Source organism: Streptomyces sp. V3I8, from assembly GCF_030817535.1.
Lineage (GTDB): Bacteria > Actinomycetota > Actinomycetes > Streptomycetales > Streptomycetaceae > Streptomyces.
In genome coordinates this window covers 8,789,447-8,846,592 of record NZ_JAUSZL010000002.1, presented here as the reverse complement: position 1 = coordinate 8,846,592, position 57,146 = coordinate 8,789,447, and the positions used below count along the sequence as shown (strand labels likewise).

General features: G+C 68.1%; 48 protein-coding genes and 8 pseudogenes (1 of these 56 cut by a window edge). 23 read left to right on the top strand and 33 right to left on the bottom strand.

Going from position 1 to position 57,146, the window contains the following annotated elements:
• Positions 1–223: 223 nt before the first annotated feature.
• Complete coding sequence (locus QFZ75_RS39055) at positions 224–568, top strand: hypothetical protein (protein WP_307544155.1); 345 nt, start codon at positions 224–226, stop codon at positions 566–568.
• Between the two features lie 151 nt (positions 569–719).
• Positions 720–1,955 (top strand): annotated as a pseudogene (locus tag QFZ75_RS39050) (IS701 family transposase).
• 339 nt (positions 1,956–2,294) lie between these two features.
• Here the strand turns inward: QFZ75_RS39050 and QFZ75_RS39045 are convergent.
• The 8 genes and pseudogenes from QFZ75_RS39045 to QFZ75_RS39010 all read right to left on the bottom strand — a co-directional run.
• Positions 2,295–2,783 (bottom strand): annotated as a pseudogene (locus QFZ75_RS39045) (IS701 family transposase); the annotation flags it as partial.
• Positions 2,784–2,816: 33 nt separating this feature from the next.
• On the bottom strand, positions 2,817–3,581 hold the full coding sequence (locus QFZ75_RS39040) for a DUF6882 domain-containing protein (RefSeq protein WP_307544154.1): 765 nt from the start codon (positions 3,579–3,581) through the stop codon (positions 2,817–2,819).
• Entirely contained in the window at positions 3,569–4,516 is a 948-nt protein-coding gene (locus tag QFZ75_RS39035; protein WP_307544153.1) for a hypothetical protein, read from the bottom strand. Before QFZ75_RS39035 ends, QFZ75_RS39040 begins: the two co-directional genes overlap by 13 nt.
• A gap of 303 nt (positions 4,517–4,819) precedes the next feature.
• Positions 4,820–5,704, bottom strand: a complete 885-nt coding sequence (locus QFZ75_RS39030) for a hypothetical protein (RefSeq protein WP_307544152.1) — start codon at positions 5,702–5,704, stop codon at positions 4,820–4,822.
• Between the two features lie 34 nt (positions 5,705–5,738).
• Positions 5,739–6,782, bottom strand: a complete 1,044-nt coding sequence (locus QFZ75_RS39025) for an IS630 family transposase (RefSeq protein WP_307544151.1) — start codon at positions 6,780–6,782, stop codon at positions 5,739–5,741.
• 282 nt (positions 6,783–7,064) lie between these two features.
• Positions 7,065–7,630 (bottom strand): annotated as a pseudogene (locus QFZ75_RS39020) (transcriptional regulator).
• A 242-nt stretch (positions 7,631–7,872) separates the two neighbouring features.
• On the bottom strand, positions 7,873–8,679 hold the full coding sequence (locus QFZ75_RS39015; RefSeq protein WP_307544150.1) for a transposase family protein: 807 nt from the start codon (positions 8,677–8,679) through the stop codon (positions 7,873–7,875).
• Positions 8,680–8,730: 51 nt separating this feature from the next.
• Positions 8,731–9,309, bottom strand: a complete 579-nt coding sequence (locus tag QFZ75_RS39010; protein WP_307544149.1) for a hypothetical protein — start codon at positions 9,307–9,309, stop codon at positions 8,731–8,733.
• 157 nt (positions 9,310–9,466) lie between these two features.
• On the opposite strand from QFZ75_RS39010, the gene QFZ75_RS39005 reads away from it, so the two are divergent.
• The 3 genes and pseudogenes from QFZ75_RS39005 (at position 9,467) to QFZ75_RS38995 (ending at position 13,741) form a co-directional block, all read left to right on the top strand.
• Entirely contained in the window at positions 9,467–10,801 is a 1,335-nt protein-coding gene (locus QFZ75_RS39005) for an ISL3 family transposase (RefSeq protein ID WP_307544148.1), read from the top strand.
• A gap of 40 nt (positions 10,802–10,841) precedes the next feature.
• Positions 10,842–11,315: a hypothetical protein gene (locus QFZ75_RS39000; RefSeq protein WP_307544147.1), complete on the top strand. Its 474-nt coding sequence runs from the start codon at positions 10,842–10,844 to the stop codon at positions 11,313–11,315.
• Between the two features lie 833 nt (positions 11,316–12,148).
• Positions 12,149–13,741 (top strand): annotated as a pseudogene (locus QFZ75_RS38995) (ISAzo13 family transposase).
• 23 nt (positions 13,742–13,764) lie between these two features.
• Here QFZ75_RS38995 and QFZ75_RS38990 read toward each other — a convergent pair.
• The 4 genes from QFZ75_RS38990 to QFZ75_RS38975 all read right to left on the bottom strand — a co-directional run bounded on the left by QFZ75_RS38990 (position 13,765) and on the right by QFZ75_RS38975 (position 17,989).
• A protein-coding gene (locus QFZ75_RS38990; RefSeq protein ID WP_307534034.1) for an IS5 family transposase occupies positions 13,765–14,582 on the bottom strand; the annotation gives its coding sequence in 2 pieces (ribosomal slippage) (positions 13,765–14,235 and positions 14,238–14,582; 816 coding nt in all).
• Positions 14,583–15,039: 457 nt separating this feature from the next.
• Complete coding sequence (locus tag QFZ75_RS38985) at positions 15,040–15,600, bottom strand: alpha/beta hydrolase (RefSeq protein ID WP_307544146.1); 561 nt, start codon at positions 15,598–15,600, stop codon at positions 15,040–15,042.
• A gap of 213 nt (positions 15,601–15,813) precedes the next feature.
• Positions 15,814–16,737 carry a CPBP family intramembrane glutamic endopeptidase gene (locus QFZ75_RS38980; protein WP_307544145.1) on the bottom strand — a complete coding sequence of 308 codons (924 nt, stop codon included), beginning with the start codon at positions 16,735–16,737 and terminating at the stop codon, positions 15,814–15,816.
• A gap of 361 nt (positions 16,738–17,098) precedes the next feature.
• Positions 17,099–17,989: a helix-turn-helix transcriptional regulator gene (locus QFZ75_RS38975; protein ID WP_307544144.1), complete on the bottom strand. Its 891-nt coding sequence runs from the start codon at positions 17,987–17,989 to the stop codon at positions 17,099–17,101.
• Between the two features lie 101 nt (positions 17,990–18,090).
• On the opposite strand from QFZ75_RS38975, the gene QFZ75_RS38970 reads away from it, so the two are divergent.
• The 4 genes from QFZ75_RS38970 to QFZ75_RS38955 all read left to right on the top strand — a co-directional run bounded on the left by QFZ75_RS38970 (position 18,091) and on the right by QFZ75_RS38955 (position 21,711).
• Entirely contained in the window at positions 18,091–18,900 is an 810-nt protein-coding gene (locus tag QFZ75_RS38970) for an SDR family oxidoreductase (RefSeq protein ID WP_307544143.1), read from the top strand.
• A 372-nt stretch (positions 18,901–19,272) separates the two neighbouring features.
• Positions 19,273–19,740, top strand: a complete 468-nt coding sequence (locus tag QFZ75_RS38965) for a nuclear transport factor 2 family protein (protein ID WP_307544142.1) — start codon at positions 19,273–19,275, stop codon at positions 19,738–19,740.
• Between the two features lie 194 nt (positions 19,741–19,934).
• Entirely contained in the window at positions 19,935–20,198 is a 264-nt protein-coding gene (locus QFZ75_RS38960; protein WP_307544141.1) for a GlsB/YeaQ/YmgE family stress response membrane protein, read from the top strand.
• A gap of 493 nt (positions 20,199–20,691) precedes the next feature.
• The gene (locus QFZ75_RS38955; RefSeq protein ID WP_307544140.1) at positions 20,692–21,711 is read left to right on the top strand and encodes an SDR family oxidoreductase; all 1,020 of its coding nucleotides are present in this window, start codon (positions 20,692–20,694) and stop codon (positions 21,709–21,711) included.
• A 168-nt stretch (positions 21,712–21,879) separates the two neighbouring features.
• Here the strand turns inward: QFZ75_RS38955 and QFZ75_RS38950 are convergent, their stop codons facing one another.
• The gene (locus tag QFZ75_RS38950; protein ID WP_373466015.1) at positions 21,880–23,367 is read right to left on the bottom strand and encodes a serine/threonine-protein kinase; all 1,488 of its coding nucleotides are present in this window, start codon (positions 23,365–23,367) and stop codon (positions 21,880–21,882) included.
• Positions 23,368–23,902: 535 nt separating this feature from the next.
• Here QFZ75_RS38950 and QFZ75_RS38945 point away from each other — a divergent pair.
• The gene (locus QFZ75_RS38945; protein ID WP_307544138.1) at positions 23,903–25,063 is read left to right on the top strand and encodes a hypothetical protein; all 1,161 of its coding nucleotides are present in this window, start codon (positions 23,903–23,905) and stop codon (positions 25,061–25,063) included.
• A gap of 173 nt (positions 25,064–25,236) precedes the next feature.
• Here QFZ75_RS38945 and QFZ75_RS38940 read toward each other — a convergent pair whose 3' ends face one another.
• Together QFZ75_RS38940 and aztA are read right to left on the bottom strand one after the other, a co-directional pair.
• Positions 25,237–25,581: a DUF6461 domain-containing protein gene (locus QFZ75_RS38940; protein ID WP_373466086.1), complete on the bottom strand. Its 345-nt coding sequence runs from the start codon at positions 25,579–25,581 to the stop codon at positions 25,237–25,239.
• Positions 25,582–25,734: 153 nt separating this feature from the next.
• Entirely contained in the window at positions 25,735–26,478 is a 744-nt protein-coding gene (aztA, locus tag QFZ75_RS38935; RefSeq protein ID WP_373466014.1) for a zinc ABC transporter ATP-binding protein AztA, read from the bottom strand.
• Positions 26,479–26,493: 15 nt separating this feature from the next.
• On the opposite strand from aztA, the gene aztB reads away from it, so the two are divergent.
• The 4 genes from aztB to aztD all read left to right on the top strand — a co-directional run bounded on the left by aztB (position 26,494) and on the right by aztD (position 30,978).
• Positions 26,494–27,360: a zinc ABC transporter permease AztB gene (gene aztB, locus QFZ75_RS38930; RefSeq protein WP_307544135.1), complete on the top strand. Its 867-nt coding sequence runs from the start codon at positions 26,494–26,496 to the stop codon at positions 27,358–27,360.
• 21 nt (positions 27,361–27,381) lie between these two features.
• On the top strand, positions 27,382–28,617 hold the full coding sequence (locus QFZ75_RS38925; protein WP_307544134.1) for a hypothetical protein: 1,236 nt from the start codon (positions 27,382–27,384) through the stop codon (positions 28,615–28,617).
• A complete protein-coding gene (gene aztC / locus QFZ75_RS38920) occupies positions 28,614–29,663 on the top strand; it encodes a zinc ABC transporter substrate-binding protein AztC (RefSeq protein ID WP_307544133.1) in 1,050 nt (349 codons plus the stop codon). Before QFZ75_RS38925 ends, aztC begins: the two co-directional genes overlap by 4 nt.
• An 88-nt stretch (positions 29,664–29,751) precedes the next feature.
• Complete coding sequence (aztD, locus tag QFZ75_RS38915) at positions 29,752–30,978, top strand: zinc metallochaperone AztD (protein WP_307544132.1); 1,227 nt, start codon at positions 29,752–29,754, stop codon at positions 30,976–30,978.
• Between the two features lie 190 nt (positions 30,979–31,168).
• Here aztD and QFZ75_RS38910 read toward each other — a convergent pair whose 3' ends face one another.
• The 6 genes from QFZ75_RS38910 to QFZ75_RS38885 form a co-directional block, all read right to left on the bottom strand.
• Positions 31,169–32,209, bottom strand: coding sequence for an NAD(P)-dependent alcohol dehydrogenase (locus tag QFZ75_RS38910; protein ID WP_307544131.1), 1,041 nt, complete (start codon positions 32,207–32,209; stop codon positions 31,169–31,171).
• Positions 32,210–32,284: 75 nt separating this feature from the next.
• Positions 32,285–33,076, bottom strand: a complete 792-nt coding sequence (locus tag QFZ75_RS38905; RefSeq protein ID WP_307544130.1) for an SDR family NAD(P)-dependent oxidoreductase — start codon at positions 33,074–33,076, stop codon at positions 32,285–32,287.
• A 7-nt stretch (positions 33,077–33,083) separates the two neighbouring features.
• Entirely contained in the window at positions 33,084–33,749 is a 666-nt protein-coding gene (locus tag QFZ75_RS38900; RefSeq protein ID WP_307544129.1) for a TetR/AcrR family transcriptional regulator, read from the bottom strand.
• A 265-nt stretch (positions 33,750–34,014) separates the two neighbouring features.
• Complete coding sequence (locus QFZ75_RS38895) at positions 34,015–34,704, bottom strand: response regulator transcription factor (RefSeq protein WP_307544128.1); 690 nt, start codon at positions 34,702–34,704, stop codon at positions 34,015–34,017.
• Positions 34,701–35,912 carry a sensor histidine kinase gene (locus QFZ75_RS38890; RefSeq protein WP_373466013.1) on the bottom strand — a complete coding sequence of 404 codons (1,212 nt, stop codon included), beginning with the start codon at positions 35,910–35,912 and terminating at the stop codon, positions 34,701–34,703. Before QFZ75_RS38890 ends, QFZ75_RS38895 begins: the two co-directional genes overlap by 4 nt.
• 2 nt (positions 35,913–35,914) lie before the next feature.
• Entirely contained in the window at positions 35,915–36,460 is a 546-nt protein-coding gene (locus tag QFZ75_RS38885) for a hypothetical protein (protein ID WP_307544127.1), read from the bottom strand.
• Positions 36,461–36,607: 147 nt separating this feature from the next.
• Between QFZ75_RS38885 and QFZ75_RS38880 the strand changes: the two genes are divergently transcribed.
• Complete coding sequence (locus QFZ75_RS38880) at positions 36,608–37,375, top strand: transposase (protein ID WP_307544126.1); 768 nt, start codon at positions 36,608–36,610, stop codon at positions 37,373–37,375.
• Positions 37,376–37,439: 64 nt separating this feature from the next.
• Here QFZ75_RS38880 and QFZ75_RS38875 read toward each other — a convergent pair whose 3' ends face one another.
• Together QFZ75_RS38875 and QFZ75_RS38870 are read right to left on the bottom strand one after the other, a co-directional pair.
• The gene (locus QFZ75_RS38875) at positions 37,440–37,742 is read right to left on the bottom strand and encodes a hypothetical protein (protein ID WP_307544125.1); all 303 of its coding nucleotides are present in this window, start codon (positions 37,740–37,742) and stop codon (positions 37,440–37,442) included.
• Positions 37,743–37,885: 143 nt separating this feature from the next.
• Positions 37,886–38,694: pseudogene (locus tag QFZ75_RS38870) on the bottom strand (IS5 family transposase).
• A 402-nt stretch (positions 38,695–39,096) separates the two neighbouring features.
• Here QFZ75_RS38870 and QFZ75_RS38865 point away from each other — a divergent pair.
• The gene (locus QFZ75_RS38865) at positions 39,097–39,873 is read left to right on the top strand and encodes a DUF4231 domain-containing protein (RefSeq protein ID WP_307544124.1); all 777 of its coding nucleotides are present in this window, start codon (positions 39,097–39,099) and stop codon (positions 39,871–39,873) included.
• A gap of 598 nt (positions 39,874–40,471) precedes the next feature.
• Here the strand turns inward: QFZ75_RS38865 and QFZ75_RS38860 are convergent.
• Positions 40,472–41,182 (bottom strand): annotated as a pseudogene (locus QFZ75_RS38860) (transcriptional regulator); the annotation flags it as partial.
• A gap of 317 nt (positions 41,183–41,499) precedes the next feature.
• On the opposite strand from QFZ75_RS38860, the gene QFZ75_RS38855 reads away from it, so the two are divergent.
• The 3 genes from QFZ75_RS38855 (at position 41,500) to QFZ75_RS38845 (ending at position 44,040) form a co-directional block, all read left to right on the top strand.
• Complete coding sequence (locus QFZ75_RS38855) at positions 41,500–42,366, top strand: hypothetical protein (protein WP_307544123.1); 867 nt, start codon at positions 41,500–41,502, stop codon at positions 42,364–42,366.
• A gap of 86 nt (positions 42,367–42,452) precedes the next feature.
• Entirely contained in the window at positions 42,453–43,403 is a 951-nt protein-coding gene (locus QFZ75_RS38850; RefSeq protein WP_307544122.1) for an RNA-binding protein, read from the top strand.
• A gap of 313 nt (positions 43,404–43,716) precedes the next feature.
• Positions 43,717–44,040, top strand: coding sequence for a hypothetical protein (locus tag QFZ75_RS38845; protein ID WP_307544121.1), 324 nt, complete (start codon positions 43,717–43,719; stop codon positions 44,038–44,040).
• Positions 44,041–44,161: 121 nt separating this feature from the next.
• On the opposite strand, the gene QFZ75_RS38840 is transcribed toward QFZ75_RS38845, so the two are convergent.
• Positions 44,162–45,151, bottom strand: coding sequence for a DUF4238 domain-containing protein (locus tag QFZ75_RS38840; RefSeq protein WP_307544120.1), 990 nt, complete (start codon positions 45,149–45,151; stop codon positions 44,162–44,164).
• A gap of 68 nt (positions 45,152–45,219) precedes the next feature.
• Positions 45,220–45,339, bottom strand: a pseudogene (locus tag QFZ75_RS38835) (XRE family transcriptional regulator); the annotation flags it as partial.
• 31 nt (positions 45,340–45,370) lie between these two features.
• On the opposite strand from QFZ75_RS38835, the gene QFZ75_RS38830 reads away from it, so the two are divergent.
• Positions 45,371–45,655, top strand: a complete 285-nt coding sequence (locus QFZ75_RS38830; RefSeq protein WP_307544119.1) for a hypothetical protein — start codon at positions 45,371–45,373, stop codon at positions 45,653–45,655.
• A gap of 112 nt (positions 45,656–45,767) precedes the next feature.
• The gene (locus QFZ75_RS38825; protein ID WP_307544118.1) at positions 45,768–45,959 is read left to right on the top strand and encodes a hypothetical protein; all 192 of its coding nucleotides are present in this window, start codon (positions 45,768–45,770) and stop codon (positions 45,957–45,959) included.
• 69 nt (positions 45,960–46,028) lie between these two features.
• Here the strand turns inward: QFZ75_RS38825 and QFZ75_RS38820 are convergent, their stop codons facing one another.
• Entirely contained in the window at positions 46,029–46,661 is a 633-nt protein-coding gene (locus QFZ75_RS38820; RefSeq protein WP_307545091.1) for a chloramphenicol phosphotransferase CPT family protein, read from the bottom strand.
• 85 nt (positions 46,662–46,746) lie between these two features.
• Positions 46,747–47,288 (bottom strand): annotated as a pseudogene (locus tag QFZ75_RS38815) (ATP-binding protein); the annotation flags it as partial.
• 376 nt (positions 47,289–47,664) lie between these two features.
• Between QFZ75_RS38815 and QFZ75_RS38810 the strand changes: the two are divergent.
• On the top strand, positions 47,665–48,258 hold the full coding sequence (locus tag QFZ75_RS38810; protein WP_307544117.1) for a transposase family protein: 594 nt from the start codon (positions 47,665–47,667) through the stop codon (positions 48,256–48,258).
• 94 nt (positions 48,259–48,352) lie between these two features.
• Here QFZ75_RS38810 and QFZ75_RS38805 read toward each other — a convergent pair whose 3' ends face one another.
• Positions 48,353–48,529 (bottom strand): hypothetical protein, encoded by a 177-nt coding sequence (locus QFZ75_RS38805; RefSeq protein WP_307544116.1) that lies wholly within the window; start codon positions 48,527–48,529, stop codon positions 48,353–48,355.
• A gap of 710 nt (positions 48,530–49,239) precedes the next feature.
• Between QFZ75_RS38805 and QFZ75_RS38800 the strand changes: the two genes are divergently transcribed.
• Complete coding sequence (locus QFZ75_RS38800; protein WP_307544115.1) at positions 49,240–52,533, top strand: LamG-like jellyroll fold domain-containing protein; 3,294 nt, start codon at positions 49,240–49,242, stop codon at positions 52,531–52,533.
• Between the two features lie 81 nt (positions 52,534–52,614).
• Here QFZ75_RS38800 and QFZ75_RS38795 read toward each other — a convergent pair whose 3' ends face one another.
• The 4 genes in view from QFZ75_RS38795 to QFZ75_RS38780 are tightly spaced (at most 55 nt apart) and all read right to left on the bottom strand, a layout consistent with a single transcriptional unit that may run on beyond the window.
• Complete coding sequence (locus QFZ75_RS38795; RefSeq protein WP_307544114.1) at positions 52,615–53,928, bottom strand: glycoside hydrolase family 125 protein; 1,314 nt, start codon at positions 53,926–53,928, stop codon at positions 52,615–52,617.
• Between the two features lie 23 nt (positions 53,929–53,951).
• On the bottom strand, positions 53,952–54,995 hold the full coding sequence (locus QFZ75_RS38790) for a LacI family DNA-binding transcriptional regulator (RefSeq protein WP_307544113.1): 1,044 nt from the start codon (positions 54,993–54,995) through the stop codon (positions 53,952–53,954).
• Positions 54,996–55,050: 55 nt separating this feature from the next.
• Complete coding sequence (locus QFZ75_RS38785; protein WP_307544112.1) at positions 55,051–56,022, bottom strand: ROK family protein; 972 nt, start codon at positions 56,020–56,022, stop codon at positions 55,051–55,053.
• On the bottom strand, positions 56,019–57,146 hold the 3' portion of the coding sequence (locus QFZ75_RS38780) for a class I mannose-6-phosphate isomerase (RefSeq protein WP_373466012.1). Its footprint extends 594 nt past the window's final position; 1,128 of the gene's 1,722 nt are visible here — the last part of the coding sequence; its start codon lies beyond the right edge, outside the window — the gene reads right to left on this strand; its stop codon occupies positions 56,019–56,021. The genes QFZ75_RS38785 and QFZ75_RS38780 overlap by 4 nt, the downstream gene beginning before the upstream one ends.

The window sequence follows — 57,146 nt, the reverse complement described above, 5'->3', positions numbered from 1 at the left end:
CACACACCACCCCACCCATAAACCCCCACCACCCCACAGACGAACACAGGCGCTCCGCGACACCACCCAGCAGCGACCCCGGGGAAGAAAAAACCTCACTCACAGGAGTGGGCCCGCAGGACCGTGCGAGTGGCACCACTCCCAAAAAGGGATGAGACAGACCACCCACCGGTAAAAAACCTGCACAACACACCCCAGCCCTCACCACCACGAAAGACCCCCCATGCCTCCCTTCCTCACCATCAAAGCCGCATCCCTACTCGGCACCGCCGCGCTCACTGCCACAGCACTGCTGCACACCAGCACCGCACAAGCCGACGACGGACCCACCTTCAACTGCCAACTCCTGCACATCCACGCCGACACCTCCCTCGAGGGCTACACATGCGGAGAACCCACCACCTACGACGGGCCCGGAAAAGTCCACTACCTCTACAGCACCAACGGCTACGCATGCACCACCATCACCGCACGCCCCAGCACCGAAAACAACACCACAACAAACCTCAAAGCAACGGGCTGCACCCCCGACGACCACACCAATCCACCAACATCGAGCCACCCCTAGTACTCCAGCAGCGTTTCGCTATCTGGCCTGGTCAGAGGCGTCGTCGGGAGTGTAGTTGGTTGATGACATGTCAGGGGCGGTCTTGCCGGACCGCCCTTCCAACGAATGACATCGAGAACTGTCTGCGGGGTGATGAGGGCAGCCTCCTCACGTGATCGACGACCTTGCCGACGCGACCTGGGACCGTGAACTCAACGACCTCTTCCTGCGTATCGGCCACCGTTTCGGCCGTGCCGACCTGCGACGCCGCATGCGTGACTACGTCCGCGCCCTGCTCGGTCCAGTCGGCCGCAAAAACGGCTGGCAACTGGCCGAATACGCAGGCCACCGCACTCCCGACGGCCTTCAGCGGCTGCTGAACAGAGCCACCTGGAACGCCGACGACGTCCGCGACGACCTGCAGACATACGTCGCCGAACGACTCGGCGAAGCCGACGGAGTCCTCATCCTTGACGACACCGGCTTCGTCAAGAAGGGCACCACCTCCGCAGGTGTCCAACGCCAGTATTCCGGCACCGCCGGCCGCACCGAGAACTGCCAGATCGGCGTCTTCGCTGCCTATGCCACCACCCACGGTCGCGCCTTGGTGGACCGCGAGCTGTATCTGCCCAAGTCCTGGACAGACGACCGCGAACGCTGCCGCACCGCCAAGATCCCTGATGAGAGGGGCTTCACCACCAAACCAGAACTGGCCAGGGCCATGGTGCTGCGCGCACTTGTCTCCCCGCTGCCGATCGCCTGGGTGACCGCGGATGCCGCCTATGGCCAGGAGTGACGCTTTCGCCGCATGCTGGAAGAAGCCGCCGTCGGCTACGTGCTCGCGGTCCCGAAGTCCCAGCCGGTGCCCCGCTTCGGCCGGATCGACCATCTCTTCAGCCAGGCACCGGATGAGGCATGGGAGCAACGTTCGTGCGGCGACGGCGCCAAGGGCCCACGCGTCTATGACTGGGCAGCCGTCCAGCTCCCGGTGATCGAGGACTTCGACGATGAGCAGCCCACCCATCAACGCTGGGCGCTGGCCCGGCGCAGCATCAGCAGACCCGACCAGATCGCCTACTACCTCACCTACGCGCCGACAGGAACCGGCATCGACCAGCTCGTGCGCGTTGCCGGGCGTCGGTGGGCGATCGAGGAGTGCTTCTAGGCTGCGAAGAACGAATGCGGTCTGGACCAGTACGAAGTCCGCCGCTACGTCGGCTGGATGAGGCACATCACCCTGGCCATGCTCGCGCATGCCTTTCTCGCGGACGCGGCGGCCCAGGCAGCGGCAAAGGGGGACGCAGAAACGGTTCCACCCTGGTCCCGCTCACCGTGGCAGAAGTCCGCAGGCTGCTGGCAACTGGACCCGCAGACCGGCCCCGCCCGTCCCTTCGTATCCATGCGCTGAGTTGGTCGCGATGGCGACGAAAGCGTCAAGCCGTGGCCCGATACTGTCACTACCAACGACGATGTCATTCGTTGGAAGGGCGGTCCGGCAAGACCGCCCCTGACATGTCATCAACCAACTACACTCCCGACGACGCCTCTGACCAGGCCAGATAGCGAAACGCTGCTGGAGTACTAGTACTACAACGGTGCCTGTTCTGAGTGCTGGGCAGTTTTCAGGGGCGGTGTCCGCGTCGTTTGTAGCGACTCACGCGGGCCTGATACTGGCGTCGTCGGCGCCATGTGGACCAGTGCAGAATGTGCTCGACCGGTGCCGACCGGCGCTCGGTGAGGCGGTGGATCAGGCGTCTGATCTCGGCGAGGCTGAGGTGGATGAGCGGGGAGGATCCGTTTCTGCTTTGCCCGCATCCAGCTGTCGAGCTCGCAGGACGGTCAGGCAGGCGTGGGCAGCCATGGCCAGGGTCATGTCGCGGTGCCAGCCGGAATAACAGCGGACCTGGTAGTCGCCCAGGCCGCACTCCTGCTTGGCGGTCTGGAAGCACTCTTCCACAGCCCAGCGGCTGCCCGCGATGCGGATGAGCTGATCCAAAGTGGTGTCGGCGGGGCAGTAGGCGATGCAGTAGGAGATCTCCTCGGACCTGCTCACGCTGCGGCGGGCGAGAACCCAGTGCCGGCGGTCCTCGCGGTGCCAGGGCCACACCTCAACCCGCGCCCAGTCGAAGACCCGCCGGCCATGGGCTCCCGCGCCGCAGGAACGGCGCCTCCATTTCTGCGGGCGATGCAGCGCATGGCGGTCCGTCGTCCGGGCCCGTACGACAGGCGGGTGGCGACGATCGGTCTTACGGAATGTGTGCCAGAACCCTCAACCCGCCGACGGCGGCCCGCCGACCGATACCGTCGCCAAGAAACCCTCCTCGGTGAACCGCACAGCCACGGTGGTCCCGTCGTGCCGCTCCGCATGCAAGGACCCGTCCGCCACCGCCTGGCGGACCGTGAAACCGTGTCGCGCGAGATACCCGGTCGCGGTCTGCCGCGGGTCGTACGGAAACTGCCGCACAGCCACATCGAACATCCCGCTCACTACCCGCCGGTTGAACCCGGCCTCTGGCACAGCCGCGTCGTCCACGATCACGAACGCCCGTGCACCGTTGTCCAATGGGCAACTGGCGAAACCGCGCGTGCGCAACGCACCGAGGGCAACCGTTGCCAACCGTTCTGCCGCCCCCACCGGGTCCGCGAACGCGGCCAGCTCGAGTCGCGGTTCGACGAACTCGTAGATCCCGTTGCGCTCTCCGAACTCCCGCAACCACACAGCCAGGCTCAGCCGTGGCACCCCCGGCGGATGCGTCCGCTCATTGCCCCACGCCCACAGCCAACTGCCGTCATATCCCAACGACCCCAGCGGCGACTGGTGCACGCTCACCTCGCCGATCCGCAGCATGCTCGTGTCATAGCTCAGCGACCACGCCCCACCGACCGGCTGATACCGCCGGTAGGTCGCCTGCTGCTCAAGCGCCGCGGCAGCGTAGTACGCGCCCGCGTCCTCGAACGCGCGGCTGAACACCCCGTCCGCCATTTGTGGCATCCGATCTGGTCTCACTTTCTCGTACGTGGTCAGCTGGTCCAAGGCTGCCACCGCTCTTCCTGCGCCGGGTTGATATTGCTGAGCCACACCAGCGCCTCCTCGATCAGCCCGGGTTTGTCATCAGCGGCCAGGGCGGGAGCTTCGAGCATGTCGGCAGCCTCTTCCAAGTAGGTCACCAATGTGTCGCGTACCTCGCCGGGCCCTTCGTTGTAACGGGACCACCGGTCCAGATAACCGCTCTTGGCATCCAGGTACAGGCCTGAGGTGCTGTCGGCAGGGCCCAGAGCGACTACCGGAATACGGCTCGCCTTCCACACCGTGATCCGCTCCTCCTGCGGGCGGTCGGTGTTGGCGAGGTCCTCGTCAGCTTGGGCATCCATCTTCAGCCGGTAGGTAGCGGCCACCGCGTCCAAGGTCATCAAAGCCCTATTACCAGGAAGGCATCCCCAGCCGTTGCCACCCTCGTCCCCTGAGGTGAGCAGCCACAGACAGTGCAGTTCGACGGGTATCCGGATGCCGAGGTCGTCTTCCAGAGCGGCAACGGCAGCAGGGCTGGCGCCGGCGCGAAGCGCAGCATAGGAAACGGGAGCATGGTCCTTCAGCCAGCGGGTGATACGGCCCCAGGCATCGGCGACCTCCCGCACGGTAGTCGCCGCGGCAACAAGGTCACCGGACTGATCCTCGCCCTGGTCCTGCTCTTGGTCAGGAGCAACCGTGGAGGCGTCTGAAGGGACAAGCGCCTCCAGGAATCGAATCTCGATGCGGTCCGGCTCACGGATGTAGCCGACAGACAGGTCGGGGCAGTCGTCGAACATGTCGCCGTCGACCGTCACCGTCAAAACGCCGGGCAGCTCCGAGGGCCGGCCCATGCCGGGGTCGTCGGCCAATTGACCGGCCAGGGCCTTCAGCGCATAGGGAACATCTGCCCCGAGCCGAGCAGCGATCTCGCGTACGTCCGGCTGGATTTCGATCTTCACAGCCTGGTGCTCCTTGCTGGTCGGGATAAGAGAGGGCGCCCCTCACACAGTAGGCCTGCACGTACACCAGCAGACGGTACGGCGACGCTCTGTCGTGCGGGGCGGGTCTGTCGGCCGCCTTGCACAATACGGGCCGCAAGCCCCCACCACACGAACTGACTTGAGATCCGACCTACGCCCTGGGCACCGGCATGGTGGCAGTGCCATGCCTCAGGAGGTTTGCCCGCCGTCCAGATGGCTGATCATGTGCGGGTACTCATCGGGGTGCCGTTGCAACGCTGTCTTTGCGTCTATGCCGGGGGCTCAGCGCGGCCAGGCGGCCGGAGTGCTTGGCGGCAGCGGGATCTCGTCCAGCCGAAGCCACTGTTCCCGGCTGCTCTGATCCGGCAGACGGAACCGCACGTCGTGCGCCTCGTCCGACTCGTACGGGGCATCCCCTACAGCTCGCAGCAGGGCGTGCAGCCTCGGATGAGGGGCCTGCATCGCCCGGCCGCGTACGCCTTCGGCGCGCAGGGCAGCCAACGTGAGCGAGGCGGTGTTCACTCCGGTACGCCGGTGACCGTCGGCGTGGGCGATTGCCTCCGGGTATTCCACGATGGAGGCCAGGGCCTCGGGGCCGGCGACCGTGTACGTCAGCGTCAGGTCACCGCGCTGCAGCATCACCTGCGCTCCCGGCTCCACCAGCGAGCCGTCTTCGCGGGTCGACATGGCCACCTTGCCGACCATCGGGCCCATGCCGATCTTCCGGACCTCCTCGAACTGCTCGATCGTCGGGTCCACGAATCGCTCGGAGTTGGGGAGCACCAAGGCGCAGTGCCCGTTCCGCTGGGTTCCCGTCCAGCTCGGTGTGAGCGAGCCGTAGAGGGTTCCGGCGCCGTCCTTCTTCCGGATGGCCACGGTGACCGGCAGCAGTTCGGCCCGCACTCCCAGCTGGCCGTAGGCGTTGCGCAGCGTCAGGCACGCATCGACGCAGATGTTCGCCGGCGCGCGGCCGTCGGAGAGGGCCGCCCACAGGAAGGGCAGCACCAGTTCCACGACCTGGTCCGGCTTGGCATGCTCCAGCATCCGCGCCATGTGATCCATGCTCCCCGGCAGTGCCGGAGGCGCCCTGCGCGGACGCGGTACGGAGGGACGGGAGACCCGCTTTTGCGGTGTCCGGTGCTTCTTGCCCCGCTGCTGCTTCGACATGGACAGAGCCTATTGATCCGAAACTCAAAGGGTTCTATTCGAGGATGTAGCGGACGTGCGGGCCGCCGAAGTAGCCGCGGACGATGTGTGGCTGGCGTTGGCGTCGGTGGAAGAACCGGCGGGTCTCGGCGGCAAGTTGGGCCTGGTCGCGGGCCCGGCTGTGCATCGGCAGGCTCCGTTTGAGGCCGACGTTGACCAGCTCGTCGGGGTTCAGCTCCGGCGAGTACGACGGCAGGAAGTGCAGCTCGATGCGGTCCGGATGGTCGGCGAGCCAGGTGCGGACCTTGCGCGAGCGGTGGACGGAGTGGCCGTCCACGACGAGGTGGACCTTGTGGTCGAAGTGGCCTGCGAGCCGGTCGAGGAAGCGGCACATCACGTCGGCGTCGAAGGTCTCGCTGAACACCATGAAGTGCATGTGGCCCTTGGTGCTGATCGCGGACATCGCGTTCACCGAGAACCGGTTGCCCCAGCGGCGCACGATGGGGGTGCACCCCTTGGCGCCCCAGGTGCGGCCGGTGACCTGGTCGGAGCGGATGCCGACCTGGTCGGCGAAGAGGACCTCGCCGCCCTCGGCCTTCGCTTTCGCACGGATCGCCGGCCAGGTCTCCTCCCGCCAGACGCGCACCGCCTGCGGGTTCTGCTCGACGGCCCGCTTGTCCGGACGCTGGAACGACAGGCCCCAGCGGCGCAGGTACTTGCCCACGCCCTGCTCGGTCGGCTTCACCCGGTACAGCTTCGCGATCAGGTCCCCCACACCGGCACGCGTCCACAGCTGCCCGGCCAGCCCCACGTCACAGGGCCGGTGATCCAGCACGGCCTGCCGGACCGCCTGCTGCTCGACCACGTCGAGAACCTGATGTTCCCCGACCCGGCACCCACGCGGCTGGCCCACGAGCGCCTCGCGTCCGCCGGCCAGCCACTTCGCCCACCAGTTGTCCACGGCCTTGAGCGAGACCTGGAACACCGCCGCGACATCCTCGCGAGTCCGGCCCGCCACCAACGCGGCCACCGCCCGCAACCGAAGGGCCTCCTGCGCCGACGACGACAACTGCCGCGCATCCCCCACCAGTTCACTCACGCAGGGATCAACGACCCAGAACACCTACCGTTTCAGATCAATAGGGACCTCAACCGGCTTTCCGACAGACCGCGTTGACCGGCCTGACACGGCGACACCGCAGGCTGTGCAGCCCATGGCGTCGCCGCGTCGCAATTCAGCGGTCGCTGGGGGCGAGCAGGCTGGTGACCTCGGCGAGCGCGGCCGTGCCGGGCTTGGAGTACTTCTGGGAGGCACTGACGCACTTGTGCCGCGATTTCGCCATGAACAGCAGCAGGGCGACGCCCTACTCGCCGAGGTGGGTCAGGCCGGAGTGCCGGAACTCGTGCGGGTTCCAGCCCCGTACAAGCCGACTCTTTGGGCAAAGCCGAGGTTGATGACGTATTGGTACTGCCCCGCTGCGATCCGAGGCCGACGACCTGGCCCACCCACGTCCCATCCAGCTCCTGGTCGGTGCCGGCCGCCTACGCGCCGACGATGCGGTCCCAGTTGCGCATGTTCAGGTGCCGGAGCTCCACCGCGCACTGGCGCGGCCAGTCGACCCGGGACTGGTTGACCGGGTGGACTTCCACGCGGGTGCCGCGGCCTTGGCGGTTGAGGCGGGCGAGCAGGTAGCGGGCGACGCTCTCCCACCGCACGGTCCGGTACGCCTGCTCGATCGCGGCGAGGTTCTTCCTCAAGAGCGTACGGGTGCCGGCCTGCCAGGCGCGCAAGGTGCGGCCGGTGACGGTCAGGCCGGCTGCCCGGGCGGCTTCGAGAGCGTGGGCGGTGCAGGTGAGGTAGTTTAAGCGCGCTGTCAGGCCGTCGTAACTCGCCTCCAAGGTGGCACCGTTGCCAGGATCCACAAACCGTCTAGATGCTTGTTCCAAGTATCGACGGCGACCCTGGCTCCGCCAGTATCGCTCGCAGATAAAACATTCAGATCGGTATGGTACCCCTTAGGATCATAGTATTGAAAATCCGAGCTGCGCCTAGTCATTCGGGCGACCACATCGTAAAGACCATGCAACACTAACTCTCGGTTAAATACACAGACCTTATCCCTCGGAATCCCGGGATAAAGGCGGTACTCACTTTCCACCGCCACCCTCCCAAGCTCACTGAACCTCTTTCATCCTGAATAGTCGCAGGTCAGTAGTACGTGGATGGCTTGGACAGTGCGGCTGATGCGGCGGGTGGAGGAGCGTGCTCTGCGCATGATGCGCCAGGATTTGAGCCTGGCGAAGGCGCGTTCGCCGGGAGCTCGGAGTCGAGCGTGGTCGCGGTTGAATTGCTGGTAGTGGGCGGGCTGTTCGCTGTGGTGGTAGTACGGGGTTCGGAAGGTGGCACCGGCGCCCTGGTAGGCGCGGTCCGCCAGCACAAGGATTTGCCGGGTCAGGCAGGCTTGGACGATGCCGTGGGCGCGGGCCGCGGTCAGGTCGTGGGTGCGGCCCGGTGTTGCGCGGGAGAACCAGAGCGGTGTGCCGTCTGACCGGGCGATGACCTGCACGTTCATGCCGTGCTTCTTGTGTTTTTGCGAGTAGTACGGCTCGTCCGCGGCGATGCGGTCGATAGGGATCAGGGTGCCGTCAACGATGGCGTGGTCACCCTCACCGAGGCCGGTGAGTGCTTCGTGCAGGCCGGGCGCCCAGGAGGCCAGTACGTCCAGGGCCTCGTCGACGTAGCGCCAAGCGGTGGCCTGGGATATTCCGAAACCGGCTCCGAGCTGCGAGAACGTCTCGTTCTTCCGCAGGTGGACCAGCGTGAGCAGCGCCTGCTTGAAGCAGCCGAGCTTGCGCCAGCGGGTGTTACGTGCGCGGCGGTGCTCGTAGAGCAACCAGGAAACATGCTCGACGAGCTCATGCGGGACGTCGAGGATGGCAGGATACGGAACCAACAGGGCCCCTTCGGTCGCCGGTGTGCTGAGTGGAATCACCACGCCAACGACGAGGGGCCCTGCCTCGTCACCACACCCTCTGGCCAGCCCATTTCACCCGCCAGCACAGGATGAAAGAGGCTCACTAATCCGTTCCGCAAGTACAGACATTCCCTCGTCATACTCCTGGCATTTCAGTTCCAGACGTCGCCGAAATGCGGGGTCATCTTGCGCTTCGCCATTCGGCCCCACTCTGGACGGAACAAGCATGGGCTGCCCGAAATCTGGCACAAGCACTCTGATGTAGACACGCCGGATCGGCCCGGGATCATCAAGAAGCTTCTCCATGTGATGGTAGAGATCGCCATACATCGTCTCCCCGGTATACCCAAGGAAAGTAATTTCTACTGTTCGGGCGCGGAATGCTTCGCCTACGAAACGGCCCATCTCACGCGACTCCACCTGAGATCGCGCGGGCAGCTCAAGCGAGGCAGTCAAGTCCTGTACCGCATCGTACAGCACATATGCCACGAGGCTGAACAACGCACTACCAATGAACGCTTTGCCCTGCAGAGCATCTCCGACGGGTTTTACGAACTGAGCAATCAGCCCAACGGCGAAGATTCCGAGAAGGAAAATTCGAGTCACAGTGGACTCAAAATTTATTAGATACCGCTTCAGACGATGAGCCACACCAGGCTCAGCCGCCCCGTTCCCTGGCGCAGACATCCGCAGCCTCTTCCCCGTACCGTGCTGCCCTGCGACGCATTATGTACGTGCGGGAGACACGGTTCGTCTCTTGCTGTCATGGTTCCCATTCGATATTGATCTGGCAACGAATATGGAGGTAATGATCTTCGAGCCCACCTCCAGTGCAGGCCGACCATCGTTCAGTCAGCGGACCGAGCGGCAGCGCTCGACCCTGGCCGTGATCGGGCTCGCCCTTGCCGGCCGGGCAGGCGCCCGCCTGGCCGACATCGTCGGCGTGCCGGTCAGCCGCAGCACGGTCCTGCGGCTGGTCGACGCACTTCCCGAGCCGGAGGCGCCCGCTCTACGGGGGGTCGGTGTCGACGAGTACGCCACGGGTAAGGGCCGCCACTACGGCACCGTCCTCGTGGACGTCGAAACCCGCCGGTCCGTCGACCTGCTGCCTGACCGGGAATCATCGAGTCTGGCCGCGTGGCTGGCCCAGCGCCCGGGAATCGAGGTCGTGTGCCGGGACCGTGCGCCGTTCTTCGCCGAGGGAGCCGCCGCCGGTGCCCCGCAAGCCGTGCAGGTCGCGGACCGGTGGCATCTCTGGCACAACCTCAGCGAGGCCGCCGAGCGGAGTATCGCTCAGCACCGCCAATGTCTGCGCGTCCTGGTCCCCGAGATACCTGAACCGCCCGAGACTGAGCCCGGCCCCGCGGCGAAGGCGCCCGGCTCGTCATGGCCGACCGGCCACCGATTCGCCGACCGGACCCGGACCGTGCACGCCACCGTCCATGCTCTGGTGAGAGCAGGGCATAGTTGTCGTGCGATCCAGCGGCAGCTCGGCATGACGAGCCGAACCGTCAAACGGTACGCGGACGCCGCCAGGCCGGAAGACCTCTTCACTGGTCAGTGGCAGACCCGGACCTCGGTCTTTGACGAGTACAAGCCCTACCTCGACGACCGCTGGAACGAGGGCGGCACCAACGCCTGGAAGCTGTGGGAAGAGATTGTCCCGCTCGGCTACAAGGGCAGCTACCAGCGAGTTCGCGCCTACATTCGTCAGAGGCGCACGTCGCCACGGCCCGTGACAGCCGGGCCGTCCTCGCCCCGGAGTGTCGCCGGATGGGTCCTCCGACGTCCGGAAACCCTTTCCGAGACCGAGCAGTTCCACCTGAAGAGCGTTCGGGCCGACTGCCCCGAAATCGACGCACCTACCAGGCACGTCCAGTCCTTCGCGACCATGCTCACCGAACGCCAGGGCGAGCGCCTGCCGGACCGGCTCGACGCCGTCAGACAGGACGACTTCCCCAGCCTCCACACGCTCGCCGCAGGCAACGACCGCGATCGTGAAGCCGTCATCGCCGGGCTCACCCTCCCCTGGAGTTCGGGTGTCGTCGAAGGACATGTCAACCGGATCAAAATGCTCAAGCGCCAGATGTTCGGGCGCGCAGACTTCGCACTCCTCCGCAAGCACGTCCTGCTGGCAGGCTGAGAGCTTCCCTGACCGGCTATCGGCAGAGATCATGGCCGGTATGAAGAACCGGTCCGGGCATAACACAAGCGACGACAGCAGCGTTCCTCAGCCCAAGTGGACCGAGGAGATCGACCTTCAAACCATTGACGCTGCCGGCCTGGTGCATGACGTCACCATCTGCCTCAGCGACCCCTCTACCGCTCTCATCGCGCTCATCGACGCTCACTCACGCACGGAGTTCAGCGGGACCGACTATCTTGACTGCCTTTCTCAGGCCCGCCGACAGCTCGAACTTGATGGCCGCCTCTTGTGCTGCCAGGGAGCCCGCCCCAACGTCCACCCGTCCGGACAGCTCCGACAATTCACCAACGGGCGGCAAGCGTATGTCCGCCACTGGGAACCCTGGAGCGAAGGTACTGAGACAGTCGACATCTTCGCCCCCGCACCCGCCGGAGACGTCGCAACTCTCGACGACCAGCGAGCAGCGATAGTCAGCTCTTGGAACGCCCGGCACCCGGGAAATCAAATCTGACGCCCTCATCGCCTCAGTCACGATGCGTAGATCCTTCACACAACTCGTGCCAGAACCGTCTCTCGTGAACAGAGCCAGTTGTCGATCTTGACGTGTCTGACGAGCGTGAAGTCAGATGCGGTGTCAAGTTCGTCATCAGAAGCAGTACCGCTGCATAGAACTCGTAACACGATCTTGCTGGTGTGCAGCGGCTGGTCGGGGTGCTGCTGAGTAGGGTGCCGCTGTCCCTGCCAAGGTTCACAGGCTTCGCCGGAGTCATGCAGGGATGAAGCTCGGCCACCAAGGTGGGACGTTGCCCGGGCACGACGGTGCGGAGTAGGAGTCCGGCATGCCGAGCCATGTGACAAGGAACCAGGTGAACCACAGGGTGAAGATGAGCCCTGCAGTCAGGGCGGTCCTGCGATGACGTCTTCCGATGGTGCTGTGCAGGATCACCCACGAAACCGCAGCGGCGATCCATATGAGAGGAACAAGAAACAGCAAGGTCATGCCATTGGTTACGCCGTTGCCGATGTCACATACAGCCCATGCATTCCCAATGGCAGCAGTGGACACCACTGCGGTCAGTCCACCGAAGAGGACCCCAAAACCAGTTCCTCTGAACCGGCGGCTCGGAGGACTCGACGGCTCTGCTCCCACGATCATCTCCCCTCCTCGCCGTAGATGCGGAGAGTATCAACGTGCTGAAGCAGCCTGCCGGAAATTAACGTGTTGCTTCGCGCGGTTCAGGTCGTTGATCTGGCATGGGTGTGTCTGGTGGAGTTCGCGATCAACTGGCTGTGAAGTTCGAGGTGTTGTTCCCACGCCTTGATGGGCGGCAGCGGTGGTTGCTGATGGGGGCCGAGGCCCGGGTCCTGGGTCACGGAGGCATTCGGGCGGTGGCACGGGCGGCCGAGGTCAGTGAGACAACGGTCCGCAAAGGTGTGGCAGAGCTGGAATCCGGCGAAGGCCCTTTGGGCCGGGTACGCAAGTCTGGCGGCGGTCGCAAGAGGACCGCGGATCTTGACCCCGGGCTGCGGCCCGCGCTGTTGGCACTGGTGGAGCCCGATGAGCGCGGTGATCCGATGCCGCCGCTGCGCTGGACGGTCAAGTCGACCAGGAGCCTGGCGGCGGAGCTGACCCGGCAAGGACACCGAGTCGGTGCGGACACCGTCGGGGTCCTGCTGCGCCAGGAGGGCTTTAGCCTGCAGGCCGGCGCCAAGACCCTCGAGGACAAACAGCACCCTGACCGCGACGCCCAGTTCCGCTACATCATCGACCAGGCCAAAGAACACATGGCCGATGGTCAGCCGGTGATCAGCGTGGACACGAAGAAGAAGGAACTGATCGGCAACTACAAGAACACAGGCCACCAGTGGCGGCCGTCCGGTGAGCCGGCGCGGGTCAAGACACACGACTTCCTGGACCGGCAAGGACCAGGAAAGGCGACCCCTTACGGGATCTACGACCTCGTCGCGAATACCAGCTGGGTCAGCGTCGGCACCGATCACGACACCGCCGCCTTCGCCGTCGCCTCCATCCGCCGCTGGTGGCAGGCCCGCGGCCAGCGCGACTACCCGGCCGCCACCCGTGTGCTGATCACCGCGGACGCGGGTGGTTCCAACGGTTACCGCACCCGCGCATGGAAGAGCGAACTCGCCGCCCTGGCCGCCCAGACCGGCCTCGAGATCACCGTCTGCCACATGCCGCCGGGCACCTCGAAGTGGAACAAGATCGAGCACCGGCTGCTCTCCCGCATCTCCATGAACTGGCGCGGCCGCCCACTGACCAGCCACGACGTCATCATCGACAGCATCGCGGCGACCACCACCCGCACCGGGTTGACCGTCCACGCCGAACTCGACACCGGCACCTACGACACCGGCATCAAGGTCACCGACAGCGACATCGACGCCCTGCCTATGCACCGGCACCGTTTCCACGGCGACTGGAACTACACCCTGCAGCCTCGGCCCGACGTCACCACCGCGGTCCAAGACCCACGGTCGACCAGCCTTCCCTGCCCACAGCCTTGCACCGGGTATCTGCGCAGTCCAGAACTCACCGGCATGCCCGAACCCGCACCGGACGAACTCATCGGCCAACTCTCCGAGCCACTGGAGGAGTTACGTGAGCGAGCCCGATCCTAACAACGAGGAGGCGAGCGACTCCGTGCTCGAGGGGCAGGAGGCCAGGACAAGCTGACCACCCCCGCCAGGGTGTTGGCCACCGTGCTCTACCTGCGCAAAATCGGCACCCGAGATCTCCTGGCTCAACTCTTCAAACTCAACGGCAGCACCCTCACCAGGGTCATTCGCCAAGTCCAGCCCTTCCTGGCCGAACACAGCCGCACCATCTCACCCTCAACAGCCAGGTTCCGCACACCCGCCGACGTCACAGCGTTCCTCGCGAACAGCGTCCCCACAAAGATCAAACCGACACGTTAATTTCCGGCAGGCCCTTAGAGGTCCTAACAAAGGCGTCGGACGTGGCGGTAGGTGATCAGGCAGGTGGCGAGGCCGAGGAATGCTTCGTGGATGTCGTCGCGTCGTTCCCAGCGGATGCGTAGGCGGCGGAAGCCGTGAAGCCAGGCGATCGTGCGTTCGACGACGTAGCGGAAGACGCCCAGGCCGGTGCCGTGAGACTCGCCCCGCTTCGCGATCACGGGACGGATCCCGCGCCGCCACAGCAAGCGCCGGTACTTGTCGTGGTCGTAACCACGGTCGGCGAGCAGTGCGTCGGGCCGGTGGCGGGGCCGGCCGACAACCCCGGCGACGGCGGGGATCTTGTCGAGCAGGGGCAGGAGTTGGGTGACGTCGTTGCGGTTGCCGCCGGTCAGCGACACCGCGAGCGGGATGCCCTGCCCGTCGACGATGAGGTGGTGCTTGCTGCCCGGACGTGCGCGGTCGACCGGGCTGGGACCGCTTTTGGGCCCCGTCGGGCCGCGCGGACATGCGAGGAGTCGATCACCGCCCGGCCCCAGTCCAGATGGTTCTTCGACCGCAGCTCGTTCAGCAGCAGATGGTGGAGCTGGTCCCAGACGCCGGCCTTGTTCCAAGCCGCCAGGCGCCGCCAGCAGGTCATCCCCGAGCCGAAGCCGAGCTCCTGGGGCAGGTACTCCCACTGGATGCCGGTGTGCAGGACGAACAGGATCCCGGACAGGGCCTGCCGGTCCGGCACCCGCGGTCTGCCCTCAGCCTTCTTCGGGCCCGGGTTCGGTAGCAACGGCTCGATCAACGACCACAGTTCGTCCGACACGATCCACGGCCGCGACTGACGGTTTCCCATACCCAGACATACGAGCAGAGAGACCGACAGTCTCATGATCAGCAGCTTTTGTTAGAGCCAGTTAGGCAGCACCCCGAGGCGCGGGACCAGCAGCCGCATACGGCTCGGCGGGCCCCGTCCGAAGCGTCGATCCGATAGAAGAACAAAGCACGTCGCGCGGACGCTACGACCGGGAAACACTTACCGTCAGGAACCAACAAGTCATAAACGATTTAACTTTTTTAGTCTGACAAAAGATGTCAGCAAGCTCTACGCCCATGCGTAGCCCCGCTCACACACTGGTACTTGACTCTCCAGTCCCGCTTCGCCCCTCTTCATCACCGGGCGACAGTGCAACGCAATGCGGTGCGATGCGATGCGATGCAATGTGGCACACACGGGCTTACCAGTCAGGAGGAGACCGACGTCAACATGCACGCGGAGAACCGGGCGACGCCGTGGCGTCGGCTCAGTCGGCTCAGCGGTCGACGACGAGCGTGCGGAGGAGTTCCTGGCCGACCTGCCAGTCGCCGAGGCCGCTGTCGGAGTTGATGTGGCCGTGGCTTCCGATGAGGGGCCGTTCCGCCTGCCATCCCTTGGCGAGGGCGGCGGACGTCATCGGGTCGCAGTACGGGTCGTCGTCGCTGGCCACCATCAGGCTCCGGCACGGCAAGGGGCGGGCGGACAGTCCCAGGAACGTCGATGCGGCCTCACGCGGGAACGCCGGTCCCTGGAGATCGGGCGGCGCGACCAGGAACGCCGTCACCCCGTCGGGCCGTGCCCCGTCCAGCCACTGAGCAGCTGCCCAGCAGCCCAGGCTGTGAGCCACCAGCGCCACCTGGCCGTCACGCTCGGAGGCGGTCTCGTAGGCGGTCTCGTAGGCAGTCTGGACTGCGGCGACCCAGTCCGGCAGGTCCGGCCTGCTCCATGAGGCCGGTGCGATCCGGACCGCTGAGGTTCCCCACTGGTTCTCCCACAGGCTCTGCCAATGCCTCTCATCCGAACCGTCGATCCCGGGGATGACGATGTACGCGGTCATCGCGCACCGCCCTTTCGATCGTGGCCCCCACAGCGCGTACGGCACCTGGAAGTCCTTCAAAGAGCCAGGCGTAATGACCTGGCCCAGCAGATGATCTCAAAGAGAGCGGTGGCAGCCTCATGGGCCCGGTCCGCAAACCCCTGCCCGGGTTCGCGGACCGGGCCCACGAGATGACATGTCCCACTGAGGTGACGTGTCCCAAGAGGTGACGTGTCAGGACAGCGTGCGCGTCCTCTCGGAGCGGAGCTGGCTGCGGGTGTACAGACGCCCCTGGCGCCGGGCCGAGCGCAGGAACATGACCGTGGGGACCGTGCACACGAGAATCGCGAAGATGCTGGCCTCGGGTCCGAAGGCACCTCCGGTGATCGCGGTGGGACCCGACAGCACACCGTGGAACAGCCCGGCCGGCATGTCCTCGTTGCCGGAGACCGTGACACCGAAGATACCGCTCAGAGCGAAGTTCCAACCCAGGTGCAGGCCGATCGGCAGCCACAGGGTGCGAGTGGCCGCGTAAGCCGCGCCGAGCATCAGGCCCGCTTCCATCGCGATGGCCAGCGCGCCCCACACGGTGGCGCCGGAGTTCACCAGGTGCAGCGCTCCGAACAGCACACCCGAGATGGCCAAAGCGCCCCGTGTGCCCGCCAGTTGTTCAACGAAGCGGAAGACGATACCGCGGAATAGGATCTCCTCCACGACCGCGATCCCCGCCATCATCCCCAGGATGGTGAACGTCCCGCCGACGGACACCCCGCCCTTGGTGCCGTATTCACCGAACAGAGCGATCAGCGCGAGCGTCACGACGAAGAGTCCGAGGCCGACGAGGGCGCCACGGCGCAGGCCGGGTACGGCATCGGCGGTGTCCAGTTCGGACACGGGGCGCTGTTCGAGGAACCGCACCGCCGCCGCGTAGGCCGTCAGGGCGATCACCGCGGCCGCCGCACCGAACAGCAGTGACAGCACCGGGTTGTCCCCCGCCATGCTCCTCATCCCCGCGGCGAGCCCCGTCACCAGGACGAACAGCACCACCATCACCGCCAGTCGCACCCCGCTCGGCCACACCCGGCGCGTCGGCTCGAAGGGGGACTGCGAGAACTGACGCTTCAACCACTGCACCGACGGTGCGTCCCACGGCGACATGATGTTTCCCATCCTTGACCGGCGGCCGAGCCGCCCCTTCGACTGGAAGGAACGCTATGTGCGGCCGCCACCCCCGAACCTCCCCTTGAGGTGGACAGTTGCGTGTAGCTCACGTGGGGGACAACAAGGCACGCGCAACAACAGCGGCAGCGACAGCGGCTGCTGGCGTGAGTCGCGCGCGAGGGAGGGGTGCACGAGTCGGATGGACGACACGTGCAGGTCCGGCGGGAGCATTCAGTGGCGGGCACTCGCCGGGGTCAGAAGAAGGCAGGCTTCATGAGTGCGTTTGCTGAACGTGTTCCCTTGGCGCTCTTCGAGTACGGCGACTGCAGTACGCGATGCCGCACCTCCAGCCGCGATCTCAACCCTCTTGGGCATAGTCACGCAACGGCGCGGTCTGCGGAGCGGGCAGGTCGGCGGCCACCGTGCCGAGCAGTGCGAGGGCCTGCTGGGAAGGGCTGCCGGGCTCGGCCTGGTACACGATGAGCTGCTGGTCCGGCGCGCTGTCGACGGTGAACGAGTCGTAGGCCAGGGTCAGCTCGCCGACCTGGTCGTGGCTGAAGGTCTTGGCCTCATGAGCCTTGCCCCGTACATCGTGTCGGGCCCACAGATCACGGAACTCCGCGCTCTTCAAGGACAGTTCGCCGACCAGTTCGGTGAGCCGGGGATCGTTCATCAGGCCGCCGCTGCCCGCGCGCAGGGCCGCGAGCCCGGACCTGGCGACCCGCTCCCAGTCGGGGTAGAAGTCCCGGGCGGCCGGGTTCAGGAAGGTGAACCGGACGAGGTTGACCTCGTCCTGGTCCAGCATTGCGGCAAAGAGTGCGCGTCCGAGGCGGTTGCCGGCCAGCACGTCCAGCCGGCGGTCGAGGATCAGCGCGGGTGTGTGCAGCCAGCCGTCCATCAGACGCAGCAGACTCGGCGCGACGACCGCACCGCCACCTCGCCGGACGGGGCCGGGGCCGGGGCCGGGGCCTCGATCCGTTCGTGCCAGCCGGTGCAGGTGCGCGGACTCCTCGGAATTCAGTCCGAGGGCGCGGGCCAGGGCGTGCACCACCTGCGCGGAAGGATGCTTCTCCCGCCCCTGTTCCAGCCGGGCGTAGTAGTCGGTACTGACCCCGGACGACTGGGCGACCTCCTCCCGGCGCAGGCCCGGCGTACGGCGCCGGCCCGACCAGGGCTGCTCGGCCCGGTCCGGACTGGTCGTCTCCCGCCGTGCGCGGAGGAACTCACCCAGCACGTTGCCACTGTCCATGCCGCAACGATAGGCGCATACGCGATCGGCTACCTGGGTGTGGCACACCCTGGACAGGACCGCCCTGGTTGACCTCCGGGCCACCGAACATGCTCGGCCTCATGACAGACAACGCTTCCCACACCTTCCCTCTGTCCGCCCCCGGTGCGGTCCCGGGCCTGCTGACCGGACGGATCGCGGTGATCACCGGGGCCAGTGCCGGAATCGGCGCCGCGACCGCCCACCGTTTCGCCGCTGCCGGAGCGACGGTCGCCCTCCTCGGCCGGCGATCCGGGCTGCTGGACGACCTCGCCGTCACCCTGCGCAAGGAACACTCGGCCGAGGTCCTGCCGCTCGCGGTGGACGTCACCGATCCCGCCGCGTTGACCGCCGCCGCTTCGACGATCCGCACCACCCTGGGCCGGCCCGACCTGGTCGTCGCCAACGCGGGGGTGATGCTGGGCGCGCCGTTCGAGGAGGCGGACACCGCCGAGTGGGACCGGATGATCGATGTGAACCTGCGCGGTCTGCTGACGACCGGCCGGGCCTTCATCGCGGACCTGCTCGACGCGGCAGAGGCCGGACGGGCCGCGGACCTGGTGAACCTCGGCTCGATCGCCGCAGAGGTGATCTTCGCCGACTACCCGGTCTACGGCGCGACCAAGGCGGCGGTCACTCAGCTGACCCGTAACCTGCGCGCCTCTCTCGGGCCTCGCGGTGTACGGGTGCGGTCCATCGACCCGGCCTTCGCCGTCACCGAACTCGGCGCCGACATGGCACACGAGGCCACCCGGGCCGGACTGGCCGACATGCGCACGGCCGTCACAACCATCACCGCGGAAGACGTGGCCGACGCCATCACGTACTCGGTGGCGGTACCGGCCCGGGTCAATATCGCCGAACTGACGATCGTGCCCACCGAGCTCGGCTGACAGTCGATAAAGGCGTGCGGGCGCCCACCGCGGTGGTCGGTGGGCGCCTTGTCACGCTCGCGCCCCGCTGCCACTGCCGGCGTTGCTGTCCGTCGCCGCCCACTGTTGTCCGTTTCTGCCCGTCGCTGTCCGCTCCCGCCTGTTTCTGTTTGCTGCTGCCGTTGTGGGCATCCAGCGGTGGCGTTCACGGTGCGGAGCAGGGCAAGGAGGCAGGTCGGCCGGGGTTGTGCTGTTGCTCCGCCCGGACGGCTGCCAGAACGTACAGACCTCAGATGCCGTCGGACACGGCACCCGGCACCCGGCACCCGGCACCCGGATGAGTGGGTGCGACGCACCCTGCCTGAACCTCGCCCGCGACCTTAGCGTCGAGTCATGAACGATGAACGATTGATCGTGGACCTGCACAGTCGGTGGGTGTTCGGCTGGGAGCGCAACGACGGGGACGAGCCCTTCGACTTTCGGCGCACCTTCGGCGATTTCTACGACTTCGACTCCCCGGACGTCCGCCTCTACGACGACTTCGACCCCGAGCAGCGTGTGGCGACGACAGCCGCCGGATACGGCTCGATCTGGGAGCCCAGTTTTCGCCAGATGGTCTCCGCGCATCACGCCGTCGACGACGGCCCACACGTCATCGCCGACCTCGGTCTGGCCGCGTCCACCCTCGCATTCGTAGCGCGGATCACCGTGCCGGACGCCACCACGGACATCCGTACCACTTCCTCGCTGGTCTGGCGCCGGACACCGGACGGCTGGCGGATCGTCCGCGAACACAACTCGACCAAGGTGCTGCCCGCAGGGACCCTCGACCGCAGGCTGCCGACACGCCAGGCGCCCTGACCTGGGCCGCTTTCGCCCTGTTGACCCGCCGCCCGCACTGAAGCGGGCCCACACACGGCGCACTCGATCCGCCGATGGGTTGCAGGCCTCCTCCGAAGCCGTTGCAGGGAGTACGCGGAAGCAGGACTGTTCCCCTCGAACCGGGGCACTGCTTATTCGACAGCCGTGTAGAACATCGGAAGGAAGGCAGCAGGATGGAAATCTCCGGAATCATCGCCGCGATCGTGATCGGTATCGTCATCGGGGTCCTGGGCCGCCTGGCCCTTCCCGGCCGTCAGCACATCGGTGTCCTGTGGACCATCGCAGTCGGCATCCTGGCCGCACTGGTCGGCACGGCTGTCGCCGGAGCCCTGGATGTCGCCGACACCAAGGGCATCGACTGGATTGAGCTGGCCATCCAGATCGGCCTCGCCGCTGTCGGCGTCGCAGCAGTGGAGCGTCTGAAGGGCCGCCGCTGAAGCAGGGCTGCAACACGGGGTCAGCAGCATCTCCGTGCCGGCACGGACACGGCGTAACACAGTCGGCGCCCAGCGCACCCTTCGTGCGGAACACTCCGGGAGAGTTGGCCGTTCATCCCCATGTGGCTGCGGAGGGGACAGTGTCCCCGGGCCTCACCTACAGCCCATGGGGACGATCGTCCGGCTGAAGCCCCATGGAGCACCCCGCCGAGAGGCGACCGCCCTCCGCAGCCACCACCCACCACCCCGGCCGGTCTCCCCCGTCCGGCCGGGGTCCTCCCACACCGAGCCCCTGAGGGTTACGGGGGCAGAACTCCGGCATCACCCCCGTACTCCCGTACTCCGTTACCTCGTACCCCATGACCTGCGGTTGTGTCGTGATCGTGGCCCGTGGCCTACGCCCCGTATCCCGTGCTCTGGCCGAACCGTGCTCGGTGCCTACATGCAGGTCTTACGGGTACTCGGGTCGCCTTCCACGAGCGAGGTGACACAGATGGCGTCGACGTCACGTCCATCGACTTTTGACGGACTCTCCGCACTGGTCACGGGCGGCTCGCGCGGGCTGGGGCTGCTCCTGTCCGCACGGCTGGCCCAGCGAGGCTGCCGGGTGACCGTGGCGGCCCGCGACGCGGACGAGCTCGGCCGCGGTGCCGACTGGATCAAGGAACGGACCGGCACGACGGTCTCCACCGTGGTCTGTGACGTCCGTGACCGGGACGCGGTCGAGTCCGCGGTCCGGCGGACGGACAGCAGGCAGGGCGGTCTGGACATCGTCATCGCCAACGCGGGAGTCATCCAGGTGGCCCCGGTGGCGTCGCTCGACAGCGGAGCCTTCGACGACGCCATGGCGACCATCTTCGGCGGGGCGGTGAACACGGCCATGGCCGCACTCCCCCACCTGCAGCGCAGCGAGGCCGGGGGCCGTCTGTGCCTCATCGGCTCCGTGGGCGGTCTGCTCGCCGTTCCGCACCTGCTGCCGTACTCCTGCGCGAAGGCCGCTGTGGGAACACTGGGCGAGGGGCTCCGGGCAGAGACAGTCGGCACGAACGTCAGCGTGACCACGGTTCACCCCGGGCTGATGCGTACCGGATCGCACCTCCAGGCGGAATTCGGCGGCCGGTCCGCCAAGGAGTTCGCGTGGTTCTCCGCCCTGTCCGGGACACCGGTCGTATCGATGGACGCCGACCGCGCGGCCGAGCGCATCGTACGGGCCCTGCAGCGGCGGCGGACCCGTCTGGTGCTCACCCCCGCGGCGCATGCTGCGGGAGTGGCGCACGGCGTGGCACCTACCGCGGTCACGCGGCTGAGCGGCTTCGCCACCCGGTTCCTTCCCCGGTCCCCGACCGGGGAAGGCGCCGACGGTACGCCGCGGGACCGCATCGTGCAGGGCCACCGCATCGACAGTCCCCTGTCCGCTTGGGCGGAGAAGGTACGCAGCTTGGGTAGCCGGCTCAACGACCGCGCCGTACGCCGCTACAACCAGGAGATCCCAGGTCCCCCGACCAGCGCCTGACCGTATGGGCATGCCACTGTTCCGGTGTTCCGGCAGCCCGACGCAATACCCCGTCCCGGGTCGGGAGAGGATTCCGGGCAAGGGGCTTGCAAAGGAACCGGCAAGGGGCGAGGGCCGGTAAGAGGGGGCCGCTTCGGGGCGTGGACGGTCACCCGCTTTCGCGGCCGCCTACTCCTCGGGCTCTTCCTCGTCGGGCTCGTTCTCATCGGGTTCGTCCTCGTTCCGCTGCGGCGCGGACGCTGTCTCCTCGGCGGAGACCGATGCGGACGGCGGGACGGCGCCGCCCTGCGAGGCCCCGGGAGCGGACGCCGTGGCCGACCCCTCGGGCACGTCCGACGACTGCGACGCCCCCGATGACCCTGATGACCCTGCGGAGGATTCCGATCCGGAAGAGTCGGAGGAGTCGGAACGCGAATCGGATCCCGAGGTATCGGAGGACGTGGTGGAGGGGGACGACGAACCGTCCGGTCCGCCCGGCTCGGCCGAGCTGTCGTCGGGTGAGAAGAGGGCTATGCCGATGAACAGCGCTGCCACGAAAAGCACCACCGCCGCGATACCCCCGACGACGCGCGGCCGTCGGCTCAGCCGCGCCCGTATGCCACCGCCCGCGCCGTCCGCCGCGCCCGCGCCGTCGTGCCGGGCAGCCCGGGAGGCCTGGCGGGTCGGGCCCGTAGCCGATGAGCGTGTCGCGTACCCGGACCGCGCAGTGCGGTCGTCGGCCTGCGGCAGCCGGTACGTCGTCGCGGGTCCGTTCTCCGCACCGGCGTACGGCACGTCCGCCCCGGCCGCGTACGACGAGCCGTACGCCGTCCCCGTACCCGTCCCGTACGAGGGTCCGTAGGCCGCCTCCGTTCCGTACGAGGGTCCGGCTCCCGGCGCGGGCAGGGGCCCCGTGTGCCCGCGCCAGGCCCCGCTGTCGAACCAGTCCGCGACCTCCTGGGCCGTGGGCCGGTCCTCGGGCTGCTTGGCGAGGAGGTCGAGGAGGTAGTTCTCGAAGGCGGACGGCAGCCGGACGCCTCTGTCACGCGGCGGCACCGGCGCCTTGTCGATGTGCTGGTGCAGGGTGATCGTCGCGGACTCGGCCCGGAACGGCGGCTCACCGGTCAGCAGCTGGTACAGCACGCAGCCCAGCGAGTACACGTCGGAGGCGGCGCTCGCCGGGTTGCCGAGCGCGCGCTCGGGAGCGAGATAGAGGCTTGTGCCGACGATCTGTCCGGCCGAGGTGAGTGCGGAGGCGGGGTCGTCCACGAAGCGGGCGATGCCGAAGTCGCCGATCTTGACCGTGCCCGCGGTGTCCGACATCAGGTTGCCGGGTTTGATGTCCCGGTGCACGATGCCCTGCCGGTGCGCGGCGGCGAGGCCGGCCGCGGCCTGCGCGGCGATCTGCGCGACCCGCTCGGGCGTCAGGGAACCCGCCTCGGTCAGTTCCTGGGCCAGGCTCTGGCCTTCGACCAGCTCCATGACCAGGTAGAAGCGGTTGTCCCAGGACCCGAAGTCGAACACGGCCACCACATGCGGGTGGCTCAGCCGGGCCGCCGTCTGCCCTTCCAGCCGGAACCTCGCGGCCGCCGCGGAGTCGGCGTCGTCGCCCAGCAGGAGTTTGACGGCCACGGACCGGCCGAGCACCTCGTCGGTGGCCCGCCAGACCTCGCCCATCCCACCTCGGCCCAGGGAGGCCCCCAACCGATACCGTTCAGCCACCAGCACCTGCGAATCATCCTCACCTTGAATGGGCCGTCACGACGGCTGCGTCGGCACGTCACTCCGCACTCCACGCAGCAGCGCAGACCGGGGTCCGCAGTATGATCAGCCTACCGACCTGGCGCACACCCCATGATCGCGCGGTACCAGCCGGGTGATCCGCCGGCGGGAGCCGCTGGATGGGTGTACCGGCGCCCCGTGATACCCGGGTCCGGACCGGACCCCCGGGTCCGGACCGGGCCGTTGCGCGTGTTGCCGACACGCACGTGTGTACCGTGATGTTCCTCGAGACAGGTCGCCCGGACGGGGGAACTCGCCGTCCGCTACGAACCTGCTGGTGCGGTACGGGCCTGCGAAAGTCTTCAGGTCGGTCCGCTGCGGTGTACGAGATGTCTGCGCGTGGTCCGCGCCACGCGCAGGGGGCGGAGTACGACATGTACTGCGGTAAGGACCATACTGGTCGGGCCTTGATCTTCCACAGAACGGTTCCATGACCAAGAACAGCAGCTCTTCGACGATCGTCCCGAGCACCGTATGGCTGGCGCGCGGGCGCCATCTCGGGCCCGACCCCGAGCAGGACGTCCGGCGCAACTTGATCGCCCTCAAGGCAGCCGGGGTCCTCGACGACTTCCTGGACCTCGACCCCGTGGAGGCGGCCCGCTCCACCGTCCTGTATCCGCGGGAGGAGTCGGCCGATCCCGGCCCGTCGGCCCGGCGCCTCTTCGAGGCCCGCTGGCGCGTGGCCGACGGTGTCATGGTGCGCGCGCAGCTGACCACGTACGACCAGGAGGTCCGTCGTACGGACCATGAGGGGATCACCTGGGTCCTTGCCGCCGAGGCGGAGCTGGCGTGGAACCCCGAGTGGCCCTCGCCCGCCACCATGTTCTGGCCCGACAGCGACCGGGTCGCCTGGGACCACGACTTCGCGCCCGGGGTGCGCCTGCGGGCGGCGAACCACCTGCCGCAGGACCAGAACGAGATGCGCCGCCGCCTGCGGGACCACTCCCGCAACACCTGGTACATCCATATCGTGGTGCACGAGGCCATGACGCCCGATCCGAAGGGGCAGCAGCCGGTCTCCACGTTCCTGCCGCCGAGTCTGCGGCACCGGGTGATCGAGCACCGCGCCACGCCGGCGCAGGCGGAGATCGCCGACTTCGCGATGAAGCGGGAACTGAACGTGCGGATGCCGCGCGGCGGCGCCGTCGTGCTGCCCACGCAGCCCCGGAACCCGGACTACGACGCGGACCACTTCACCGTGCACAGTGTCTTCCTGGACGGCTCCGAACCGACGGAACTCCTCGCCCGCATCGAGGAGTTCGCCCAACTGCCGCAAGCACTGCCGGAAGGTGCCGAGCAGGCCCTGAACCAGCTGCGCCAGGGCTGGCACCTGCTGACCCCGGAGGAAGAGCTGGCCCATGCCCAGAGCATGGTCATCAAATACGCCGAAGCGCTCGACGCCATGACGAAGTCCCGTGACCTCTACCAGGAGGCGACGGAGGCGGCGCAGGCCGCACTGGCCGAGTTCACCGACGGCGCCGGTTCGTCCCGGTCGCCCGCACCGGAGACGGCCAGGACGGTCGGCTCCCCGCTGAATGCCCTCAAGAAGGGACTCGGCCGCTTCCGGGACCCGCACAGACAAGACCTGTGACGCCCATCGCGTGTGCCCGTCGAAAACCGGGGCGGCGAGCCCCCGCGGCCCGGTCCCTTTACTGACTCGTACGGGATACGAGCGGGAAAGGACGGCGGTCGGGAGATGAGCGTGGCCTTCGTACTGCCTTCGTACCGCTGGACTGCGGCCTCCTCCACGCGCTCGCCCGCCACTCACCACCCACCACTCGGAAAGCCGACTTCCCGCAGCAGGGGGACCAGTTCGTCGGGAGTGTTGCCGTAGCGCGCCGAGGGGCCCTCGAACGTCGTACGGAGCCCAGCGCCCTCGAACCAGTGGAAGAGGTGGATGGGCTTACCGCCGTCGGCCGAGTGCGCCACGGCCCGGCCGCTCTTTGACAGCGCCTCCACACACGGCGCCGCGATCCCCAGGCCACCGTCGAAGCCGAGGACGGGTGTCCGGTCGCCGTTCTCGCCCGGAGCACTGAAGGCACCCGCGGCGTAGGACCCGTCCCGGTGGTCGTGATCCACCTCGGCGCGGTGGGCGTCGGCCGCCTCGATCAGCCCGGCCGTTCCCTCCCCGTGCCGCGCGGCTCCGCCTCCGTCTCGTGGCGGCCGAGCCGGGGTCGGCGACGTCAGCCCGCGGTTTCGTGACCCGTGGAACTCAGGCGCAGCGGGCAGGCACGTCAGCTGCGGAGCCGGCGGCTCCGCGATTCAGAGTGACCGCCAGAGTCGGGCCAGTGCCGAGGTGGTGAGAACCTCGCCGGGAGGACCTTGGCCGACGAGGCGGCCGTCCTGGAGCAGGAGGCAGGTGTCCGCCCCGCGCGCGGCCTCCAGGTCGTGGGTGGCCTGGACGACCGTCACACCGTCGGCGACGAGTGCCGTCAGCAGGTCCGCGATCCACGTCCTCGCCTCCGGGTCCAGGCCGGTGGTGGGTTCGTCGAGCAGCAGCAGGTCCGATTCCTGCGCCAGTCCCTGTGCGATCAGGGCGCGTTGACGCTGCCCTCCGGAGAGTTCCCCCAGTCGGCGCGGGGCGAGGTCGCCGATGCCGAGCCGGTCGAGCGCGGCGTCCACGGTCGCGTGGTCGCGACGGGTGAGCCGGCGCCATGGTCCACGTTCGCCCCAGCGTCCCATCTCGACGGTCTGCCGGACGGTCAGGGGCAGGGCGTCCGCGACGGCAGCGCGCTGCGGCACGAACGCGGGCGGCCGTTCTCCCTCATGACGGAGATCGCCGGATGTCGGACTGATCACACCGGCGAGGACTCCGAGCAGGGTCGACTTGCCGCTGCCGTTCGGTCCGACGAGTGCCGTCGTGGCCAACCTCGGTATGTCGGCACTGAGTTGGTCGAGGACGGGACGTCCCGCGTAGCCGGCGCACAGGTCGGTGAAACGGACGTGCGGGTCCCGCTTCGAGGGTGGGGCGGGCCGATGACCCGTAGTTTTGAACATGATTTTCATTGTACTGTCAGCGGCATGGAATGGTTGACGGCCCCGTTCGAGGTGGCCTTCGTGCAGCGCGCCCTGTGGGGCGGAATCCTGGTGTCCGCGATCTGCGCGCCGGCCGGCACCTGGGTGGTGCTGAGAGGGATGGCCTTCCTCGGGGACGCCATGTCCCACGGTCTGCTGCCGGGGGTCGCGCTGGCCGCCCTGCTGGGTTCGAACCTGATGGTGGGCGCGGTGGTCAGCGCCGCGGTCATGACGGCGGGCGTCACCGTACTGGGCCGCACGCCGAGGCTGTCGCAGGACACCGGCATCGGGCTGCTCTTCGTCGGCATGCTCTCGCTCGGCGTGATCATCGTGTCGCGCTCGCAGTCCTTCGCGGTGGACCTCACCGGCTTCCTGTTCGGTGACGTCCTCGCCGTCCGGCAGCAGGACCTCTTCCTGCTCGCGGCGGCGCTGTTCGTAGCGCTGGCGGTGTCGGTCCTCGGTCATCGCGCCTTCGTGGCCCTGGCGTTCGACGAACGCAAGGCGAGGACCCTGGGGCTGCGGCCACGTCTGGCCCACGCCGTACTGCTGGGCCTGCTCGGTCTGGCGATCGTCGCCTCGTTCCACATCGTCGGAACGCTGCTGGTCCTCGGCCTGCTCATCGCTCCGCCCGCGGCGGCCCTGCCATGGGCGCGCAGCATCCGCGGGGTCATGGTGCTCGCCGCGCTCCTCGGGGTCGCCGCCACGTTCGGCGGCCTGCTGCTGTCCTGGCACCTGGGCACCGCAGCCGGCGCGACCGTCTCGGCCCTCGCGGTGAGTCTGTTCTTCCTCTCCCACATGCTGGCCGGCCTGCGGCACCGCCGTGCGCGCCTCGCGCCCGTTCCCGCTCCCCTTTCCGCTCCCGAAGTCAACTGAAAGAAGCCTGAGGCGATCGTCATGACCGTCCGCAGAAACGTCACTCCATGGGTTCCGGCCGCACTGGTGATCACCGCGCTGCTCACCACGAGCTGCTCGGCCGAGAAGGACAACTCCCCACGATCTGACAGGAGTTCCCCGTCCGCCACCGCCCACGGGTATGTCGAGGGAGCGCGGGAGGCCGCCGAACAGCAGTCCCGACTGGTCCTCAACGACCCCGGCAGCGGAGACAGCCGCGTTCTCGACCTCGCCACCGGCAAGGCGCACAGGACGGCCCGGGTGGAAGGCGCCGTCCGGCTCGGCACGGACGGCAGGTTCGGCTACCTCCACACCTCCGACCGCGTTCACGTGCTCGACAGCGGCGCCTGGACGGTGGACCACGGCGACCACGTCCACTACTACAGCGCGGCGGTACGGGACGTCGGCGAACTGCCCGTGGGCCGCCGGGCGCAGGTGCGCAGCGACGCCGCCGTGACCGCGGTGACCGACGAGGACGGGCGGGGCGTCCTGTACGACCGGAGCACGTTGGAGAAGGGCAGCATCGCGTCTGCCCGGACGCTGGCGGGCACCTACTCCGGCGCCGTCCTGCCGTACGGGGAACACCTCCTGGCCTTCGCGGACGAGGGCGGCACGACGAAGCTCGTCGTGCTCGACCGGGCGGGCGACCGCGTCGCGTCTCCCGACGCGGAGTGCGAGAAGCCGCGTGGAGATGCCGTCACCCGACGCGGCGCGGTGCTGGGCTGCGCCGACGGCGCGCTGCTCGTCCGTGCGGAGGACGGCGTCTTCACCGCCGAGGAGATCCCCTACAGCGAGGACGTGCCGGTCAGGGAACGGGCCGTCTCCTTCCGTCATCGTCCCGGCAGCGACTCCCTCACCGCGCCGGCGGGCGACGACGCGGTATGGGTCCTCGACGTCACCGAACGGGTCTGGACCCGCGTGGACACCGGACCCGTCGTCGCGGCCGGCACCGCCGGGGAGGGTTCCCCGCTGCTCGTCCTCGAGACCGACGGCTCGCTGCACGGCTACGACATCGCCACCGGCAAGCGGACCGCACGGACCGCACCGCTCCTGACCGGACGGGCGCGGGCCGGCACCGGCGGCAGTCCTCCCGTGATCGAGGTCGATCGCAGCCGCGCCTACGTCAACGACCCCTTGGGCAAGAAGGTGTTCGAGATCGACTACAACGACGGCCTGCGGATCGCGCGCACCTTCGACCTGGACATCGAGCCGGTCCTCATGACGGAGACCGGCCGATGAGCCGGACCGCGGCAAAGCAGCGCATCCGGGTGGGCGTGGCACGGCTGCGCAGTCTGATCGTGGGTCTGCTCGCCCTCGTCACAGCCACCACGGCCGCCGCCTGCACCACCGGTGAGGACCGGCCGAGCATTGTCGTCACGACCAACATCCTCGGCGACATCACCCGGGAGATCGTCGGCGACGAAGCCGACGTCACCGTTCTGATGAAGCCCGGCGCAGACCCGCACTCCTTCGGCCTGTCGGCGGTGCAGGCCGCCCAGCTGGAGCGGGCCGACCTGGTCGTCCACAACGGCCTGGGACTCGAGGAGAACGTCCTGCGGCACGTGGACGCCGCCCGCGCGTCCGGCGTCGCCACCTTCGCCGCCGGGGAGGCGGCCGACCCGCTCACCTTCCGCACGGCCGACGACGGCGGCCCCGCGGACGGGGAAGGGCAGCCCGACCCGCACTTCTGGACCGACCCCGACCGGGTGCGCAGAACCGCCGGCCTGATCGCCGACCAGGTGGTCCAGCACGTCGACGGCGTGGACGACCGGGCGATACGCGCCCGCGCCGACCGCTACGGCGAAGAACTCACCGGCCTGACCGTCTGGATGGAGAAGTCCTTCGACCGCATTCCGGAGGACAGGCGCGCCCTGGTGACCAACCATCACGTCTTCGGCTACCTCGCCGACCGCTTCGGCTTCCGGGTGATCGGGGCGGTCGTCCCCAGCGGCACCACGCTGGCCTCCCCCAGCTCCTCCGACCTGCACTCGCTCACCGAGGCGATGGAGGAGGCCGGCGTACGCACCGTGTTCGCCGACTCCTCGCAGCCCACACGGCTAGCCGAGGTCCTGCGCACGGAACTGGGCGGCCGGGTCCAAGTCGTCGAACTGTACTCGGAGTCGCTGACCGCGAAGGGCGAGGGCGCCGACACCTATCTGCGGATGATGCGCGCCAACACCACCGCCATGACCGACGGACTGACCGGCGGACCGCCCCACGAGCCGACCCGGAAGCTGACCGCCGGACCGAGTGCCGGACCGAATGCCGGCACGACCGGCGGCTGACTCCGGAACCGAGGCGGACACCGGCCGACGGGGCCGGAACCGTCGCACACCTCTGCCGCCACCGCGCGGCGAGAAAGGGAACACACCGATGAAGAAGTCGATACGCAACAGAGCTCTCACGGGAACGGCGCTCGTCCTGGCGGTGTCCACGGCGCTGACCGCGTGCGGAGGCGGCGAGAACTCCTCCTCCGGCGCCGAGGCCGGGACCAGGACCGGTGGCGGGGGCGGGGGCGCCGCACGCGTGACCCCCGCCGCCGCGGTCGAGGATCCGCTGGTGGCGACCTTCGACGGCGGTCTGTACATCCTGGACGGCAAGAGCCTCGAACTGAGCAGGACCATCGAGCTTCCCGGCTTCAACCGCGTCAACCCCGCCGGTGACGAGGACCACGTCGTCGTCTCCACCGACACCGGGTTCCGTATGCTCGATGCCACCTCGCAGACCCTCACCGACATCGAGTACAAGGGTGCCAAGCCCGGTCACGTCGTGCGCCATGGCGGCAGGACGGCGCTCTTCACCGACGGCACCGGAGAGGTCAACGTCTTCGACCCCACCGACCTGGGCAGCGGGAAGAAGCCGGAAGGACGTACCTACGCCTCCGCCGAGGCACACCACGGTGTCGCCATCGAGCTGACCAACGGCGAACTCCTCAGCACACTGGGCACCGAGGAGAAGCGGACCGGCGCACTGGTGCTGGACAAGGACGACAAGGAGATCGCACGCTACGAGAAGTGCCCCGGCGTACACGGTGAGGCGGCCGCGAAGAACGAGGCCGTCGCGGTCGGCTGCGAGGACGGCATCCTGATCTACCAGGACGGCAGGTTCACCAAGGTCGACGCGCCCGACGACTACGGCCGCATCGGCAACCAGGCAGGCAGCGACACCTCCCCCGTCCTCCTGGGCGACTACAAGACCGACGCGGAGGCCGAGTTGGAGAGGCCCACCCGTGTCTCCCTCATCGACACCGAGAAGAAGAAGCTGCGTCTGGTCGACCTGGGTACCAGCTACTCCTTCCGCTCCCTGGCCCGCGGCCCGCGGGGTGAGGCACTCGTCCTGGGCACCGACGGAGCGATCCATGTGCTCGACCCGCTGAGCGGCAGGACCGAGAAGAAGATCCCGGTCGTGGGCGAGTGGCAGGAACCACTGGACTGGCAGCAGGCCCGGCCCACCCTGTTCGTCCGCGACGACACCGCCTATGTCTCCGACCCCGGCGAGAAGGCCTTGCACGCCATCGACCTGGAGACGGGCGAGAAGATCACCTCGGTCACCCTGCCGAAGGGCACCAACGAGCTGTCGGGCGTCGTCGCGGGACACTGACCGCGCGTACCGCCCCGCGACCTGTCGGCCGCGGGGCGGTACGTACGTCCCGGAACGCTTCCGCCGCCGGTCAGGAGCGACGCCGGCCGAACCGAACCAGATCCAGCCCGACCTGATCTGATTGCCTCGCATCAGATCAGGTCGGGTCAGGTCGGGGCAGATCGGGTCGGGTCGGGTCGGGTCGGGTCGATCAGCCGTGAGGGAGGATCACCGCGCGTCCGTTGATCGTTCCCGCGTGCAGGCGCTCGTAGGCGAGCGGCGCCTCGTCCAGCGAGAAGGTCTCCGTGTGTACCGACACGGCGCCGGACCGGGCCAGTGCGAGAACCTCGACGAGTTCGCCGCGGCTGCCCCAGTAAGGAGCGCTGACCGAGACCTCGAAGGGCAACTGGCCGAAGCCGACGGGCAGTGTTCCGCCACCGATGCCGACGATCGTGATGTCGCCCTCGACCGCCGTGACGGCCCCCGCGGTGGCCAGGGTGGGCTGCGCCCCGACGAAGTCGAAGACCGCCTCCGCTCCGACACCACCGGTGATCTCGCGGACCGCGGCAGCCGCCCCGGCGTCGGACAGCACCGCCTCGTGGGCGCCGACCTGCCGGGCCAGCCGCAGCTTTTCCTCGTTCACGTCGAGGGCGATCACCCGGGCCGGGGTCATGGCCCGCAGCAGCTGAATGGCGACGTGCCCGAGCCCGCCCGTGCCGATGACCACTGCGGTCGACCCCGGAACCAGCTTCGGCAGCGACCGCTTGATCGCGTGGTACGGCGTCAGCCCCGCGTCGGTCAGCGGCACCGCCGCGACCGGGTCGAGTCCGTCCAGCGGGACCAGATGGCGCGGATCGTCCACGAGCAGGTACTCCGCCATCGCTCCCGGCGCCCCGAGCCCCGGCGGCCGGATGCCGAGCTCGTCGGCGCGCAGGCAGTAGTTCTCCTTGCCCTCCGCGCACTTGGCGCAGCTGCCGCAGCCCCAGGGGCCGTACACGGCGACCGCGTCGCCCTCGCGCACACCGGTCACGCCCGCACCGAGCGCGGCGACCGTGCCCACGCCCTCGTGGCCGAGGGTGAGCGGCAGCTCGTACGGGAATCCCTCGGCGGGCCAGCTCATCACGGCGATGTCGGAGTGGCACACACCTGCGGCGGTGACCTTCAACAGAACCTGTCCGGGGCCGGGTTCGGGGTCGGGGACGACCACGACCTCAGGGGCGGCGCCGATGGTGCGGTACTGCAGTGCCTTCATGGCCTGACTTCTTTCTGTACTTCTTCTGCGCTGTTTATGTGCTGCTTGTGCGCTACTTCTGTGCTGCCTGTGTGGTCAGACGGCGGTGTAGGCGCCGTCGACCAGGTGGTAGCTGCCGGTCACGAACGAAGAGCGCTCGGACAGCAGGAACGCGATCAGTTCGGCGACCTCGTCGGAGCGGCCGAGCCGTCCGGCGGGGTGCAGTCCGACCAGACCGTCGTAGGCCTCCTTGTCCAAGCTGTTCTGGAGCAGCGGGGTCTCGATGAAGCCGGGGCCGACCACGTTGACGCGGATGCCCTTGGCGGCGTACTCGACGGCAGTGGCCTTGGTCAGGCCCACCACGCCGTGCTTGGCAGCCACGTACGCGGAGGAGCCCGCGAAGCCGACCGAGCCGAGGATGGAGGCCACGTTCACGACGGCACCGCCGCCGGCCGCCTCGATGGCGGGCAGCTCGTGGCGCAGGGAGTAGAAGACGCCGTTGAGGTTGGTGCGCACCACGCGGTCGTAGGCCTCGATGTCGTACTCACCGGTGGGTGCGCTCGGACCGCCGATGCCGGCGTTGTTCACGGCCAGCTCCAGCCCGCCGAAGGTGTCGACGGCGAAGGCGACGGCCGCCGCCACGGACTCGGGGTTCGTCACGTCGACCTCGACCGCGGCGGCCTCGAAGCCCTCGGCCCGCAGGTCGGCGGCGGCCTTCTCGGCGCCCTCGGCGTTGTAGTCGGCGATCACGACATTGGCGCCGCCGGCGCCGAGGCGACGGGCGGTGGCCAGGCCGATGCCCGAGGCGGCGCCCGTGACCAGCACGGTCCTCCCGGCGAACTCGGTCGCGTAGTCGGTGACAGAAGGGATGTTGCTGGTGGTGCTCATGGTGCTCTCACTCTTCGGAGATGTGCGAGACCGCGGACGCGGCCTCCTGGGTCAGGGCGTCGTAGGCCTGCTCCACCAGGGCGGCGAGGTCTGGGGCTGCCGTTTCGTGGCCGGATGCGCCGCGCGCCCAGATGCGCAGTGCGGCGGTGAGTACTCCGGCGGCGGCGTCGACCACGACGGCGGGACGCACGTCCCGCACGTCGTCGGTGCCGAGCCGGTCGGCGAGGATGCGGATCGACTCGTCCTGCGCGTCGACCCGGATGCGTTCGTACGCGGCGAACAGGGCCGGCTCGCCGTCGAGCAGGGCGAGCAGACGGCGTATTCGGGGACGCAGGTGCCAGGCCGGGTCGTCCCGGTCGGCGAGCCAGTCGCGGACGGCCCGGCGATAGGCCAGCAGAGGCGGCTCGGCGGCGGGCCGGTCACGCAGCAGGGCGTTGATGCGGTCGCCGTCACCGCGCACGAAGTCGAGGGCCGCGTCCTCCTTGCCGACGAAGAGCCGGCTGAAGGTGCGGCGCGTGACGTCGGCCCGCTCGGCGATCGCCTCGACCGTGGTCGCGGCGAGCCCGCGCTCCAGGATCAGGTCGACGGCGGCGGTCGCCAGGGCGTTGCGGGTCTGCCTGGCCTTGCGCTGCCGTCGGTCTTCCGTCGCGATACCGGGCTCCGTTGCCTCCATGCCTTCGATGATAGCTCTTCATGTCCCAATGGGACATGTTTCCCAGTGGGACACATTTTCCGGTGGGACATTTACCGCGTCTCACGGTCGGCGGGCGGGGCACTTCGGCACGGAGCCGGAGGCGGCATGCGGGACCGGCGCGCCCGACCGCCGTGGACACGCGGAAACGACGAAACGACGAAGCGGAGAAGCCGAAAGCGGGAAAACCGGGGAAGCGGGGAAGCGGGGAAGCGGGGAAGCGGGGAAGCGGGGAAGCGCTCCAGGGTCAGGCCAGGCCCGCTGCGATGGCGCGGCGCACGGCGTCGGCGCGGTCCCGGATGTCCGCCTTGGCGAACAGGTTGTTGATGTGGGTCTTGACCGTGGCCTCGCTGATGAAGAGCTTGCCGGCGATGGCTCTGTTCGGCAGTCCCTGGCCAATGAGGGTGAGCACCTCGCGCTCGCGCTGGGTGAGGTCCTGCGGCAGCGGCAGCGGCAGCGGCAGCGACTGCGGCTGTCCCGTGGCCGGCGGTTTGACCCGGACGGTGGCCAGCAGTCGGTCCTGGACCTCGCGGTCGAGGACGGCCTGGCCCGCCGCGGCGGCGCGGATGGCACGAAGGATGTCCTGGCGCCCCGCGTTCTTCGTCAGGTAGCCGCGGGCCCCGGCGCTCAGTGCGGCCAGGATCGAGTCGTCGTCGGCGAAGGTGGTCAGTACCACCACGGCGACCTGCGGGTATTCCTCGCTCAGCCGACGGGTCGCCTCGATGCCGTCCATCCCCGGCATGCGCAGGTCCATCAGGACGACGTCCACCGGGGTGGCGGCAACGGCGGCGAGCACCTGCGTGCCGTCCGCGGCGGCGGTGACGACCTCGATGTCCTCGGACAGGCCGAGCATCGCGGCCAGGGGTTCGCGGACGGCGGCCTGATCGTCGGCCACGACCACCTTCAACCGCCGTACGGTATCGGTCGTTTCACTCATGCCGGAATCACTGCCTCCACCTGCCAGCCGCCTCGGTCGGGCCCCTCCGTGACCGGGCCCGCCGTCATGGTGCCACCCAGCAGCGCCACCCGTTCACGCATTCCGATCAACCCCATTCCGCTCCCGGCACCCGCGCTCACCCTGCCGGTCGCGGGCCCGTTGCGGATCCTCAGTGTCGTCGACGCGGCGCCGAACGTCAGCTCCACCCCGGCGTCCGTGCCCGGGGCGTGCCGGGCGGCATTGGTCAGGGACTCCTGGGCGACGCGCAGCAGGTTCTGGGTGACCCGCGCCGGCAGTTCACGGACGGTCCCGATGACGGTGAGGGCGTCACGGCGGCCGGAGGACTCGATCATCGCGGTCAGGGTGTCGAGCAGCGGGAGGGCGTCCTCACGCAGCGCGTGCACGGTCCACTGGGCCTGCTTCAGGCTCTCTTTGACCATGCTGTGCGCCTTGCTGTTCGCTTCTCGGACCTTCTCCAGATCGCCGGTGTCGATCAGGGCGTCCGCCAGTTCCAGTTGCATGTTGATCCCGGCCAGCGAGTGCGCCAGCACGTCGTGCACGTCCCGGGCGATCCGGGCGCGTTCGGTGAGCACGGAGGTCCGGGCTTCGGCGCGGGCGGCCCGCTCGGCGGACTCGGCGGACGAGATCATCGCCTCCACGGCGCGCTGCCTGCTCCGTCCGAGGATTCCGGCCACGACCGGGACCGCGACGGTCGCACCGAGGATCCAGGGCAGTTCCTCGTGGCCGGGACCGAGGTGGAAGTACAGGACGCCGCCGCACAGGAGACCGGTCAGGGCCGCGAGCGAGAGGGCCTGCCTCGGGGGGAGCCGGTAACCGATGTGGCCGACGAGGAAGTACGCGAACAGGTAACCGGAGCCGCTGCGGCCGGCGCCGATCAGGGCGGCGGCCGCCACGGCACCGAGGGTCAGCCAGAGGAGGACGACGCGGGGCGGGATCCTGGACTCGGGCAGGTGCCGCGCCAGCAGCGTCAGGGAGTTGACCGCGATCAGGACGGCCACCGCCAGGCCGCGGCCGCTGATGCCCACCGGACGGACCGTCGCCACCGCGGCGACGATCACCGCCAGGGTGATGACCCATTGCATACGCGGGTCCTGGCGGGGCACGGCCCGGGGGCCGGGCCCCCGGTCGGGAGCCGGCCCGCGGTCGGGGACGCTGGCGGATGCGGACACGCCGTGACCATAACCCATGGTCAGGCGGTGCGGTCGAGGACCGTCGCGGCGGGACGCGTGCCCGCCGGGAGCTGCTGCTCATCGGCCACCAGACGGCTCCGGACGAAGATCGTGGCCAGGCGTGTGACCACCTCGGTCAGCGCCATCAGGACGAAGGCCGCGACCCAGGCCTGGCCGGTGGTGATGTCGTGGGTGACGCTGAACCGGGCCACGTCGTCGGCGCCACCGTGGTCGGTCCAGACCTGAAATCCCATGCGGGCACCCATGCCGACCACCCACAGGACCGCCGAGACGGCTCCTGCCTTGATGAAGAGATGTCCGCCGGCACTGCGGATCCGGGTGTGGACGCCGCCTGCGACGCCGAGCGCCGCGCCGGCCGCGACCAGCGCTCCGATCAGCACGAGGTCGTTGCCCGCGGTGGGGACGGTGTGCAGGTACCGGGAGGCCACGAAGGCCACGATCCCCAGGGGGAGCAGATAGGACTTGAGGCCCAGGCGGCCTTCCCGCAGCTGCCGGAAGACAACGAGTACGAGGGCGATGTCGGTGATCCAGTCGGTCGTGGTCATGCCCTCAAGACTGCTGTCGCGGGCCCGTTCACGCCTGGACCCATGGGTGGAGATGGGGGTGGAGTTCGGCGGCCCACACCTCTGCACCCCGTACTTCTCCTAAAGGGTGTCCCATAACTTGTGTGGTGGTTGGCGCATTGGTTGGGCATGGGTGGGGTGATTTCAGCGGATGATCCGAAGTGGATCGAGCCGTTCTCGGGACTGTCCGAGGCGCAGTTTGCCAGGCTGGTGGTGTTGGTACGGCGTCGTGGTGGTGACGTTCAGCGCGGTCGGCCGTGGCGGCTGTCGCTGGAAAATTGGGTGCTGCTGGTGGCGACGTACTGGCGCACGAACTTGACGTTGCGGCAGGTAGCGCCGTTGTTTGGGGTCTCGAAGTCCGCGGCTGACCGCATCCTCGATCATCTCGCACCCCTGCTGGCCATCTCTCCCGCGCGCCGGCCGCGCAGGGACACCGTCTACATCGTTGACGGCACCCTGGTGCCCACCCGAGACCGCAGCGTGGCCGCGTCCAGCAAGAACTACCGGCACTCGACGAACCTGCAGGTCGTCATCGACGCCAACAGTCGCCTGGTGGTGGCGATCGGCCTTCCACTATCCGGCAACCGCAACGACTGCCGGGCGTTCACGGAGTCGGGCGTCGACCAGGCATGCCGCGGAGCGCCGGTCATCGCCGACGGCGGTTATCAGGGCACCGGCCTGCTCATCCCGCACCGCCGGCGACGCGGCCAGAGGCATCTCAGCCCGGAGCAGGAGGCAGAGAACGCCGTCCATCGCCAGGCTCGGGCCCGAGTCGAACACGCCCCTTCCCGGCTGAAGAACTGGAAGATCCTGCGAGACTGCCGCCTCAAAGGTAACGGCGTGCACCAGGCCATGCTCGGCACCGCCCGCCTACACAACCTCGCTCTCTCGGCATAGAGGCGAACCGCCTCTCAGCCACATCACGCCCGGGGAGAGCTGCTGCACACCAGACTGCCGACCGCTACGAACGAGAGTCACGGTCTCGCACGGCACTGAGGCCGCCGCCGTCGTTGAAATGCTGATAGGCATGAGCCTGGCGGCGCGCATCGCGTATGCCGCTCGTAGCAGCCGCTTCGATTCCTTGCGCTTCCGAACTGGAGCCCATCCGGCGCCGCTGCCGACGCACCAGCACCATCACGGCGGCCACCCCAATGGACACGACTGCTGTCACAGCCAATAACAGGTAGACCATCGCCGCCACCTCGTATTCGCTTCGGACCATTTCACCACGATCCACGCCCAGGCGTCGATCGCCGACGGCCATCCAACGGTACGCAGCGAACAACTGGAGATGAAGCGATCTTCCCGGCACCAACAGCTCGCAGAATCCTGCCGCCCTCCGGCAACCGCATAGCCCGCGTGCCCGCTCTGCTCCGCGACAGAGATGACTTAGAGCTCGTAACACGATCATGATCGGTGTCTCTTGAGGCGTCTCCAGCAGATCAGGGTGCAGGCCAATGAGACGAAGGTGTCGTGGAGTTCGGTGCGGCGTTCCCAGCGGACGGCGAGGCGTTTGAACTGGTGGAGCAGGGCGAAGGTCTGCTCGACGACGTAGCGGAGTTTGCCCAGGCCCTTGATGTTCGGGGCGTCCTTGCGGGAGATGACAGGAAGGATCCGGCGCCTGCGTAGTTCCTCGCGGTTGGGGTTGGAGCCGTAGGCCTTGTCGCCGAGCAGCGAGTCGGGGCGGCGGCGAGGACGGCCGGGGCGTCCGGCCACGGGTGGGATGCCGTCGACGAGGGCGAGGGTCTGGGTGACGTCGTTGACGCCTGCTGCGGTGGTGATGACTTTGAGCGGGGTGCCGCGTCCGTCGCAGATCAGGTGGTGTTTGCTGCCTGTCTTGCGCCGGTCGACCGGCGACGGGCCGGTGTCGGCTCCCCCTTTTTCGCGCGGATGTGGGAGCCGTCCACACACGCTCTGGACCAGTCGAGCGCGCCGACTGCGTTCAGTTCGGTAAGCAGGATCCGGTGCAGCTGGTCGAAGACGCCGGCCTGCTGCCACCGGTCCAGACGCCGCCAGCAGGTCTGCCCGGAGCCGAAACCCAGCTCCAGCGGCAGGAGTTACCAGGCTATGTCGTTGTGGAGGACGTACAGGATGCCCTGCAGACACAGTCGGTCCGCCACCGGCCGCGGGCCCGGCGCCTTATCCGGCCACGGCGGCAGCAGCGGCTCGATCAACGCCCACAAGTCGTCGTCCACGATCCACGGCCGAGTACTCACACCATCCTGAACGGCCGAATCGCCACATCGGTCACGCCCGACCAGGGCACTTCAACAAGATCGTGTTACGAGCTCTTAGGCATACGGGACAACCTCTAGGCGATGATCACCCCGACACCCTGGGCACCCGCCACAACTTGGCCTATTAGCGGGCACAGGCCGGGGAGTGATTAATTTGCGTCTGATTTCTAGCCGCAATGGCTAATTCTGCTCACTGACCTACGCTGCCGTCACCCAGGAAGGCTGGACAGACGCCAAATTTTGTTGGCTCTTCCATCTCTTTGCATCACTGACGTCACGTAGAAGCTCACTGGCCACAAGGCACCGTTGCGGACCCTTTGTCACGCCCTTTACCTTCAAGTCTCATTCACTTGGGGAGGGGTCTTGACATTCGATCCGCACATGGAATACAGGGAAAAATATGCTGCCTTCAGCAAGACCGAGGCGGAACTGAAGGCAAAAAGAGCACTGCAGAGAATTGGCTGGATGATCCTTTTAGGGTCACTAGCCTTAACGGGAATACTTGGATATACAGTAGCCGTCGGATTATGGAAGGCGAACGACGGATTCACCCGATGGCTATCTCTGGTCATCGTGAACGCTATATGGGTTGCATGCGCATATTGGCTTTACAGAAATCATGTAACTCTGGCCGCCAAAGCAAACCAGTTGCATGAAGCGCTGCAGGCGCGTCAGACGGCAGCTGCGCAGCTTCCCCTCAATACAACATCAGGCTTACGTGTTTACCGGGAAGCCTCACTCGATGTCATCGCCTCTTACAGGTCTCAAGCAATCCAGAACAGGCGCGTACACAACTTATTCCAGCTGCTTATTATCAGCGGGTCGATCATCGTCTCCACCCTCACAGCAATGAACGAAGGATCCAACAAAGCACTTTCAATTGTAACTTCTTCTTTAAGCGCACTGGTCGGAATTTCCGCCGGAGTTACCGGCTACTTCAAATTCCGAGAGCGTGGCACTACCTCTCAGTCGACAGCAGACGACATTGAAAAGAACTACAACGCCAGCCAGTTCCAGCTGGGTGACTACAAAAACTTGGGGGAGGAACCCCGACTCATTCTCTACGCCGGAACGGTTGAACTCATTAAGGAAGAGCAGCGCAAACGCGAACTCCAGCTAGAACAGAGTTCCTCGCAACATGACGAGCGCTCAGCCTAATGAGCGGTGGCGGAAGAAACGCCGAACGCCCCCGTCCCCGCAAGCGGACCTTGCCGTTGACAACGATCCGCTGGCTGCTGGCACCACGTTGGCAGTGGCGCACCCGTCAGCTACGGGCCGCTCACGGGCCCACGCTGTCCTACGAAGTCGCCTGGTACCTGATTGCACTCGCGGACAACGTGGCCAACCTGCCCTACGTGCGGCGACGCAGCAGTCCTGTGCCCGGCGTGCCGCCAGGGGTGGCGGTGGATGTATGGGCACAACTCCTCCCGGCGGAGCAGCAGCGGCGCCGGGCGTGGCTGACCCGTCACAGCCGAACCCCACTACACCTGCTGGGCGTGCCTGAAGAAGTTATTGAGCTGGCCGGCTTACATGTGGTCGAGTGGGCTCTCCCACCCGATGTGTCATCGATCTCAATGGTCGCCCAGCAACGGCCCAGGCCGAGGAAACCCGGATGAGCCGCTAGTACACCTCACCCAACTGGCGAAATTCTTTTACTTAACCCAGTCGGATACGGCTAAAAAAACTGCCGCCGGGGCTGTGAGCGCCGATCTCACGTCCCGGCGGGGAATTTTGACGCCGGGACAGGGAAGCGGCACTAGAAGGCGCCCTCAGAGGGCTCTGTGCCGGTGCTAGGAGTGGTGCCGACGGTGTAGGTGTCTTTGACCTTCACCTCGGCCACGCCGCGGCCCTCGGGGAACACCGCCCGCCAGTCGCCGGCCACATGCAGTTCGTCGGTGCCCATCGCGCGCACGACCATGAGGCCCTCGTCATAGGCGCGGTGGGCCTTCCACCACAGGTTGGCGAACGCCTGGGAGCGGATGAGGTGCATCCAGTCGGTGCGGTACAGCTCGCGGTTGTAGTTCGACTCCCCCAGCGTGGAGACGAACTTGGAATACATCGCCTTCACATACTCCAGCATCACATCGTCGCCGTCGGCGATCGCCCGGTCCCGGGCATCCTTCAACGCGATACGGAACTTCTCCAGCAGCCCCTCGGTCGCCCCCGACGTCCACGACTCATGGATCTCGGGCGGGTCGCACAGCCCGTACTTCGGACCGGACACGCGCAGCAGCAGACGCAGCGTCGCCTCCGTGACCCACAACGGGCCCGGCTCCTCGCGATGGCCGATCGGGTTCGGCAGACAGGCGTCGTGCTCCCAGGCGGGCGGGGTGATCAGGTGCAGGCCAGCCCGGCGCCGATCGTGGGGGGCGCCGGTGGTGTGTTCGAGCTGCCCGATCGGCAGGTGGGTCTTGAGGGCGGACAGGTAAGCCCCTTTGACGTCCAGCGCGGTCACCTCATACCGACCCGCTCCACTGACCCGCGGCTGAGCACCTGGTTGGCACTGCCCGGTGGGTTCGAACCCTCAGCCCGAGCACTCTGTAGAGAGATGGTCTCGGCAGTACTGCGAGTGCGGTCAGGTTCGTACTTTCGCAGTACTCGATCAGTGGGGCGGTGCGCCGAAAGGGTTTGTCATGAGGTCGGATGTCGGCGATGATCACCTCATGACGACCAGAAAGGGCCATGCCCTCTAGGCGCTCCGCTCCGCTCTCCACCGCTCGCGCGCCGCCGACCGCCGCACCGCAGCGTCCGATGGCCGTGACCGCCCGCCCAGGAGAGCCGCCCGTGCAGAAGACCGCCCTCATTCCCTACGCCCACCTCCCTCGACCGCACCACGGCCGCCACGTCCTGACCAGTACCGTCGACGTCTTCGGCGCTGCCCACTGGCTGCTTACCGAACGCGCTCCGCAGCCCGGCGGCGATGTCCTGCCCTTCGACGCGCTGGTCGTCTCCGTCCATCCGGGCGGCGACGTCGAACTCACCGAGCTGAGCGCCGTGCAGGCCCGCTGGCCGCACCTGGACCGCCTGCCCAACGGCAGGTTCGTAGTCGCCGCGTCCCGCGCCCGCCGGTACAAGGACGCGAACCAGGTCCAGGTCTTCGACGCTCTCGGCCGAGAGACCTCGTCCTTCTCCGTCGGGGACGCCATCGAGCACCTGCTCGTTGACGAGGCCGGCCATATCTGGGTCGGGCACTTCGACGAGAACCCGGCCGGAATCCGTCGCTGGAGCGCCACGGGCCGACTCGCCTGGACGTCAGACGGCGCCCGCATCCCCGGCCTCTTCGACTGCTACGCCCTGAACGTGTCGGGCACCGCTGCCTGGGCCTGCCCCTACACGGACTTCCCGCTCGTCGAGATACGCCCCGACCGCCTCGACCGGCCCGTGAGGGTGTGGGCGAACCGCGTACGAGGCGCCAAAGCGATGGCAGTCCACGGTGAGCGGGTCGCCTTCTACGGCGGCTACGGCGAGGAGCGGGACCGACTCGCCCACGGAGAGCTCACCGAAACGTCCGTCGAGCCAAAGAAGGTCGGTCTGCTCACCCTGCCCGATGGCCCTGCCCCCGGCCGCCGACGGGTCGTCGGCCGAGGAAGCAGAATCTACGTCCAGGCCGAGCCGTTCACCGCGTGGGGCGTGTTCGACGTCAGCAGCTGATACCCGGCACTGGAAGGACCCTTTCCACCCGGTCACCAACCATCCGGCGGACCGTCCCGCAAGGAGCCTGCCGCCCAGGGAGCATCGTGCCGCCGTCCTTTGTCCACCGCATCACCAAGTACGACCCTGCCGACCGCGACGAGCGTGGGCACTACACCGGTGTCGAGGACACGGTCAGCGACCACGGGCCGGTGGAAGCGGCGTACCTGGCCGCGATCGCGGCCTTCGCGGAGGCTTCGGGCATCGACCGGCTGGAGATCCGTGAGCCCTCGGTGACCGGCTTCGTCCACTTCGGCGTGGAGCCGCCCGTAGAGGGACACGGCCTGAGCGGGCTCTTCCCGCCCGACCTCAGCGGCTACCACGACGGGGCCGAGGTCTCCCTTCCCGTGGCTCTGGAACTGGTCCGGGCGATGCTCCGCGACCAGGGTGCCTGGTGTCGGCTGGAGGCGGGGGGCGTGTTCACCGTGCACGTCGGATGGGACCAGTACGTGTACGTAGGCAGCGACCGGCGCTGCACGGATGCCGTGGCTCGTACACGGAAGCTCGGCCTCTTCCCGGAACCGCTGGCGGCCTCGCCCTACGCGGCGGAACTTGAGGAACGGGAAGTGACGCAGGCCGCCGACGAGGACTTCTGGGCGCGCGTGCACGTGCAACTGGCCTCACGGCAGACGGTGCTCCTGGAGGAGGCCTACGTCCGCAACGCCGCACGCTGGCACCGCCTCACACCGGAGAATTTCGGCGCGGTGCGCGCCGGTCTCGGGCCACGAGCTCTACTGACCGTCTGGCCCGACCTGACCCCCGACGTCGGTGCGGTCCTCGCCGCGCTGCCCGAGGAGGACTCCGTGGAGTTCGTCTGGGAGGCGCAGGGCGGGACGATCAGACACGCGATTGTCGACGACACCGAGTACCAGCAGCTCGCCGCCCTGGTGGCCGACGCGCGGGCGGCCTGCGCCCTGCCCCTGCACCTCGACGAACGCCACCCGCTGCTCTGCGCCGTCCTGCCCGATAGCGACGGCGTGCTGCGAGCCCGGTGGTGACCCGGTTTTACGCCGGGTGGCCGACTGCTGTGCATTGAAGTTGTCCTATCGGGCCAGGTTTCGTGCTCAGTCACAAGAGCGCGAGTATGTTCGAGGACCTGCCTCCCGATCTGGCACGACTGACCACGCTCAGGACCTGGCACGCCATGTGGCTCAAGCGCATCGACGCCCAAATCGCGGCCGTGCAACGGCGCGAAGCCGAGCAGGCGCGCGCCCGCCGGTCCCGGCCGGCACAGCCGGAGTGGGTTGTGGAACTCAGCATCGGCGCCAGGCTCTCCACCGCGACGAAGCTCGCCGGCTGCTCGCTGCGGACGTGCGTGCGTGCAGCTACTGCACTCCCGGCACCATCCTGGAGATCCCGTCATTCAGCCGCACTGTCCTCGCCACCGCGGTGATCCCCCGCCCCGTCACCTCGGACAGGACAGCCAGCGATGACCAGCACTCCCCGCCGATCAGCGAGCCGTCCCCCTCTACGTTCACCACTTCCAGCAGTTACGTCGGAGCGTGTGCCGGCCGCCAGCAGCCCACCCACTGGTACGGCAGCGGCGGACTCTCGCTGTGCCAGTGGTGCCTGGCTACCACCCGCGAGAGCTGGGGACCGGCCGTGCGCTTCACGAGCACCCGCGCACAGAGCTGACCCCTGCACGCGCAGCACTCACGAGCGGCCCGCGCCCGGGCGCCACCGTTCGACGAACGCTTCGAGCCCTGTATCCCTCTCCTGACTATCCGCGGCACGGAGCGACGCCGCGTGCGGACTTCTATCTCCTGACACTCCGGCTGCCCTGTTTGAGGTAACCGCGGACGAGTGCGTCCTGGCCGCTGCGGGGCCGGAGGTAGACGCGCTGCTGCGCTGCCTCGATCTGAAGCCGATTGAGGAAGCCAACTGTCTCCTCGGTGGCAATGCTCAGACCGTTGCGGGGGGTCCTGCCGACCAAGAGATGTTTGGGGCCGAAAGGCAACACAATGGCGGTGGAGTCGCCAATCGCAACGTTGAAGGCAGTTTTGTTTCCCCTCTGCTGAATCGCCAGGGCCGGGGTGTCGCCCAGGAGGAATTCCCCGGCGGCGGGCACAAGAATCTCCAGACCGGCATCTCTGATCATCTCCTTCGCTTTGGCAAAGGTGTCCTCGATCCGCGCCCGGAAGTCCGCACCGGTCTCGAAGTTCGCCAGGTGCGGGCTCAAGATCTGGTCTGCCGCTGCGGCCAGACCCTGCGGTCCAGAGAGGTGAAGTCCGCTGCGTTGCAGTACCGCGAGGCGCAGCAGGTCGGACTTGTCGGTAAGCAGGGCGGTGCGGTGCTCGGTGTAGACGTTGGTGAAGATGCGCTCGTGGACGTGGCGGTAGTTCAGGGAGCGGACCAGATGCAGGGCGATGAGATCCTTCAGGGTCTGTACATGCTGTTCACGCTGGAAGACGTCGCCTCGATCCACCGCACGCGCCGCGTCGGGTATCCGTGTCTCGAGCTTGCCCCATACCTGTTCCAGGGAGGCGGAAGCGAAGCGTGCGAAGTACGGGACCTTGCCGCATTCGCGCGGACTCGCCATCTTGTGCAAACGGTCGGGGTGCTCAAGGTTGAACGGCACGAGCTTGAGCCCATTACTGCCGAACGGAACGGCGAAGCGCTTGAGCAGCACTTTGGAGATCACGTGCTGACCGATCACGTGGCGATCGGCCTCAGGCCGGAGTTCCTCGATCCGGGCATCGATCTGCTGCGCCGCCGCCTGCCACCGAATGGATGATCCCTCGTTCATCCACCCAGTGTGGCAACCAGGTCCGACAGGCGAGAAGGATTTTCAGTCTGCCCTCAGCGCGCGATCGTCCGACATTCGAACAGGCGGCGGGCGTAGTCCGCGGGGAGGTGCACGGTGATCCGGCGGGAACGGGCGTCGTCGGTCGTGCCGACCGGTGCGGTGTACCCGAACCGGGCTCGGGTGTGAATACCCCGTCGACCTCCTCGCGACCGGCTACCTGTGACGCGCTACAGCACGTTGACCTGGCAAGATGCTCACATGGAAATTGGTTTCCCCTGGGGGTCTACACCAACCATCGATCTCCGCCTGTGGCGTGCTGACGCCATCGTGCTGTTCGACTGGCTGATGAGCGCCGACCTGAACGCCGTGCCGATCACGCACCCAGCTCAGAAGCAGGCTCTCGTGGACCTGCTGGCACGCTTGGAAGAGGTGGACATCATCGAGTCCACCGAGGAAGAGATCGCCGCAGCACAGGCCGAGGTGGCCAAGAATATGGGTTGGTAGAACCCCCAGCGATATTCAGGCCGGGATCGGACTCGCTCGAGGCTCGTGATCGCGAGTCCCCTCGAAGGGCGCCTCGAGATGGGTCGCTCACCTGAGGATTCATGAGGGTGCTGTGACCGCATACGAAACCAAGCTGCGGCACATCGCGAAACAGATCGTCCAATCGGTGCGCGCCGGCCACCTCCCCGCCGCCATCCGCACGACGCTCCAGCAACAGCTCGAACGCGTGGCTTCGAACGTGTCGGTTGGCCCCAGAGGAACGAGTCCTGTGGCCCCAGGTGCCAATCATGAGGGCGTGATTTGAACGAGTATTTTGGCCCCACCCACCGTTGTCCGTGCTCGCCTGAGCCGGGCATTCGGAGGGGGCCAGGGATCAGCCAACCAGTGGCTGACCGGCCGGGGGATTCGCCTTCAGCTTCTCGAATGCGGTGGGGGTCGGGCGGTGCGGTAGGAAGTCCTTGATCTGTTGAGCGCAGTCGGCCGCACTGGTGGTGCTCGTGTCGCACTCGATGTCGTAGAGGCTGTGGGCATGGACCTGGGTGATCTGGCGTGCGGCCAGCCCCGGGGGGCGGTCCCCGCGCTCTTGCTCGCGCCGTTCCAGTTCCTGCAAGGGGCAGTACACTCCGACCAGTACCACGTCTTCGGGGGCGAAGAGGGCGAGGCAGTCGAGCAGACGCCACTGCTCGCTCAGGACGTGGTCCACCACGATGTTGTTGCCGCCCGCAGCCATGCCAGCGACCGCGCGGTGGAAGCCCATCCAGGTGTGCCTGAGCACGGAGGACAGTTCGTCCGGTGCGATGTCCCGCCGCGCCCGCATGGCGTGGAAGGCGTCCACCGGCATGTGGAAGTACATGTCGTCCAGGACCGTGAGGAGTGCCTTGGCGATGCTCGACTTCCCAGAACTCGATGTGCCGTTCAAGAAGATGATCAGTCCGCCGGATGGCTGCGAAGCTCTCGCTGAGTCCGCAGCCTGGTGGGATTCAGCTTCTGCTGGAGCTGCCATCATTTTCCCCCGTTTCGTGCGCTGCCGGTATCCGATCATGATGCATGCTCGGTCGTCGGCCTGTATGGGCACCCCCGGATGTGGTCGATTAAGAGGCTGCGGTGGCCTGTTGACGTGCTCTGGTGTGGGCCAGGCGGTAGGAGTCGCTGCCGGTCTCGATGATGTTGCCGCCGAAGGTGAGGAGGCGGTTCATGGCGGCGCGCAGAGCCGGGGGTCGGTGAACGTCTTGGTCCACGAGGAGAACGACTCTTTGGAGGCGATCGCCATGCTGTTCTTTTCCTCACGCTCGGTCAGAACCTGGAACAGCAGTTCGGCGCCGTGCCGGTCAAGCTCCATATAACCCAGCTCGTCAATACAGAGAAGATCGCCCCGTCCGTAGCGGGCGATCGTCTTGGTCAGCACCTTCTCGTCGGCGGCTTCCACGAGCTCGTTGACCAGCTTGGTCGCCAGCACGTACTTGACCCGGAACCCCGCCATCGCGGCCTCGGCGCCCAGCGCGATCAGCAGGTGCGACTTGCCGGTCCCGCTGTCGCCGATCAGGCACAGCGGCAGCCCTTTGCGGACCCACTCGCAGGAAGCAAGGGTGTGGATGGCAGCCGGACCGATGGCAGGGTTCGCGTCGAACTCGAACGCACCACGGTGAACCTATCCGTCCGAGGGGGCACCACGAACACGGCCTTCGCCACTCAGAGTGACCAACGAGGATTGTCCAAGCTGGAATACACGACACCTAACGAGCTCGTGCACGACAAGTGGTGAGACGTCGAGCCCGTGATGGTTGATCATGGTCGGGTGGTGGGAATCAGGACTCGTGCAGTGATCACCAGCAACTGTCGCATCACAGGCCTGACGGGCGATGCGGTCGCTGAACTCGTAGCCGGGATAGGTCCGTTGTGGCATGAGGGTCACCGGGCCAAGCCAGCCTCTCGACCACGGAAGCGGGCCGTGGGCGGCGGGCCGAAACACCAGTTGGTCTTCGTCGACCGGCTGCATCGTCAGCCCCGGCGTGCGGCTACGGACCCTGGCCGAGGTCGTCGAGCATCTCGGCACCAGTGGGACGACCGGCATCATCGACGGCACGCAGATCCGGGTCCGGCGGCCCGCCGTCGGGCGCAAGCACCGGGACAAGTTCATCTCCGGTGACAACAAGCAGAAAGCCGTCAAATCCATGGTGGTCACGAACGGCAAGGGCCGGGTGCTGCAGTGCAGCCCAGCCCGTCCCGCGAGCTGTGCGGACATCACCCACGCCCGCCAGTTAGGGCTGGTCAAGCTCCTGGCCGACGGGCCCGCGGTGGAGATCCTCGCGGATGCCGGCTACCAGGGCCTGGGCGCTCAGACAGGTGACCGGGTGGTGACGCCCCCGCACCGGAAGTCCAAGAAGAACGCCCCCGACTGGTACGAGGAGATGTACGAGCGCCAGCGCAAGGCACACTCCTCGCGGCGTATCAGGGTCGAGCACGGCATCGCCCATCTGAAGAACTGGCGGGTTCTGGCCCGACCCCTCGGCCGCCGCGAGCACATGAGCGACACCGTACAGGCCATCGCCGGCCTGCTGTCCTACCAGCAGACCGCAGACCTGCACTCGACAAGGCAAGCGTGAACACAGGCCTCACCGAGGCCCTCGACGTCTCACCACTTGTCGTGCACGAGCTCGTAAGGGTCCGTGTTCTTCCTACGGTGGCGAGGTCGCGGCGTCACGGTGTCGCGGCGTCACACCGTCTCCGGCTGTACAGGTAGCCGCCGGGGCGGACGGGGTCGGTGATCAGCAGCGCCTGGTCGCCGGTGCGGGGGACGCGCAGTTCGGAGACGATGGTCCGCGGCGCGACCGGGCCGGTGGCGGCACCGGACGGCTGGACGACCAGGTCCACCACCGGGGCGCCGGCCTCACCGCGGCGGCCCGGACCCCGTGGTCCTCGCCCTCCATCCCCGCGTGCCCGGTTTCCGTGCCACTCGCCGCTCGGATCGGTCCTGGGACTGCCCGCCCCTGCCCCTGCTCCTGCTCCTGCTCCTGCTCCTGCTCCTGCAGCAACCCTCCACGCGCGACCCACCCCACCCACTTCCGTGCATCAGCAAACCAATGCTGCCAAACACGAACCAACCACACGCCCGTTCAACAACGCCTCACCGGCCCCGACCTCACACGGCACAAGCCGCAACCGGCCGACACCGTCGACGCCGACAGCACCGACAGCACCGACAGCACCGACAGCAACCCGAATTCCGCAACAACCCACTCCCGCCACCCCGGGAAAGCCCCTCCGCACCGAACTCAAGCCCCCGCAAACCGCGTTGACCAGCGCACCTCTCCCGCCATACCCCTTCTCCCCCCATCCCACACCTTCGCCCCGCCCCGGCACCCGTCCACCGTGACGCCGGACAACAGAGTGCTGCGCGAGGTCTGGACAGGTTCCTGTGGGCGTGCTGTCATACCGCTGGCAGAGGGTTTCCAACGTTGAAAAGGCCGCTTACCGAACCCGCCTCAGCCGGTGTGCAGCTTCTCCCTACGGGTTTCCTCGCAGGAACTCGTAACCCTGCCCCGGCAGTCGAACGCGGTCACGGCCTCTGTACGAGGAAAGGTCCGATGAGACGACACGACACCCGCCCCAGCGTCCGACGCAGAGCCAGGGTGCTGGCACTGTTCGCCACGGCGGCCCTGGTGCTGCCCCCGAGCGGAATGCTGCCCACCGCGGCGGCCTCCGAGTTGACGAGCGGTACCTCGGCGTCCGCCGCCGGCGCTGCCGGACAGGCCGCCGTCGTGACGCACGGCCTCAAGGGCGAGTACTTCAGCATGTCGGCCCCGGGCGCCCGGGACTTCGCCGAACTCGGTGGTACGACACTCGACCCGCAGATCAACTTCTCCGGTCTGACCGACACCTTCAAGGAGTTCACCGGCAAGACGGAGCACACGACCGCCCGCTGGACGGGTCAGATCGAGGCGCCGGCCACCGGTGACTACACCTTCTACGCCATCGGCGACAACGGCTTCCGGCTCTACATCGACGACGAGCCCGTCATCGACCACTGGGAGGGCGACTGGGACCGGGAGCAGACCAGCCAGGCCGTCAAGCTGACCGCGGGCGAGAAGCACACGTTCCGTCTGGAGCTGTTCCAGGACACCGGCGGCGCCAACATGTACCTGCGCTGGTCGACGCCGACGCTGGCCAAGCAGGTCGTGCCGATGTCCGCGTTCACCCCGCCGGCCGACTTCGAGGTCTTCCCGGTGGAGCTCACCGTCGCCGAGAACGGGCAGCGGCTGCGCGCCCGATTCGAGGGCAAGGTGGGCGGCCTCCAGGCGGCCGAGGACCATCTGAAGGTCGAGGCCGACACGACCGCCATGCCGGTCAAGTCGGTCACGTCGGTCCCCGGGGACTCCTCCTCCCTGTACGTGAACCTCGCGGAGCCGATCCAGAAGAACCAGCTGGTCCGGGTCTCCTACGACGGTGCGGGCGGTCTGACGGCCGGCGGCAAGGCCGTACCGAAGGTCATCCGCTACGCGGAGAACGGCTCCACGCACCGTCTCACCACCAAGTGGGGCGACAAGGTCGACAAGAAGCACCCGCTGCCCGAGTACCCGCGTCCGCAGCAGAAGCGGTCCAAGTGGGAGAACCTCAACGGACCTTGGCAGTTCAGCGGTGCCGAGGCGGGTGAGCAGCCGGTCTTCGGCAGGAACCTCGACGAGAAGATCATCGTGCCGTTCCCGGTCGAGTCGCAGCTCTCCGGGCTCGAACGGCACGAGGACCACATGTTCTACCGCCGGACCATCGACGTGCCCAAGAACTGGAAGGTCGGCAAGGACAGCCGCTCGAACCGGCTCAAGCTCAACTTCGGGGCCGTCGACTACCAGTCCCGTATCTACGTCAACGGCAAAAAGGTCGCCGAGCACACCGGCGGTTACAACGCCTTCGGCGTCGACATCACGGATGCCCTGAAGGGGAGCGGCAAGCAGGAGATCGTGGTCGCCGTCACCGACACCGGTGGCGCGGACCAGCCCATGGGCAAGCAGTCCACGAACCCGGGCGGCATCTTCTACACGCAGACCTCCGGCATCTGGCAGACCGTGTGGATGGAGCCAGTGGCTCCCGCCTCGATCGGGAACGTCGTCACCACGCCCGACATCGACACGAGCACCCTCGCGGTGACGGTCGACGCCGAGGGCGCGTCCTCCTCCGCCCGCGTCGAGGCCGTCGCCCGTGACGCCCGTGGCAAGGTCGTCGGCAAGGTCAGTGGCGCGGCCGGCAAGAAGCTCACCGTGCCGGTGGCGAAGCAGCACCTGTGGAGCCCCGACGACCCGTACCTGTACGACCTCGACGTCACCCTGACCGACGGCCGGTCGAGCGACAAGGTCCGCAGCTACTTCGGTATGCGCAAGATCGAGGTCAAGAAGGTGGGCGGCTTCGACAAGCTGGTCCTCAACGGCAAGCCGATCTTCTCCCTCGCCACCCTCGACCAGGGCTTCTGGCCCGACGGTCTCTACACCGCGCCCAGCGACGACGCCCTCGCCTTCGACCTGGAGGCGCACAAGAAGCTCGGCTTCAACGCGGTGCGCAAGCACATCAAGGTGGAGCCGGCGCGGTGGTTCTACCACGCCGACAAACTCGGCCTGCTCGTCTGGCAGGACTTCGTCTCCGGGAACATCACCAACGAGACGGGGCAGAAGGCGTTCGTCGACCAGGGCCGGGAGATGATGCGCCAGCACCACAACTCCCCCGCCGTGATCGGCTGGATCGTCTTCAACGAGGGCTGGGGCGAGTGGAACCGCGAGGAGACCGGCCGTCTCACCGAGTCCGTCAAGGCCGCCGACCCGTCCCGTGTCGTCAACGCCCACAGCGGTGTCAACTGCTGCAACTCCAAGGGTGACTCGGGCAAGGGCGACATCCTCGACCACCACGACTACAACAACGACGACCCGCCCTTCCCCGACGGCAAGCGGGCCGCCATGGACGGCGAGCACGGCGGCTTCACCCTGCGCTCCCCGGGCCACATGTGGCCGGGCGCTCCGACGGTGATCTACAGCGGTGTCACCACCAAGGCGGAGCTGACCCGCAAGTACGTCGAGAACACCGAGAAGTTCTACGTCGAGCAGGCCGGCGCCGAGCTGTCCGGCTCGGTCTACACACAGATCACCGACCTGGAGAACGAGCTCAACGGCCTGTACACGTACGACCGCCGGGACATCAAGATGGATCCCGCCGAGGTACGGAAGGTCAACCTCAAGGTCATCGCCGCCGGCGCCGCGGCGGGCAGGAAGGAGCTGAAGGGGGGCGGTCACTGGACCTTCGACGAGGGCACCGGTACCACCGCCGAGGACACGGGGCCCGACAAGAAGCCCTTCACGCTGCGCGAGGGCGCTTCCTGGACCGACGGTGTCAGCGGCAGCGCCCTGAAGTTCGACGGCCAGAAGCAGTACGCGGAAACCGCGGGACCGGTGCTCGACACCAGTGGCAGCTACTCGGTGTCCGCGTGGGTCCGGCTCGACGGGATCCCCGGCAACTACGGCACGGCGGTCAGCCAGGACTCGCGTGCCACGGCCAACCCGTTCTACCTGCAGTACGGGCACGGCAGCTTCGCCTTCAGCACCCCCGGTGAACGCCGTGCCCAGGTGGCCGTCGCCGCGGAGACCGGCCGCTGGTACCACCTCGTCGGGGTACGGGACGCGGGCACCGGCGAGATCCGCCTGTACCTCGACGGGAAGCTCGCGGCGACGGCCCCGGGGGGCACCGCTCTCGGGAGCACCGGCCCGCTGACCGTCGGCCGTGCCCACTGGGACGGTTCGAACGTCGACTTCTGGAACGGCGCGGTCGACGAGGTCCGGGCCGTCGACCGGGCACTCACCGCCGAGGAGGTGAGCACCCTCTACGGCGGCGAGAAGCCCTAGCCGGCAGCGCGCGCGGTAGAGAGGTCCCGGTGGCGGAAGGAGTCTTCCGCCACCGGGACCTCTGCGTACGCGGGTGAGGGGTTACGGGCGCGGGGGAAGGACGGACCACAGGGGGCGGGTGCCGAGCCCGGCCACGTCCAGGGCCAGTTCCGCGTACATCGCGTTGGCCCAGGAGAACCAGTGGCGGGTGAACCGGTGCGGATCGTCCTTGTGGAAGGACTCGTGCATGGCGCCGGTGCCCGCGTCGGTGTCCGCCAGCGTGCGCAGCGCCGCGAGTCGCGCCGCGTCGTCGTCGCTCGTCAGGCCCTCCACCGCGATGGCGATCGGCCAGATGTGTCCCTCGGGGGTGTGCGGGCTGCCCACCCCCGTGGCCGCGGTTCCCCGGTACCAGGTCGGGTTGGCCGGGGAGAGGACGAACTCCCGTGTGGCCCGGTACAGCGGGTCGTCGGTGGACACGTTCGCGACCAGGGGCAGGGAGAGGAGGCTCGGCATGTTGGCGTCGTCCATCAGGAGGGCGTTGCCGAGTCCGTCCACCTCGTAGGCGTAGATCGTGCCGTGGTCGGGGTGGTCGACCGTGCCGTGGCGTGCGACCCCCTCGCGCAGTTCGGCGGCCAGCGCGGTGGCGTCCTCGGCCAGGGCGGTGTCCCCGGTGTGGTGTGCCATCTCGGCCGTCCCGTCGAGGGCGGCGGCCGCGCACAGGTTCGCGGGCACGTTGTACCCGTACGTGCAGGCGTCGTCGCTCGGTCTGAATCCGCTCCAGGTCATTCCGGTCCGGGCGACGGGTGTTCCCCGGCCCGCGCCGGGCAGGGTGTCGCTCGCCGGGCCGGAGGACCGGGAGAAGCGGTAGGAGGACAGGCGCTCGTGGTCCTGCTCGGTACGCCACACGGTGAGCACGGCGTGGGCGGTGCGCACCGCCCGGTCGAGGTGATCGGTCCGGCCGGTGGCCCGCCAGAAGCGGTGGGCGAGCAGGAGGGGGAAGGCGAGGGAGTCGACCTCGTACTTCTCCTCCCACACCCAGGGGTCCTCGCACAGGTCGTCGCCGTCGTGGGCGCGTCCCGACGGCTCGGGGTTGAAGGCGTTCGCGTAGGGATCGCGCCGGATCTGGTCGAACTGGCGCTCCAGCACGGCCACCACCAGGTCCTGCAGGCCCCTGTCGTCCCGCAGGAGCGCGAGGTAGGGCATCAGCTGGGTCGACGAGTCGCGCAGCCACATGGCGGGGATGTCGCCGGTCACCACGAAGGCGCTGCCGTCGGGCATCGGCCGGATGGTGCGTGCGAGGGTGTCGTCCAGGCAGCGCACCAGCAGCCGTCCGTGGCGCGGGTCGCCGAGGGCGTCGAGGTGCCGCACCGCGCGCCGCACCAGCGGGTGGTCCTCGACACTTGTGGGGAACTGCATCGTCAGTCCTTCTGGTTACGTGTTCACATGTCGGCCCGCGGTGTGCCGAGGGGGCGTTCGCCGGCGTGGACGCCGTGGCGGACGACGCGCGTGGGAATCGTGACGCGGCGGGGAGCGGGCTGCTCCGCGTCCTTGCGGCCCAGGCGGTCGATGAGCAGGCGTGCGGCCTCCCGGCCGATCTCGTCGGCGTCGTAGGAGACGAGGGTCAGCGGCAGACCGAGGATGTCCGACAGGTCGAAGTCGTCGAACCCGGCCAGGGGCAGGGTGACTCCCGAGGTGTGCAGGGCTCGGATGGCGCCCTGGCTGATGCGGTTGTTGGTGCAGAACAGCGCTGCGGGGGCGTCGGGCCGGCCCAGCAGTTCGAGGGTCGCCGCCTCGGCCGTCGCGGCGTCGACGAGGCCCTGCCGGATGAGGGTGCTGTCGGGCTCGACGCCGGCCTCGTCGTGTGCCGCCCAGAATCCGCGCAGCCGCTCGGCCCCCGTGTAGAGCGAGGGCGGATTACCGAGGAAGGCGATCCGGGTGTGCCCCTCGGCCAGCAGGCAGGCGGTGGCCTCACGGGCTCCGTGGAAGTCCTCGACCAGCACGCAGTCGGTGTCGAGTCCGGCGGGCGGCCGAGCGGCGAGTACGACCGGCACATGGCGCATGGCGGCGGCCAGGTGCTGCTGCCGGCTGCCGGCGGGGACGACGATGAGTCCTTCGACCTGGTGGTCGACGAGGCCGTCGACGAGGCCGGGTTCCCGTTCGGCCTGCTCGGCGGAGTTGCTGAGCAGCATCCGGAAGCCGTACTCGGTGGCGACTTCCTGGACGCCGAGCGCGAGACGTGAGTAGAACGGGTTGGCGAGGTTGGTGACGACGAGGCCGATCATCCCGCTGCCGCCGAGGCGCAGGCTGCGCGCGGTCTCGTTGCGGCGGTAGCCCAGTCGGTCCACCGCGGCGAAGACGCGTTCCCTGGTCGTCTCGGACACACCGGGGTCGTTCTTCAGTACGCGGGAGACGGTCATGGCACTGACCTGCGCGAGCTTCCCGACGTCATGCATGGTCGGCCCGCCGCCTCGACGAGCGGTCATGCCCGTTCCCCCTTCTCCGTGGGCCTGCGGCGGCGGCTTCGCCCCCGACCGGTCCTCATGATGTGCCCACCGTGCCCTGTACCCAGTGCGCGGCCCCGATCAGCGGTGCCGACGCGGGCTGCCGGGCTTGCAGGACGCGTACCGGCGCCCTGTCGGCCTGCGCCAGTCCGCGGGCGAGCGCGGGACGGACCAGGTCCCACGACTGTGCCATGGAACCGCCGACGACCACCGCGGTGGCCCCGAAGCGGTCCACCCACGGAGCAAGGGCCCGGCCGAGGGCGTCGAAAGCGTAGCGGAAGACTTCCGACGCGGCCGTGTCGCCCTGCGCGGCCGACACGGCGAGCTCGTGGACGTCCGGCAGGACGAACTCGTGGCGTGCGTCCGGCTCTTGGTGCGGGGCCGGCTCCCGGTGCGAAGTCGTGAGCCGGGCGTGGTGGAGGCGGATGGCGCGGCGCGAGACCGTCTCCTCCAGCGGACGGCCATCGATGCTCAACCGGTGCACGTGGCCGTCGGGCGGTACGTCGGGGCCGTCGTGCACGGGCAGTCCGGCGCGCAGGAAGGAGGAGCCGATGCCGGTGCCCAGCGTCAGGCACACCACCCGGTCGTGTCCCCGGGCCGCCCCGGCCCGGTGCTCGCCGAGGGCGAACGCGTCGGCGTCGTTGAGGAAGCACAGCCGCCCGGCCCGGTCGAGGAGCCTTCGGCGCAGTCCGGCGCCCACGTCCACGCCGGACAGGGACTCGAACTTGCCGATACCGGCGAAACGGCCGATCCCGGTGACGTAGTCGAAGGGGCCGGGCATCGCCACGCCCCAGGACGGACCGTGCCCGGCCGGCAGCCGCAGCGCGGTCAGGGCGATGTCGTCGAGGATGCCGTCGGCGTCCGCGTGCGAACCGAGCGGCCTGCGGATCACCGAGGACGGGACGGGGTGGCCGGTCACGGGGTCGACGAGCGCGGCGGTGACGTGCGTACCGCCGACGTCGAGGACGGGGACCGGCGCGGCGGGCCGTTCCGCGGGGGCCGCGGTCACGGTTCGACCACCAGCGCCTTCACGATCCGCACCTCGTCGCCGCCCACGGAGCGCACCCGGTAGGGCCCCACCGCGGCCGGAATCGTGAGGGTCTCCGCGAAGGCCAGGAAGTGGGTGCGCCCGTCGTGGGTCTCGACGACGGCGCCCCGGCCGGCGGCGACGTTGAGGATGTGGAAGCGCCCCGCGGTGTCGTCGGGGACAGCGGCCCCCGGGTCGGCGACCAGCCGGTGGACCGCGTAGAACATCTCGGGCAGCGCGCCGATGACCTCCTCGCGCCAGCCCTCGCCGGCGCGCAGCGTACGCGGCTGCTGGATCAGGTCCTTCACCACGTCCTCCCCCCGCCGGGCCGTGTCCAGGTTGGCGAAGCCGTGCTCGTAGGGCAACGGCCTCGACGCGCCGGCGGCGTCCTTGCGCAGCCAGTCGTACAGGCGCAGGGAGTACAGGTACGGGGTCGCGCTCACCTCCAGCACCAGGTTGCCCGCGCCGGAGGCGTGCGGGGTGCCCGCAGGGATCATGAACAGCTGGCCCTGGACCGACGGGTGCGTCTGGATGTGGTCCTGGACGGGCAGCGGGGTGCCGTCGGCGATGGCCTGCTCCACCTGGCGGCGCATGACGTCGGGGTCCGCGTCCTCGGTGAGTCCGAGCAGTACCCGGGCGCCCTCCTCGCTCGCCGTGACGTAGTAGGTCTCGTGCTGGGTGTAGGGCCAGCCGAACACCTCCCGCATGTACCGCTCACGCGGGTGGAGGTGCAGGGAGAGGTTGCCGCCACCCATCGTGTCGAGGTAGTCGAAGCGGATCGGGAAGGAGGTGCCGAACCGGCGGTGCACCTCCTCGCCGAGCATGGCCTCCGGGTGCTCGACGCACAGCAGCTGGAACGGTATCTCGACCTGCGCTCCGTCCTTCTCGCCGACGAGGACCCCCGCTTCGGGAGCGATCAGTTCGTAGCCGAGGGCGGTGTTGCCGGCCTGCGGGGTGAAGCCCAGCTCGCTCGCCGCCCACTGGCCGCCCCAGGGCGTGGAGTTGAAGTAGGGGCGGGTGCGGACGGGTCCGTGGGCCAGGTGGTCCAGGGTGGCGCGCAGCGCGGTGCCGTCCAGGGAGGCGGGTGCCGCCGGGTCCTGGGTGTC

Coding starts and splice junctions, on each gene's coding strand:
- QFZ75_RS38790 (WP_307544113.1), bottom strand. CDS start 54,995: ATGACCGCTCGTCGAGGCGGCGGGCCGACCATGCATGACGTCGGGAAG.
- QFZ75_RS38960 (WP_307544141.1), top strand. CDS start 19,935: ATGGAAATCTCCGGAATCATCGCCGCGATCGTGATCGGTATCGTCATC.
- QFZ75_RS38925 (WP_307544134.1), top strand. CDS start 27,382: ATGACCGTCCGCAGAAACGTCACTCCATGGGTTCCGGCCGCACTGGTG.
- QFZ75_RS38895 (WP_307544128.1), bottom strand. CDS start 34,704: ATGAGTGAAACGACCGATACCGTACGGCGGTTGAAGGTGGTCGTGGCC.
- QFZ75_RS38865 (WP_307544124.1), top strand. CDS start 39,097: ATGGAATACAGGGAAAAATATGCTGCCTTCAGCAAGACCGAGGCGGAA.
- QFZ75_RS38885 (WP_307544127.1), bottom strand. CDS start 36,460: ATGACCACGACCGACTGGATCACCGACATCGCCCTCGTACTCGTTGTC.
- QFZ75_RS38890 (WP_373466013.1), bottom strand. CDS start 35,912: ATGGGTTATGGTCACGGCGTGTCCGCATCCGCCAGCGTCCCCGACCGC.
- QFZ75_RS38965 (WP_307544142.1), top strand. CDS start 19,273: ATGAACGATGAACGATTGATCGTGGACCTGCACAGTCGGTGGGTGTTC.
- QFZ75_RS38795 (WP_307544114.1), bottom strand. CDS start 53,928: ATGCAGTTCCCCACAAGTGTCGAGGACCACCCGCTGGTGCGGCGCGCG.
- QFZ75_RS38875 (WP_307544125.1), bottom strand. CDS start 37,742: ATGGCCGTCGGCGATCGACGCCTGGGCGTGGATCGTGGTGAAATGGTC.
- QFZ75_RS38985 (WP_307544146.1), bottom strand. CDS start 15,600: ATGACCGCGTACATCGTCATCCCCGGGATCGACGGTTCGGATGAGAGG.
- QFZ75_RS39030 (WP_307544152.1), bottom strand. CDS start 5,704: ATGTCGAAGCAGCAGCGGGGCAAGAAGCACCGGACACCGCAAAAGCGG.
- QFZ75_RS38945 (WP_307544138.1), top strand. CDS start 23,903: ATGACCAAGAACAGCAGCTCTTCGACGATCGTCCCGAGCACCGTATGG.
- QFZ75_RS38880 (WP_307544126.1), top strand. CDS start 36,608: ATGGGTGGGGTGATTTCAGCGGATGATCCGAAGTGGATCGAGCCGTTC.
- QFZ75_RS38980 (WP_307544145.1), bottom strand. CDS start 16,737: ATGTCGCCGTGGGACGCACCGTCGGTGCAGTGGTTGAAGCGTCAGTTC.
- QFZ75_RS39005 (WP_307544148.1), top strand. CDS start 9,467: ATGATCTTCGAGCCCACCTCCAGTGCAGGCCGACCATCGTTCAGTCAG.
- QFZ75_RS38905 (WP_307544130.1), bottom strand. CDS start 33,076: ATGAGCACCACCAGCAACATCCCTTCTGTCACCGACTACGCGACCGAG.
- QFZ75_RS39055 (WP_307544155.1), top strand. CDS start 224: ATGCCTCCCTTCCTCACCATCAAAGCCGCATCCCTACTCGGCACCGCC.
- QFZ75_RS38975 (WP_307544144.1), bottom strand. CDS start 17,989: ATGGACAGTGGCAACGTGCTGGGTGAGTTCCTCCGCGCACGGCGGGAG.
- QFZ75_RS38950 (WP_373466015.1), bottom strand. CDS start 23,367: ATGGGCGAGGTCTGGCGGGCCACCGACGAGGTGCTCGGCCGGTCCGTG.
- QFZ75_RS38820 (WP_307545091.1), bottom strand. CDS start 46,661: ATGATGGCAGCTCCAGCAGAAGCTGAATCCCACCAGGCTGCGGACTCA.
- QFZ75_RS38970 (WP_307544143.1), top strand. CDS start 18,091: ATGACAGACAACGCTTCCCACACCTTCCCTCTGTCCGCCCCCGGTGCG.
- aztA (WP_373466014.1), bottom strand. CDS start 26,478: ATGAAAATCATGTTCAAAACTACGGGTCATCGGCCCGCCCCACCCTCG.
- QFZ75_RS38910 (WP_307544131.1), bottom strand. CDS start 32,209: ATGAAGGCACTGCAGTACCGCACCATCGGCGCCGCCCCTGAGGTCGTG.
- aztB (WP_307544135.1), top strand. CDS start 26,494: ATGGAATGGTTGACGGCCCCGTTCGAGGTGGCCTTCGTGCAGCGCGCC.
- aztC (WP_307544133.1), top strand. CDS start 28,614: ATGAGCCGGACCGCGGCAAAGCAGCGCATCCGGGTGGGCGTGGCACGG.
- QFZ75_RS38955 (WP_307544140.1), top strand. CDS start 20,692: ATGGCGTCGACGTCACGTCCATCGACTTTTGACGGACTCTCCGCACTG.
- QFZ75_RS39000 (WP_307544147.1), top strand. CDS start 10,842: ATGAAGAACCGGTCCGGGCATAACACAAGCGACGACAGCAGCGTTCCT.
- QFZ75_RS38840 (WP_307544120.1), bottom strand. CDS start 45,151: ATGAACGAGGGATCATCCATTCGGTGGCAGGCGGCGGCGCAGCAGATC.
- aztD (WP_307544132.1), top strand. CDS start 29,752: ATGAAGAAGTCGATACGCAACAGAGCTCTCACGGGAACGGCGCTCGTC.
- QFZ75_RS38900 (WP_307544129.1), bottom strand. CDS start 33,749: ATGGAGGCAACGGAGCCCGGTATCGCGACGGAAGACCGACGGCAGCGC.
- QFZ75_RS38800 (WP_307544115.1), top strand. CDS start 49,240: ATGAGACGACACGACACCCGCCCCAGCGTCCGACGCAGAGCCAGGGTG.